The 57,671-nt window shown below is 62.5% G+C and carries 50 protein-coding genes (2 of these 50 cut by a window edge); 43 read left to right on the forward strand and 7 right to left on the reverse strand.

Annotated features, from left to right (window positions below; genetic code table 11):
* From ACW4QM_RS02730 to ACW4QM_RS02805, 16 genes are all read left to right on the forward strand, one after another.
* Positions 1 to 367, forward strand: partial view of a DUF2207 family protein gene (locus tag ACW4QM_RS02730; protein ID WP_198161001.1) — the 3' end only. The gene continues 1,445 nt to the left of window position 1, outside the view; the window shows 367 of its 1,812 coding nt (coding positions 1,446-1,812); its start codon lies beyond the left edge, outside the window; it ends in the stop codon at positions 365 to 367.
* Between the two features lie 71 nt (positions 368 to 438).
* The gene (locus tag ACW4QM_RS02735) at positions 439 to 966 is read left to right on the forward strand and encodes a shikimate kinase (protein ID WP_022738346.1); all 528 of its coding nucleotides are present in this window, start codon (positions 439 to 441) and stop codon (positions 964 to 966) included.
* 290 nt (positions 967 to 1,256) lie between these two features.
* Positions 1,257 to 2,774: an alanine/glycine:cation symporter family protein gene (locus ACW4QM_RS02740; RefSeq protein ID WP_157012164.1), complete on the forward strand. Its 1,518-nt coding sequence runs from the start codon at positions 1,257 to 1,259 to the stop codon at positions 2,772 to 2,774.
* Between the two features lie 274 nt (positions 2,775 to 3,048).
* Positions 3,049 to 4,377 (forward strand): molybdopterin-guanine dinucleotide biosynthesis protein B, encoded by a 1,329-nt coding sequence (mobB, locus tag ACW4QM_RS02745; protein ID WP_417175321.1) that lies wholly within the window; start codon positions 3,049 to 3,051, stop codon positions 4,375 to 4,377.
* A gap of 18 nt (positions 4,378 to 4,395) precedes the next feature.
* Positions 4,396 to 5,568, forward strand: coding sequence for a 4Fe-4S binding protein (locus ACW4QM_RS02750; protein ID WP_227069910.1), 1,173 nt, complete (start codon positions 4,396 to 4,398; stop codon positions 5,566 to 5,568).
* A 146-nt stretch (positions 5,569 to 5,714) separates the two neighbouring features.
* Positions 5,715 to 6,563: an amino acid ABC transporter substrate-binding protein gene (locus ACW4QM_RS02755; protein ID WP_223901194.1), complete on the forward strand. Its 849-nt coding sequence runs from the start codon at positions 5,715 to 5,717 to the stop codon at positions 6,561 to 6,563.
* Between the two features lie 127 nt (positions 6,564 to 6,690).
* On the forward strand, positions 6,691 to 7,344 hold the full coding sequence (locus ACW4QM_RS02760; RefSeq protein ID WP_157012157.1) for an amino acid ABC transporter permease: 654 nt from the start codon (positions 6,691 to 6,693) through the stop codon (positions 7,342 to 7,344).
* A 10-nt stretch (positions 7,345 to 7,354) separates the two neighbouring features.
* Positions 7,355 to 8,128 (forward strand): amino acid ABC transporter ATP-binding protein, encoded by a 774-nt coding sequence (locus ACW4QM_RS02765; RefSeq protein WP_455798172.1) that lies wholly within the window; start codon positions 7,355 to 7,357, stop codon positions 8,126 to 8,128.
* A 261-nt stretch (positions 8,129 to 8,389) separates the two neighbouring features.
* Positions 8,390 to 9,982 (forward strand): S1C family serine protease, encoded by a 1,593-nt coding sequence (locus tag ACW4QM_RS02770; RefSeq protein WP_223901192.1) that lies wholly within the window; start codon positions 8,390 to 8,392, stop codon positions 9,980 to 9,982.
* Positions 9,983 to 10,210: 228 nt separating this feature from the next.
* Entirely contained in the window at positions 10,211 to 11,602 is a 1,392-nt protein-coding gene (locus tag ACW4QM_RS02775; protein ID WP_455798173.1) for a radical SAM protein, read from the forward strand.
* Between the two features lie 171 nt (positions 11,603 to 11,773).
* Positions 11,774 to 12,307 (forward strand): DUF2975 domain-containing protein, encoded by a 534-nt coding sequence (locus tag ACW4QM_RS02780; protein WP_157012151.1) that lies wholly within the window; start codon positions 11,774 to 11,776, stop codon positions 12,305 to 12,307.
* Between the two features lie 10 nt (positions 12,308 to 12,317).
* Positions 12,318 to 12,638, forward strand: coding sequence for a helix-turn-helix domain-containing protein (locus tag ACW4QM_RS02785; RefSeq protein ID WP_227069905.1), 321 nt, complete (start codon positions 12,318 to 12,320; stop codon positions 12,636 to 12,638).
* Between the two features lie 371 nt (positions 12,639 to 13,009).
* A complete protein-coding gene (locus ACW4QM_RS02790) occupies positions 13,010 to 13,330 on the forward strand; it encodes an HNH endonuclease signature motif containing protein (protein ID WP_114538642.1) in 321 nt (106 codons plus the stop codon).
* A gap of 22 nt (positions 13,331 to 13,352) precedes the next feature.
* The gene (locus tag ACW4QM_RS02795) at positions 13,353 to 14,003 is read left to right on the forward strand and encodes a T6SS immunity protein Tdi1 domain-containing protein (RefSeq protein WP_227069902.1); all 651 of its coding nucleotides are present in this window, start codon (positions 13,353 to 13,355) and stop codon (positions 14,001 to 14,003) included.
* A 537-nt stretch (positions 14,004 to 14,540) separates the two neighbouring features.
* The gene (locus ACW4QM_RS02800) at positions 14,541 to 15,353 is read left to right on the forward strand and encodes an Rpn family recombination-promoting nuclease/putative transposase (protein WP_227069900.1); all 813 of its coding nucleotides are present in this window, start codon (positions 14,541 to 14,543) and stop codon (positions 15,351 to 15,353) included.
* 204 nt (positions 15,354 to 15,557) lie between these two features.
* Complete coding sequence (locus tag ACW4QM_RS02805) at positions 15,558 to 15,782, forward strand: helix-turn-helix domain-containing protein (protein WP_157012144.1); 225 nt, start codon at positions 15,558 to 15,560, stop codon at positions 15,780 to 15,782.
* Between the two features lie 139 nt (positions 15,783 to 15,921).
* On the opposite strand, the gene ACW4QM_RS02810 is transcribed toward ACW4QM_RS02805, so the two are convergent.
* Positions 15,922 to 16,152 (reverse strand): helix-turn-helix domain-containing protein, encoded by a 231-nt coding sequence (locus ACW4QM_RS02810; RefSeq protein ID WP_114548229.1) that lies wholly within the window; start codon positions 16,150 to 16,152, stop codon positions 15,922 to 15,924.
* A 301-nt stretch (positions 16,153 to 16,453) separates the two neighbouring features.
* Between ACW4QM_RS02810 and pyrH the strand changes: the two genes are divergently transcribed.
* From pyrH to dxr, 5 genes are all read left to right on the forward strand, one after another.
* Positions 16,454 to 17,170, forward strand: coding sequence for a UMP kinase (gene pyrH, locus ACW4QM_RS02815; protein ID WP_114538647.1), 717 nt, complete (start codon positions 16,454 to 16,456; stop codon positions 17,168 to 17,170).
* A gap of 142 nt (positions 17,171 to 17,312) precedes the next feature.
* Complete coding sequence (frr, locus tag ACW4QM_RS02820) at positions 17,313 to 17,876, forward strand: ribosome recycling factor (RefSeq protein WP_114538648.1); 564 nt, start codon at positions 17,313 to 17,315, stop codon at positions 17,874 to 17,876.
* A 37-nt stretch (positions 17,877 to 17,913) separates the two neighbouring features.
* Positions 17,914 to 18,693 (forward strand): isoprenyl transferase, encoded by a 780-nt coding sequence (locus tag ACW4QM_RS02825; protein WP_022738414.1) that lies wholly within the window; start codon positions 17,914 to 17,916, stop codon positions 18,691 to 18,693.
* Between the two features lie 360 nt (positions 18,694 to 19,053).
* Positions 19,054 to 19,920: a phosphatidate cytidylyltransferase gene (locus tag ACW4QM_RS02830; RefSeq protein ID WP_227069951.1), complete on the forward strand. Its 867-nt coding sequence runs from the start codon at positions 19,054 to 19,056 to the stop codon at positions 19,918 to 19,920.
* Positions 19,921 to 19,974: 54 nt separating this feature from the next.
* Positions 19,975 to 21,237 carry a 1-deoxy-D-xylulose-5-phosphate reductoisomerase gene (gene dxr / locus ACW4QM_RS02835; RefSeq protein WP_227069893.1) on the forward strand — a complete coding sequence of 421 codons (1,263 nt, stop codon included), beginning with the start codon at positions 19,975 to 19,977 and terminating at the stop codon, positions 21,235 to 21,237.
* Between the two features lie 23 nt (positions 21,238 to 21,260).
* Here the strand turns inward: dxr and ACW4QM_RS02840 are convergent, their stop codons facing one another.
* Positions 21,261 to 25,079, reverse strand: a complete 3,819-nt coding sequence (locus ACW4QM_RS02840) for a VaFE repeat-containing surface-anchored protein (RefSeq protein ID WP_455798174.1) — start codon at positions 25,077 to 25,079, stop codon at positions 21,261 to 21,263.
* A gap of 563 nt (positions 25,080 to 25,642) precedes the next feature.
* On the opposite strand from ACW4QM_RS02840, the gene ACW4QM_RS02845 reads away from it, so the two are divergent.
* The 12 genes from ACW4QM_RS02845 to ACW4QM_RS02900 all read left to right on the forward strand — a co-directional run bounded on the left by ACW4QM_RS02845 (position 25,643) and on the right by ACW4QM_RS02900 (position 37,762).
* Positions 25,643 to 26,755, forward strand: coding sequence for a site-2 protease family protein (locus ACW4QM_RS02845; protein ID WP_455798175.1), 1,113 nt, complete (start codon positions 25,643 to 25,645; stop codon positions 26,753 to 26,755).
* A 91-nt stretch (positions 26,756 to 26,846) separates the two neighbouring features.
* Positions 26,847 to 27,917 (forward strand): flavodoxin-dependent (E)-4-hydroxy-3-methylbut-2-enyl-diphosphate synthase, encoded by a 1,071-nt coding sequence (gene ispG, locus ACW4QM_RS02850; protein WP_302148062.1) that lies wholly within the window; start codon positions 26,847 to 26,849, stop codon positions 27,915 to 27,917.
* Positions 27,914 to 29,674 carry a proline--tRNA ligase gene (locus ACW4QM_RS02855; RefSeq protein WP_161128357.1) on the forward strand — a complete coding sequence of 587 codons (1,761 nt, stop codon included), beginning with the start codon at positions 27,914 to 27,916 and terminating at the stop codon, positions 29,672 to 29,674. The genes ispG and ACW4QM_RS02855 overlap by 4 nt, the downstream gene beginning before the upstream one ends.
* 261 nt (positions 29,675 to 29,935) lie before the next feature.
* The gene (locus ACW4QM_RS02860) at positions 29,936 to 30,550 is read left to right on the forward strand and encodes a helix-turn-helix transcriptional regulator (RefSeq protein ID WP_022738440.1); all 615 of its coding nucleotides are present in this window, start codon (positions 29,936 to 29,938) and stop codon (positions 30,548 to 30,550) included.
* 208 nt (positions 30,551 to 30,758) lie between these two features.
* A complete protein-coding gene (locus ACW4QM_RS02865) occupies positions 30,759 to 31,271 on the forward strand; it encodes a hypothetical protein (RefSeq protein ID WP_161128358.1) in 513 nt (170 codons plus the stop codon).
* Positions 31,272 to 31,801: 530 nt separating this feature from the next.
* Positions 31,802 to 32,554 (forward strand): 23S rRNA (guanosine(2251)-2'-O)-methyltransferase RlmB, encoded by a 753-nt coding sequence (gene rlmB, locus ACW4QM_RS02870; RefSeq protein ID WP_041714757.1) that lies wholly within the window; start codon positions 31,802 to 31,804, stop codon positions 32,552 to 32,554.
* Between the two features lie 15 nt (positions 32,555 to 32,569).
* Complete coding sequence (locus ACW4QM_RS02875; RefSeq protein WP_022738451.1) at positions 32,570 to 33,112, forward strand: NYN domain-containing protein; 543 nt, start codon at positions 32,570 to 32,572, stop codon at positions 33,110 to 33,112.
* 173 nt (positions 33,113 to 33,285) lie between these two features.
* A complete protein-coding gene (locus ACW4QM_RS02880) occupies positions 33,286 to 34,239 on the forward strand; it encodes a helix-turn-helix domain-containing protein (RefSeq protein WP_161128359.1) in 954 nt (317 codons plus the stop codon).
* A 103-nt stretch (positions 34,240 to 34,342) separates the two neighbouring features.
* A complete protein-coding gene (locus tag ACW4QM_RS02885; RefSeq protein WP_161128360.1) occupies positions 34,343 to 35,017 on the forward strand; it encodes a DUF3990 domain-containing protein in 675 nt (224 codons plus the stop codon).
* Positions 35,004 to 35,642, forward strand: a complete 639-nt coding sequence (locus ACW4QM_RS02890; protein ID WP_161128361.1) for a helix-turn-helix domain-containing protein — start codon at positions 35,004 to 35,006, stop codon at positions 35,640 to 35,642. The genes ACW4QM_RS02885 and ACW4QM_RS02890 overlap by 14 nt, the downstream gene beginning before the upstream one ends.
* 225 nt (positions 35,643 to 35,867) lie before the next feature.
* On the forward strand, positions 35,868 to 36,746 hold the full coding sequence (locus ACW4QM_RS02895) for a helix-turn-helix domain-containing protein (RefSeq protein WP_302148068.1): 879 nt from the start codon (positions 35,868 to 35,870) through the stop codon (positions 36,744 to 36,746).
* The gene (locus tag ACW4QM_RS02900; protein WP_302233927.1) at positions 36,743 to 37,762 is read left to right on the forward strand and encodes a DUF4097 family beta strand repeat-containing protein; all 1,020 of its coding nucleotides are present in this window, start codon (positions 36,743 to 36,745) and stop codon (positions 37,760 to 37,762) included. The genes ACW4QM_RS02895 and ACW4QM_RS02900 overlap by 4 nt, the downstream gene beginning before the upstream one ends.
* 118 nt (positions 37,763 to 37,880) lie before the next feature.
* On the opposite strand, the gene ACW4QM_RS02905 is transcribed toward ACW4QM_RS02900, so the two are convergent.
* The gene (locus ACW4QM_RS02905) at positions 37,881 to 39,344 is read right to left on the reverse strand and encodes a S1C family serine protease (RefSeq protein WP_455798176.1); all 1,464 of its coding nucleotides are present in this window, start codon (positions 39,342 to 39,344) and stop codon (positions 37,881 to 37,883) included.
* Between the two features lie 462 nt (positions 39,345 to 39,806).
* Positions 39,807 to 41,453, reverse strand: a complete 1,647-nt coding sequence (locus ACW4QM_RS02910; protein WP_227069861.1) for a helix-turn-helix domain-containing protein — start codon at positions 41,451 to 41,453, stop codon at positions 39,807 to 39,809.
* Positions 41,454 to 41,611: 158 nt separating this feature from the next.
* Here ACW4QM_RS02910 and ACW4QM_RS02915 point away from each other — a divergent pair, with 158 nt between their 5' ends.
* The 4 genes from ACW4QM_RS02915 to nrfD are packed head-to-tail and all read left to right on the forward strand — an operon-like array spanning position 41,612 to position 45,978.
* Entirely contained in the window at positions 41,612 to 42,319 is a 708-nt protein-coding gene (locus ACW4QM_RS02915) for a molecular chaperone TorD family protein (protein ID WP_114538678.1), read from the forward strand.
* A 57-nt stretch (positions 42,320 to 42,376) separates the two neighbouring features.
* Positions 42,377 to 44,569, forward strand: a complete 2,193-nt coding sequence (locus tag ACW4QM_RS02920; RefSeq protein ID WP_455798177.1) for a molybdopterin-containing oxidoreductase family protein — start codon at positions 42,377 to 42,379, stop codon at positions 44,567 to 44,569.
* Entirely contained in the window at positions 44,569 to 45,105 is a 537-nt protein-coding gene (locus tag ACW4QM_RS02925; RefSeq protein ID WP_022738487.1) for a 4Fe-4S dicluster domain-containing protein, read from the forward strand. The genes ACW4QM_RS02920 and ACW4QM_RS02925 overlap by 1 nt, the downstream gene beginning before the upstream one ends.
* A 6-nt stretch (positions 45,106 to 45,111) precedes the next feature.
* Positions 45,112 to 45,978: an NrfD/PsrC family molybdoenzyme membrane anchor subunit gene (gene nrfD / locus ACW4QM_RS02930; protein ID WP_022738490.1), complete on the forward strand. Its 867-nt coding sequence runs from the start codon at positions 45,112 to 45,114 to the stop codon at positions 45,976 to 45,978.
* Positions 45,979 to 46,172: 194 nt separating this feature from the next.
* Here nrfD and ACW4QM_RS02935 read toward each other — a convergent pair whose 3' ends face one another.
* Together ACW4QM_RS02935 and ACW4QM_RS02940 are read right to left on the reverse strand one after the other, a co-directional pair.
* Positions 46,173 to 47,696, reverse strand: a complete 1,524-nt coding sequence (locus tag ACW4QM_RS02935; RefSeq protein ID WP_114538679.1) for an ATP-binding protein — start codon at positions 47,694 to 47,696, stop codon at positions 46,173 to 46,175.
* Entirely contained in the window at positions 47,693 to 49,237 is a 1,545-nt protein-coding gene (locus ACW4QM_RS02940; protein ID WP_237973924.1) for a vWA domain-containing protein, read from the reverse strand. The genes ACW4QM_RS02935 and ACW4QM_RS02940 overlap by 4 nt, the downstream gene beginning before the upstream one ends.
* Positions 49,238 to 49,625: 388 nt before the next feature.
* Between ACW4QM_RS02940 and ACW4QM_RS02945 the strand changes: the two genes are divergently transcribed.
* From ACW4QM_RS02945 to ACW4QM_RS02970, 6 genes are all read left to right on the forward strand, one after another.
* The gene (locus tag ACW4QM_RS02945; RefSeq protein ID WP_418694058.1) at positions 49,626 to 51,884 is read left to right on the forward strand and encodes a hypothetical protein; all 2,259 of its coding nucleotides are present in this window, start codon (positions 49,626 to 49,628) and stop codon (positions 51,882 to 51,884) included.
* A 333-nt stretch (positions 51,885 to 52,217) separates the two neighbouring features.
* Entirely contained in the window at positions 52,218 to 53,312 is a 1,095-nt protein-coding gene (locus tag ACW4QM_RS02950) for an ATP-binding protein (RefSeq protein ID WP_237418924.1), read from the forward strand.
* A 331-nt stretch (positions 53,313 to 53,643) separates the two neighbouring features.
* Entirely contained in the window at positions 53,644 to 53,778 is a 135-nt protein-coding gene (locus ACW4QM_RS02955) for a hypothetical protein (protein ID WP_272918790.1), read from the forward strand.
* Between the two features lie 80 nt (positions 53,779 to 53,858).
* The gene (locus ACW4QM_RS02960; RefSeq protein ID WP_279056550.1) at positions 53,859 to 55,166 is read left to right on the forward strand and encodes an FAD-binding protein; all 1,308 of its coding nucleotides are present in this window, start codon (positions 53,859 to 53,861) and stop codon (positions 55,164 to 55,166) included.
* Positions 55,167 to 55,521: 355 nt separating this feature from the next.
* On the forward strand, positions 55,522 to 56,412 hold the full coding sequence (locus ACW4QM_RS02965) for a protein-ADP-ribose hydrolase (protein WP_225885545.1): 891 nt from the start codon (positions 55,522 to 55,524) through the stop codon (positions 56,410 to 56,412).
* 212 nt (positions 56,413 to 56,624) lie between these two features.
* Positions 56,625 to 57,152, forward strand: a complete 528-nt coding sequence (locus ACW4QM_RS02970; protein WP_161128226.1) for a GNAT family N-acetyltransferase — start codon at positions 56,625 to 56,627, stop codon at positions 57,150 to 57,152.
* 277 nt (positions 57,153 to 57,429) lie between these two features.
* Here the strand turns inward: ACW4QM_RS02970 and ACW4QM_RS02975 are convergent, their stop codons facing one another.
* Positions 57,430 to 57,671: the 3' end of an FAD-binding protein gene (locus tag ACW4QM_RS02975; RefSeq protein WP_161128227.1), read on the reverse strand. It continues 1,705 nt past the right edge of the window; the window shows 242 of its 1,947 coding nt (coding positions 1,706-1,947); its start codon lies off the right edge, out of view — the gene reads right to left on this strand; its stop codon occupies positions 57,430 to 57,432.

Below are 57,671 nucleotides of genomic sequence, written 5' to 3' on the forward strand. Positions count from 1 at the left end.
CAACTACACCATGCGGCGCTCCCCCGAGGGCAACGACATCGCCGCCCATGCCAAGGCCTTGCGCAACTGGATGCGCGATGGCGGCTGGTCGCTCGAGGGCGACAAGCTTGCTCCCGACGAGCGCGCGGCGCTCATTCCGTATGCCTATCTGTTCGGTGCGCTGAAATCCCTCGGATTCGGTGCTTCCGCAGACGCAGAGGGCGCCGATGCCGGGGATGCCGCCATGGCGGTTCGGGGGAAGGCCCCGATGGCTGCCGGCGCCGCCCCTGCCGATGAAGCGGCGTTCCTCGCCACCCTGGCTCCGGTGTTTTCCCAATCCTTAGACGAAGCGTTACGTGCCGCCCATAAGCGCGCTGAAGTATCATAGGGGCGAAGCTGCCCATCCGTTTCGGCGACCATAGCCCGGCCGTCGGCACCTTCTACGAGAAAGGTCTTGATATGAAAGAGAAGTCCTTCGAACCCGGTCGCGACAACATCGTGCTCATCGGCATGCCCGGTGCGGGCAAGTCGACCTTGGGCATCGTGCTGGCGAAGATTCTCTGCATGGATTTCGTCGACGCCGATCTGCTCATTCAGCAGTCCTGCGACAAATCGCTCCAGCGTCTCATCGACACTCTGGGCCCCGATGCCTTCCTCGAGATTGAAAACCAGGTGCTTTCCGAAATGTCCTTCGAGCATTCCGTCATCGCCACCGGCGGCTCGGCCATCTACAGCGAGCCGGCCATGAACCACCTGTCCGAGATCGGCCGCGTGGTGTATCTGAAGATCAGCTTCGACGAGCTGAAGTGCCGTCTGGCCGACTTCTCCGAGCGCGGCGTGGTCATGCGCGACGGCATCGGCATGAGCCTGCGCGACCTCTACGACGAGCGCCTGCCGCTCTACGAGAAGTACGCCGACATCACTGTGGATGTGAACGATCTGTCCATCACCGCCGCCGCCCGCAAGGTCGCCGCCGCCCTGAAGTAGCGGCTCGGTTTCGCATCGACGGGAAACCGGCGGAAAACAGCGCCACTTTTTCGCGGGGCGTTCAAAATACCCTGATAATATCGCCTAACTTTAGCCCGCTGTAGGGTAGAATACGGGCATGTCTTGCGTCGGCGAGGGTCGGCGCGTATATCCGAGGCCGTTTTCCTGCGACGAATCCCTGGTTCGGGCGTGCTTATCGCGCTCTGTTGGATTCGACCGCAGAAAGGCGAGCCCGTTTGGAAGGCGATCCAGGTTGCAGGGCCTGGCGCGCTTTCGGAAAGGAAGCATCTATGGCCGATTTGAACGAGATGCTCGTCGCTTGGACTGGTGAGATCGACTCCTTTATGTACACCTACATTCTGGTGATCTTGCTGGTGTTCGTGGGCATCTACTACACCATCCGCACCAAGGCGGTGCAAATTCGCTACATCAAGGACATGTTCACTCAGCTGACGGAGAAAAAGCATGTCCAGGGCGAGAAATCCATCTCGTCCTTCCAGGCCCTCATGGTGTCCACCGCCTCGCGCGTGGGCACGGGCAACATCGCCGGCATCGCCACGGCCGTGGCCACGGGCGGTCCGGGCGCCATCTTCTGGATGTGGCTCATGGCGCTTATCGGCGCGGCTTCAGCCTTCATCGAGTCCACGCTCGCGCAGATCTACAAGATTCGCGGCAAGGAAGGCGAGTTCCGCGGCGGTCCGGCCTACTACATTCAGCAGGGCCTGGGGCAGCGCTGGCTCGGCATCATCTTCGCCTGGGCGCTCATCCTGTGCTTCGCCTTCGGCTTCAACGGCCTGCAGGCGTTCAACATGACTTCGGCGCTCGAGTACTACATCCCCGACTACGCCACCAACGGCACGGCGGTCGGCGTGGGCATCGTGCTCATCGTGTTCACCGCTTTCGTCATTTTCGGCGGCGCGAAGCGCATCTCCATCATCACCTCCATCATCGTGCCCATCATGGCTATCGCCTACATTCTCATTGCGCTGTGGACCACGATCGCCAACATCGGCGAGCTGCCGGCCGTGTTCGGCACCATCTTCCAGTCGGCTTTCAACTTCCAGTCCATCGCGGGCGGCTTTGCCGGCTCGGTGGTTATGCTCGGCATCAAGCGCGGTCTGTTCTCCAATGAGGCCGGCATGGGCTCGGCCCCGAACGCCGCCGCCACCGCCAGCGTGTCGCATCCGGTGAAGCAGGGCCTCGTGCAGAGCCTGTCCGTGTACATCGATACGCTGCTCATCTGCACCTGCTCGGCTATGATGGTCATGGTGTTTTGGGTGCAGGATCCCGAGACTGCCATGGCGCTCAACGGCATGCCGCTCGTGCAGATGGCCGTGAACAACGCCGTCGGCGAGGTTGGCATCCACTTCATCACCTTCGCGATCTTCGCCTTCGCGTTCTCCAGCCTCATCGGCAACTACTTCTATGCCGAGACGAACTTCCGCTACATCTTCAAGAATACCAAGTGGGGCATGCTCATCTTCCGCGTGCTGTGTCTGGCCGCCATCTTCTACGGCTGCGTGAACAGCTTCGATCTGGCGTGGAATTTGGCCGACATCTTCATGGGCTTCATGGCCATCATCAACCTTGTGGCCATTCTGCTGCTCGGCAAGTGGGCCTTGGCCGCGCTGGATGACTACACTCGCCAGCGCAAGGAGGGCAAGGATCCGGTGTTCATCGCCGCCAGCGTGCCCGGCATGCCCGCCTGCGAGTGCTGGACCACCGCGGATCTGCCGAACTTCGGCGACAATCCGGTGGAGGAGTACATCGAGGAAGCCGCATCGCTCGACTCGGAGGGCTTGAGGTAGAGGCTTTTACCCGTAGGGGCGGTGCTTGCGCCGCCCTGCAACAGAGGGTTTCTGAAAGGGCGGCGGCTCGCAAGGGTCGCCGCTTTTTATTAGCGTGTTTACCTTCGTAGGGGGCGACCAAGGTCGCCCCTTCCAGCAGCGGTGAACAAGCGGTGCTTGGCATCGCCCTGACGGGACGTCCGTTCCTGCAATCGACACCTTGCGCCCTAGTGCTATACTTTCCCGGAACAAAACGGCGGCCCAGGCGGCCGCATTAGGGGAGGGCGTAACAGCTATGATCGATATTCCAAGTCCGGCTGTGGCCGTCGTGGGGCGGCACAACTCCGGCAAAACGACGCTCATCGAGCGGCTCATCGCCGAGCTGGTGGGCCGCGGGCTCGACGTGGGTTCCATCAAACACCATTCCCATCGCGGGTTCGATATCGATATTCCCGGCAAGGACTCCTACCGCCACAGGGCCGCCGGCGCCTCCGAAACGGTTATTGCGGCCCCGGGGCAGGTGGCGCGCATCAAGACCGTGGAAGACGAGGTGGAGTGCAGCGAGCTGGTGCGCTCGATGCCGAATCACGACATCATTGTGGTGGAGGGCTACCGCAAAAGCGGGTTGCCCACCATCGAGATCATGCGCTCGGGCAACGAGGCCGACTGCCGTGCGGCTCGCCTGTTCGTGAAGGCGGCCCGGGAGGGCCTGCCTTTGACGACGGACTTCACGCAGCTGGGGCGCGCGGTCGACCGCGCGGGCAACGCGGCTGGGCGCGACGGCGCGGGCGAAGTACCGGGTTTGGGCGAGATGCCGGGCGCGTCCGACTACTCGGCTGCCGCCGATGCTGCGGCCAAGATGCCTTCCACCAACACGGTGGCTGTGGTGACCGACATTCCCGAGGCCGAGGAGGCTGCGGCGCTCTATGGCATTCCCGCCATCGGTCTTGAAGATGTGGCCGCTTTGGCCGACTTCCTTTCCGAGCACTACGTGCGGCCGCGCGTCACGGTGGTCATTCAGGCCGGTGGCGAGTCGCGGCGCATGGGCCAGTCGAAGGCAACGGTGCCCTTTGCGGGACGTCCCCTCATCTGCCGTCTCGTCGAGCGTCTGTCGCCCGTGGCCGATGAGCTTATCATCACCACCAACGAGGCCGACAAGCTGGGCTTTCTCCATGATATGTACCCCGATCTGACCATCAGGCTCGTGGGCGACGCCTATGCAGAACGAGGCGCTTTGCCCGGGCTCTATACCGCGCTTGCTGCTGCCGAGAACCCGTACGTGGCCGTGGTGGCCTGCGACATGGTGTTCGCGAGCGCGCGTTTGGTGGTGGCCGAGGCGCTTGCCATGCACGAGAGCGGAGCCGACGTGGTGGCGCCGTCCAACAAGCACGGCTTCGAGCCGATGCACGCCATGTACCGCAAGGAAGGGTGCCTCGGCGCTGTTCACGCCCGCACCGAGCGCGGGGAGAAGCGCGTGCAGAGCTTCTTCGACGATCCGGCGGTTACGGTGCTGCCCTTCAATCAGGATCGCGTCCTGGAAGTTGAGCCCCGCGGCGGCTGCTTTATCAATGCCAACACGCCCGATGAGCTTGCTCGCATCGAGCAGTCCTATCTCGGCGAATAGCAGAAAGGGATTCGCGCCATGCCGAACTTGAACGATATCATGGAGATGATGGACGCCTTGGAGACGAAGGCGATCATTACGATTCCCACGTTCTGCGTCGCTGTGCGCAACCGTCATTCCTCATGCCGCAAGTGCGCCGATGTATGCCTGGCCGACGCCTTCACGATTGAGAAGAACGAGCTGAACATCGACGCTGGGGCGTGCGTGGCCTGCGGTGCCTGCGTGGCGGTGTGCCCTACCTCGGCGTTGGTTCCCATGGATCCGATGCCCGACGACTTGGCCGGCGCTGTGGCCGAGACGACCAACGCGGCTGATGGCCTGACGGTCATCGCCTGCGCCCGCAAGGCGGCTCGCAACGTGGGCGACCCCGATAAGTACGCAGTGGTGCCCTGCCTCGCACGCATGGAGGAAGAGCTGCTCGTGGAATTGGTGGCCCGCGGCGTTCCGGAGATCTGCCTGGTGGACGGCGACTGCCGCACCTGCAAGTATCGAGGCGCGGTGCCCGCCATCGACGACACGGTTGAGTCGACGCGCGCGCTCGTCGAGGCCATGGGGTCGGACGCGCAGATCACGCGCACGTCGGAGTTTCCGGCTTCGGTTCAAGTAGAGGATATGCGCAAGGCGGTCGGTGCCGCCCGGCGTGAGTTCTTCACCTCCTCGGGCCATTATGCCAAGGACGTGGCGAAGTCGGCCGCCGAGAAGGTGGTGAACGAGAAGCTGGCGCAACTGCATCTGCAGAAACAGGAGCAGACGCTGCGGGAGAAGCTCGGCGTGAAGAACGGCGCGGGCAAGATGCCCACCATCGAAGCCGAGCGCAACATCGCTATTCTGGATGCCATGAGTCGCATCGGCGATCCGGACGAGCCAGCCGTCGACGAGATGTTCACGCGCATTTTCGGCGATATCGCCATTGATGCCGAGAAATGCTCCGGTTGCGGCATGTGCGTCATGTTCTGCCCCACCGACGCCCTGCGCAAGGCGGTCGATCGCCATCCGGACGAGGGCAAGGCGTACCTGGAGTTCCAGGTCTCCGACTGCGTTCAGTGCAACCTGTGCGCCGATGCCTGCTTGAAGAAGTGCATCGAGATCGTACCCGTCGTCTCCATGGAAGAGCTGTTCGATTTCGAGCCGCGCCTCGTGGAGATTTCCGCCGCTAAGAAGGGCAACAAGCTCTTCAACCGGAACAAGTAGGTTCCTTGGGCGAACCTGTGGCTTTCGCCCCTTTTTATTGCATTGGTCTGTGCTATACTAGCCAACGCTCTAGTGCTTTAGCACAGTAAAGAAGTAAAGTGGGGAAGGCGAGAGACTTTCCTGGCGTACCTTTTAGGGAGGACGGAATGAAGAAACTGACGAAGATCGCCGCTGCAGCTGCGGCTCTGTGTCTGGGGGCCGCGCTTCTGGCCGGCTGCTCGGGCTCCAACGACGCGGCCGATAACGCGGCCGACAATGGCGCTGCCGCTAACCCCGATGCCACGACGCTCATCGTGGGCCTGGACAACGCTTACCCGCCCTATGGCTTCATCGGCGACGATGGCAACCTGACCGGCTTCGACATTGATCTGGCCACCGAGGTGGCCGCGCGCAATGGCTGGAACCTCGAGCTTGAAGCCATCGACTGGGATGCTAAGGACGCGCTGCTGAATCAGGGTACCATCAACTGCATCTGGAACGGCTTCACCATGGAGGGCCGCGAGGCCGACTATACGTTCTCGAAGCCCTACATGCACAACGAGCAGGTCGTTGTGGTGAAGAAGGACTCGGGCATCAGCTCGCTGGATGATCTTGCTGGCAAGAACGTCATGACGCAGGTCGACTCCGCCGCCCTGGACGTGCTGGAGGGCGACCAGAAGGATCTGGCCGACACCTTCGCCGGCGGCAAGGCGCAGACCATCGGCGACTACAACAACGCCTTCATGCAGCTGGAGTCCGGTGCGGTGGATGCCGTGGCTTGCGACCTGTCCATTGCGGACTACCAGATGGCCGCCAAGCCCGATATGTTCGTGAAGCTCGAGCCCCTGTCCACTGAGAACTACGCCGTGGGCTTTGCCAAGGATGGCGACGCGGCCATGGTTGACGCAGTGAACAAGACGCTGAAGGAGATGTACGACGACGGCACCATCGCCAAGCTGTGCGAGAAGTGGGGCGAGTACGGTATCTCCATCGACAACTGGGTGCTGGTAGATTAATTAACAACCTCGCTGACTTCCTTGGGCGCATCCCGGAGTCAGGGAGAATTTAATTAAAAGGGAGGGCGAGGCTCTTGGGGCCTTGCCCTTCTTGTGGGTTTAAGAGCGACGATGAGAGGACGTGGAGATGGAATTCTCGGTCATGATGGGGATTCTCATGGAAGGTTTCGCCCTGACGGCGGAGATCTTCCTCATCACGCTGGTGGGCTCGCTGCCTTTGGGCGTGGTGGTCGCTCTGGCGCGCATGAGCAAGTTTAAGCCGCTGGCGTGGCTGGCGCAGCTTTACATCTCCATCCTGCGCGGCACGCCGCTTATGCTGCAGCTCATGGCCATCATGTTCGGGCCTTACTACATCTTCGGCCTGAACATGGGCAGTGATTGGAAGTTCTGGGCCTGCGCTATCGGCTTCATCCTGAATTACGCCGCCTACTTCGCTGAAATCTATCGTTCGGGCATCCAGTCTATTCCGCGTGGTCAGTACGAGGCGGCCGAGGTACTGGGCTACACCAAAGCCCAGACCTTCATGAAGATTGTGCTTCCCCAGGTCATCAAGCGTATTCTGCCGGCTATGGGCAACGAGGTCATCACGCTGGTGAAAGACACGTCGCTCGCGTTCGTGCTCGGCATCATGGAGATGTTCTCCGCTGCGAAGGCCCTGGCCGCCAGCGAGGTGTCCATGGTTCCCTACGCCATCGCGGCTCTCATCTACTGGGTGTTCTGCCTGCTCATCGAATTCATCCTGAACCGTGTCGAGAAGCGTCTCGATTATTACCACGACTAGGAGGCGTTTCATGGAAAGCAAAGCGGTCGTAAGCCTCACCAACGGCAAGAAGGCGTTCGGGGACAACGAGGTTCTGAAGGATATTTCGCTGACGGTGAACGCTGGCGACGTGCTGGCCATCATCGGGCCCTCGGGCGGCGGCAAGTCGACGCTTCTGCGCTGCATGACGCTGTTGGAAACCCTTGATTCGGGCGACCTTTCCTACGGCGACCTCACCGTCTGTGCGAACAATGCCGAGGGTCGAGCCGTTTACGGGGGCAAGGACGTCGTCGCTGCCGCAAAGACCCGTTTCGGGCTCGTGTTCCAGAATTTCAACCTGTTTCCGCACTATACCGTGCTGCAGAACGTCACCGATGCGCTCATCTGCGTGCAGAAGATGCCGAAGGACGAGGCGCTCGCTCGCGGTCGCGAGCTTTTGGCCCGTATGGGCCTGGCGGACAAGGAAGCGATGGTGCCGTGCGACCTGTCCGGCGGTCAGCAGCAGCGCGTGGCCATCGCCCGCGCCATGGCCATGAATCCGGACGTGCTGTTCTTCGACGAGCCCACGAGCGCGTTGGATCCGGAGTTGACCCGCGAGGTGCTGAAGGTCATCCGCGATCTGGCGACCGAGCACATGACCATGGTCATCGTCACCCACGAGATGGGCTTTGCCCGCGATGTGGCCGACCACCTCATCTTTATGGACGGTGGCGTCATCGTGGAGCAGGGCCCGGCCAGCGAGGTCATCAACAATCCCCAGCACGATCGCACCCGCGCATTTCTGGCGAATTACGATCGGGACTAGGCGCTCGCTTGCGTTCTCGCATCGCCTCGAGGACGCCTTGAAGACGCCTCGAAAGCGACTCGGCGGCGGTCGGCGCGGGGTGCGGTGGCCCGTGCGCGGTCGGCGCGCGTCGTTGCGTCTCCGCGGCGGTTGGCGCGCGTACACCGATTGGTGTATCTCTGTGACGCAAGCGTGACGATGGGTTGACATAACGGTTGAGAAGTTCTAGGGCGTGCTAAGGTTTGGCGCACATAAGGACAACCTTACGCGAAGGAGCCTTCCATGACCGACACCAATAGCACCCCCACGCCTCCAGGCGACTCTGCCTCGGGCGGCCACACCCCCGCATCGCAGCAGCCGGTACCGCTGCAGCCGACTCAGCCTGCGCCCTACAGCGCCCAGGGCGCTCAGCCCTACGGAGGTCAGCAGGCCTATACCGGCCAGGCAGGCCAAGCAACGGGCTATGGCGCCCAGCAGCCCTATGGCTACGGGGCTCAGCAGGCGCCCGGTTCTGCACAGCATTCTGCCGGACAGGTCTACGGCCAGCAAACTTACGAGGCTGAACCTGTGTCCATGCATGCCCAGCACGCGGCTCCCAAAGGCAACGGCGGCAAGACGTTTCTCATCGCCTTCGCCGGTGCGCTCGTGGCCTGTGTGCTTGCCTTCGGCGTCTGGGGTATTGCGGGCGCGATGATCCCGGGCGGCTCAAGCTCGGGCACTTCATCGGTCGTCACCGATCCCTCCACGGGCGAGACGACGGTCATCGCGCCGAGCGAGGATCCGACGTTGGCTGAGGCGGTGTCCGCGAAGTGCCTGCCCTCGGTGGCTGCTATCACCGTGTACGCCGACGCTTCCCAGAATGACGCGATGAGCCAGTACTTTGGCTACCAGTACGGCGGCCAGAGCGAAGGTTCCGGTGAGCTGGTGGCCTACTCCCAGGGTTCCGGCGTCGTGCTGACCGAGGACGGCTACATCATCACCAACAACCATGTGGTGGAAGGCGGCAGCGCTTACGAGGTCATGGTAGCCGGCGAAACCTACGAGGCTGATCTCGTGGGCACCGACCCCTCTTCCGACGTGGCCGTGCTGAAGGCCAAGGACGCCAGCGGTCTTACGGTTATGGAGCTTGGCGACTCCGACAACCTGACCATCGGCGAGTGGGTTATGACGCTGGGCAGCCCCTTCGGGCTCGAGCAGTCCGTCGCCACGGGCATCGTGTCCGCCACGAGCCGCTCCCAGATTATGAGTGCCCAGGAATCGATGCAGTCCGGCGGTACCGGCGAGGTCACCATCTACCCGAACATGATTCAGACCGATGCGGCCATCAACCCCGGCAATTCCGGCGGCGCGCTGGTGGATGACGAGGGCAAGCTCATCGGCATCAACACGCTGATCACCTCGTACTCCGGCAACTACTCTGGCGTCGGGTTCGCCATTCCCGTGAATTACGCCATCAACTTGGCCCAGCAGATCATCGCCGGTGAGACGCCGACCCATGCTCAGCTCGGCGTGAGCCTCTCCACGGTGAGCGCGGCGACGGCGTCCCGCTACGGCCTGCCCGTCGACACCGGCGCCTACGTGGCCGCCGTCACTCCCGACTCCGGTGCGGCTGCGGCGGGCATCGTACCCGGCGACATCGTCACTGCCTTCGATGGGCAGGCGGTTGAGTCGGCTTCCGACCTCATGCTGGACGTGCGCACCAAGAACCCCGGCGACACCGTCACCCTCACGGTGAACAGCGGTGGCCAGGAGAAAGAGGTGCAGGTGACCCTGGGCGACGACTCCGCCAGCCAAAAGGCCAAGCAGGAGCAGCAGAGCCAGGAGCAGTCTATGAACGGCTACAGCCTGGAAGACCTCTTCGGCCGCCAGCGCTAAACGGCGTGACGTATAGGCGTGTGACGCTCACTGCGCCCACGCCACAGTTCGATCAATCTTGGCCCCTTCTCGGAGGGGCCATTTTAATGGCTAATAATCCTGGCGCACCATGGGAAATATAGCGCCATCTGCTAAGATGCGTCGCAAATCATGTCATATTCGGCATTCGAGGCCTTGCGTCTGCCGCATACTAACTGCACTATCCCATGATGCGCAGAGGAGCGTGCAGTGAGGTTCGGCTCTAACGTAGTGGAGCACGCTCCCTTTTCCATCCCCATGATCGGCAACACCGAGACTGGTTATGTTATCGGCCTGACTCCCGAAGGCGCCGCCGTGTGCCACCGCATGTTCACCGAGGACGTGCCCGAAGCAGAGGTCGCCGCAGTGCATGCGGATTTGCCCGCCCATCTGCGTCGTGGCGGCTTTGTCGTGGAAGGGGAGAGCGCCGATGGCGTGGCAGTGAGGGAAGGTGCGGAGGGGGTCGACGAAGGGGCCTTGGGAAAAGGCGTGGAAGATGCCGAACGTCCGGAGGATGTCGAGCGCGAGGAAAGCGTGGAGGGTGCCGGAGATGCGGAAAGCGCCGCAGCCGAGGGTGCCAACATGGCCGCGTTCGACTCGCCTGTGCCGCTGCAGTCGGCGTACCTGCACGTCACCCATCATTGCAACTTGAACTGCATCGGCTGCTACTCGGCGGTGGACGCTCGCAATGCGCGGCGCGATCTTACGCTGGACGAGCTGAGAGGCATTATCGACGCCTTGGCCGATGCCGGCTGCCAGCATCTGGTCATCTCCGGTGGCGAGCCCTTCCTGCGCGACGACCTGGCTGCCATCGTTGCCTACGTGCGCGAGCGCGGCATCGACTCGGTGGACGTGCTCACCAACGGCACGGCCGTCACGCCGGAGAAGCTCGCCGCCATCGCGCCGTACGTGGGCCGCGTGTCGGTGTCCTTCGACGGCCCCAATGCCGAGGCGGCGCCGGTCATTCGCCGCGAGCCGCTGTTCGACCGCTTGGTGGCGGCGGTGGAGATGATCCGCGAGGCGGGCATTGCGCCCCACATCATTCCGACGGCCCATGCGGGCAACATCGACGCTTTGGGCGAGTACGTGGCTTTGGCCGACTCGCTGGGGGCCACCATGAACTTCAGCCTGCTGTCCGCATCCGTGGAAAACGATGATCTGGCAGCGGTTCTTCCTGACGATGCGGCACTCGAGCGTTTGGCGCAGGCAACGCTGGCCCTGTCGCGCGACGGGGTGCCCGTGTTGTCCGACACGCCGGTGAGCACGCGCTTGACGACGACGTGCGGCTGCGGGGCGGGATGCACCATGGTAAGCGTATCGGCCGATGGTGAGGTGTTCCCGTGCCACATGATGCACGATGAGGCGTTTAGCTTGGGATCGCTTTTGGAAGACTCCGGCTGCTTGGCCGCGCGCCATGCCCCTGCGCCCCGCGTGGCCGAGCTGGCCGCCTGCGCCGACTGCGACATCCGCTATCTGTGCGGGGGTGGTTGCCGCGCTCGCGCCTATTTCGCCACGGGCGACGTCGAGGCCCGCGATCCCTATTGTTCCCTCATGCGGACGTTCTACCGTCTGCTTTTTGAGGCAATGTTAGGTCGCAACTAAAGAAAGGAGGTGGAGTATGCTGTTCTATAGCGATATCGAGCCGCAGAGCGTTTGCTATTTCATTGGACCTCCGGGCACTGTTTGTCTCAAAATTGGTCTGTAAAGACGTACGAAGATGCGGCAATTGGCAGCAATGCGCCGGTTGCCGCGTCATCTGAAGAATGGGGAATTGTGAAAGAATCTAGTGATTTTGGCTTAATAATGGCGCTAAGAAAGTTGAAAAGAACATGCAAGGCGCTGAAGCTATGTTTTCTGGTCGCAACAATTGTTCTTTCGATATTCTGGATCGTGGTTGTGGCAACGTTGCTCATGGGGTGGTTGAATGGCGGTGCTGGTGCGATAAATGCTGTGCTGTATGCAGTATTGTATGGCGCTTTCGTCGTTCTTATATTGTGGAATTTGACCAAATTGTTTGACGGCGTAGGTAGAGAAGATGCGCCGTTTTCGAGTTCTCAAGCTGACCGTTTGCAGACAATTGCAGTTATTGCTTTGGCGGTTGTCATTCTTGATTTCCTGATTTCAATAGGTTTCATTTTTGAACCAGCGCCAGAAATTGGCTTCGGCATGGTCGCAAACAATGGAGTTGCTGAGCCAACTCTGAATATCAACATCGGTATGCTAGCCTTTTCTGCTATTATGTACTCACTTTCGGCAATATTTCGATATGCTGCGCTGCTCCAGCAACTCAGCGACGAAACCGTGTAAGGGAGCTGTTATGCCTATTATTCCTCGTCTCGACCGAGTGATGGCGGATCGCAAGATGTCCGTCAACGAGCTTTCCCAGCGCATCGACATCTCGCCGGTGAACATTTCGCGTATGCGCCGCGGTCACATCAAGGCCGTGCGTTTCTCCACGATGGAGCGCATTTGCGAAGTGCTCCAGTGCCAGCCGGGCGACCTGTTTGAGTACGTTTCCCCCGAGCCGGGCACCGATGAGGCCGTCGAGCTGGACGCCATCATCAACCGCCCCATCGAGGAGCCGGCCCGCAAGCCCATCGGCGCCGTCTCCCGCACCCCCGTGAACGTGGCCAACTAGTCTTTGCCACAACCCGCACCTCACAGGACGCCTCACCGGGCGTCCTTTTTCATGCCCGCGAAACACCCCCGAAAAGTGCTCCCCGAGAGCTGCACCCCCGAGAAACACATTTTCAGGAAACGCGCCTGTGCTCCGACGCCCCTTTTTGCAGCATCGAGGAGGTTCCGTAGAGGCAGAAGGATCGACCTCGTCAGATGAAGGACGTCTTTCTGGCAAGTTTTCCAAGCTTTTCGACATGGCCTGTTTGCAGTGGATCAACTGATGACATTCAAGCTGTCTAGATCTCGCCGAAGATTGCTGGGAACGTCATCGGGAGCAACACGGCGGGCACGATTCGGGCCGGCGAGCGTCTCGACAGGACTGTCGATCTTGTGCTGAAGAGGAAGGACATCTGGGACGAGATCCAGATGTCCCAGGCGACGAGGAAGGCTCGGGATCTGTCGAGAGCGGACACAGTGAAGACGACCGTGGGGAAGAGGAATGGGTCGGCAGCCGATGCTTTCAAGAAGGAATACGGGAAAGACTCGGTGCCTGCTGGTTACGATGTCGATCATGTAATAGATCTTCAGCTGGGAAGCGCCGACCATGTGAGCAACATGCGCCCCCTCGACGCCAGCGTCAACCGGAGCATGGGAGCTCAGATACGCTATCCGATAAAGGATCTTCCAGAAGGCACCAAATCGGCAACGTGATATTCGAGTGAAAGGAAGCGAGATGTTCGACTTGTTCAAGAGGAGGAAGGGCCGCGGGGCCCGGCGGAGGGCGACCCCCTCGATGTTCGCGGAGTTTCTGGAGTACTTCGGGGAGGCCCCGGTCCTCGAGGACGGGGCGGCCGATCCCTACGACGCGTTCATCGACGGCCTGGGCGGCCGGTCGTTCGGCGATGGAGTGTTCAGGGTGTTCGAGCGCAGTGATCTCGAGAGATGGCATCGGGTGGTGTCCGGATGCTTCACGAAGCTTCGCGGTGAGTTTAATCTGATCGGATACGATTGGATGGGGCGGTGCTTTGCGGTTGATCAACGGGACGGCGATGGGAAGGAGCTCGTGGTTCTCCTGGAAATCGCAACTCTCGATATGTACTATATCGGGAAAGACGTGGCAGTCTTCCTGAACGAGGTTATGCCGAATCAGAGCGAGGCGTGTCTTGGGGTCGGGAGGTATCGGGAGTGGCTGGAGGGGCATGCGCCCGTGGGACGCATGGAATGCGGCGGCTACAGGATCCCTCTCTTCCTCGGCGGGGAGGACTCCCTGGAGAACATGGAGGTCTCCGACATGGAGGTGTACTGGGATATGACTGACCAGCTGTGGGAGGCCGTGAAGGACCTGCCCGAGGGCACCAAGATAGGCAACATCAGCTTCGAGTAGGGCGAGTCCCCCCCAAACCGGAATGAGGCCTTTGAACGGCGATCTGAGCGAGGTGCTCGATGATTTGGGTCTCCGCTACTTCGAGGGAAATGCCAATTCGCTTCGTGCGGGGCAGGTCTTTATGAAAGCCGGCGCTTGAACCTCACGCTGCTGACGTTGTGCGCGATGGTCAAGTACCCATGGGGCGTTCGCGAGGCCGTCTTTATCTCCGCATCCTGTTCGCCAAGGATGGTAGAGGAAGGCGACGGGGGAAGGGCATGGCCGCGGTCGAGATCGTCCCCTGCGTGAGGCTCGGTTCCATTGTCTTCGGCGAGAAATCATATGAAATGGATGCGAATGCGGAGCTGTCGGAAGGCCCTATTGTGACGAAAGGTCGATAGCCGAGGTCGGCGAGGGGCGGGCGGGGACTCCGATGCGACTCTGCTGCGGCACAAGTGCGGTCGGCGCGGGGAACTGACCGGGGCATTCCCGCGTCATTTCTGCGGTCGCTCTGTCGTAGGCTTGGGGAATCGTGATGTCCGATGAGAGGATTCCGCCATGCCGAAGAGATTTCTGAAGTTCTCCGATCGATGGATGTTCAACCGCGTGCTATGCGAAAAGGAGGTGTGCCGCAAGGTCCTGCGCGCCGCGCTGGGGATAGAGGTGGGCGAGATAACCTACCTGAACGCCGAGCAGGCGAAGGAGCCGGCGGCGGCGAGCCGCGGCGTCCGCATGGACGTGTTCGCGCGGGAGGGAAGCCGCGTGTTCGACATCGAGATGCAGGTCTCCCCCGAGGACCGGATAGGGCGCCGGATGCGCTACTACCAGGCGGCGATCGACGCGACGGAGCTGGGCCCCGGGGAAGATTACGGGCTGCTCCCGGAGAGCTTCGTCGTGTTCTTCTGCGCGACCGACCCCTTCAGGGCGGGCGAGGCCGTCTACTCGATCGAGCGGGTCTGCTTGGAGGCCCCGGAGCTGGTCGCGGGGGACGACTCGCACTGGCGCGTGTTCAATGCGTCGGCCGCCGAGGATGTCGCCGACCCCGACCTGCGCGATTTGCTACACTACGTGGCGACGGGGCGGCCCGACGGCGCGCTGTCCCGCGAGATAGACTCCCTCGTGGAGGAGTACAACCGTGACCGGGAGTGGGTGACCAAGGTGCTGACCTACGAGCAGGATACCGAGATGCGCTGCCGCCGGGCAGAGGCCAGGGGCATCGAGCAGGGCATCGAGCAGGGCATGGACAGGCTGGGAACCCTCGTCGGCCTCCTTCTGGACGCGGGGCGCCTCGACGATGCCAGGCGGGTTTCCGAGGATGCTGCCTATCGCGATGAAATGCTCGCGGAGTTCGGGCTGAAAGTGAGCGAGTAGACAACGGGAAAAGCGTCGCGGAGAGTTGCCCTCCGCTGCGAATGCTATCGGCCTGGTATGAAACTATCACCTTAAAATTATTGAAAACGTGCTAGTATATTAAATACATTATGAGGTTACCGTACCGCCGCGGAGAAGAGGCGCCCGTGTGGGCGCCTGCAGGAACACGCAAAAAGCGGCTTTCTGGGCGGATGGGAGCATGCTATGCCTATTGTGTCGAAGTTGAAGGTGGTCATGGCCGACCGCGACATCAGCGTCAACGAGCTGTCGGAGAAGGTGGGGCGTTCGGCGGTGAACCTCTCCCACTTGCGCTGCAATCACTCAAAAGGTATTCGAATCTCGCTGCTGGAGGATTTGTGTCGCGAGCTGCACTGCCAACCGGGCGATTTACTCGTGTACGAGCCGCCCGCTCGCGAGGAGCAGGACTGACCGAGCCGGCGGGTGTCGCCGAGGCGTCTTTCGTCATCTTTCCTTTAAAAAGACACGGGAAAGATGCTTAAGAGCTTGCACGAGCCTTTCGCTCGCTCGCTCGCTCGATTGATGGGGGGGCGAGAGGAAGTTCTTCACCTTAGAAGTTGATGAGGGCGCCCAAGGGAACATCGAGGGCATCGGCGATTTCGATATATTTGGCGATGCCCGTGTTGTGCTTGCCGGCCTCGATGCGGGCGATGACGGCTTGGTCGGTGTGCACCATGAGGGCAAGCCTTTGCTGGGAAAGGTTCTGGGCAATGCGATGCGCCCTGATCTGCTGACCAAGCGAGTGAATGCGGGCTTGCACCTTTTCCTGTTCGTCGTTCATGGGGCCAAGAGTACGTTGATGACGAATCAGTCATAGGTCATATATGACATAACTAGGCAATTTCTGAAGAATGGGCGCACGGGAAGAGTGGCTGCCTGGCGTCTGCGCGATATGCGTTTCTGCCCGCAGTGGTCTGCACGACGGTTTGCGGTTCAGCGGGAGAGGGTTCGGGTAAGCCCCTATGCTCGCGCCTCAGCACTGAGCTAATTCTTTGATCTTGGAAGGCTGACGCTGCGTTGGCGAGGGACTTCGGGTAATATGTATCCGTTTACAAGATCCTGCCGACGAAGGGATGTACTCGATGGCGAACGAATACAAGTACGATCGCGTGCTGCTCAAGCTATCTGGCGAGGCGCTCGCCGGCGATCAGGGGTACGGCATTGACCCGCGAGTGGTCGATGACCTTGCCGAGGAGATCGCCGAGATCGTTCACGATGGCGTGCAGCTGGCTGTGGTTGTCGGCGGGGGCAACATCTTCCGCGGCCTGGCCGGATCGGCCGAGGGCATGGATCGCTCCCAGGCCGATTACATCGGCATGCTGGCCACGGTGATGAATGCGCTCGCTCTGCAGGACGCCTTCGAGCGCCACGGCATCTTCTCCCGCGTGCAGAGCGCCATCAATATGCAGGAAGTGTCCGAGCCCTACATTCGCCGCCGAGCGATCCGCCATTTGGAGAAGGGGCGCGTCGTCATTTTGGCGGCCGGCACGGGCAATCCCTATTTCACGACCGATACGACGGCGGCCCTGCGCGCCTGCGAGCTGGACGTCGATTGCGTCATGAAGGCCACGAAGGTCGATGGCGTCTACGATGCCGACCCGATGAAGAATCCCGACGCGCACCGGTTCGACCATATCAGCTATATGGAGGTGCTGAGCCAGGGGCTGCATGTCATGGATGCCACGGCCACCTCGCTTTGCATGGACAACGACGTGCCCATGATCGTTTTCGATCTCACCAAGCCGGGCAACATCAAGGCCGCTCTGCAGGGCGAGCCGGTGGGCACGGTGGTCGAGTAGGCGCCTGGGGCGCAGGCCGCGCTGGAGCCGCTTGTCGGCGCGACAGCGAGGACGAGCGTATGCCGCGGGTCGCGAGGCTCGTGGCGGATTCTAGAAGGATTTCAGGGGGAGGAGCCCCTGAGTGATTAGGGAGGAAACCCTCATGGCAGATATCGACGAGATTCTGATGAGCGCGGAAGAGCGCATGGAAAAGGCCATCACGGCGCTGAAGGAGAACTTCATGGGCGTGCGCACGGGCCGCGCCAACGCCATGGTGCTCGATCGCATCAAGGTGGACTACTACGGCGTGCCCACGCCGGTGAACCAGATGGCTGGCGTGAAGACGCCCGAGGCCCATCTGCTGGTCATCGAACCTTGGGACAAGGGCATGCTGCGTGCCATCGAGCACGCCATCCTCGAGAGCGATTTGGGCGTGACCCCGAACAACGACGGCTCGGTCATTCGCCTGCCGTTCCCGAGCCTGACCGAGGAGCGCCGCCGCGATCTGGTGAAGCAGTGCAAGACCTACGCCGAGGAAGCGCGCGTGGCCGTGCGCAATGCGCGCCGCGACGCGAACACCGCGATCGAGAAGGCCGTGAAGAACGACAACCTTCCCGAAGACGAATCGAAGCGGGCCGAGGCCGAGATCCAGAAGATGACTGATCGGTTCGTTGCCGAGGTCGACGAGGTTCTGAAGAAGAAGGAAGCCGAGGTCATGGAGATCTAGGGGGTTCACTGGCTTCACGAACGACCGGTGGGTAGGGATGAATAAGGATTTAGATTACATATTTCCGGATCCGCCCGAGGGGGTTGATCCTCGGGCGCTTGATCCGGAGAGGATTCCCGAGTCGGTGGCCATCATCATGGATGGCAACGGGCGCTGGGCCAAGAAGCGCGCGCTGAATCGCCTGAAGGGCCATAAGGCCGGCATCGAGGCGGTGCGAGAGGCCATTCGCTGCGCGTCGGATCTTGGGGTGCGCTATCTGACCATCTACTCGTTTTCCACGGAGAACTGGAAGCGGCCCGAAGATGAGGTCGTGGGGCTGATGGATCTGTTCGCCAAGACCATGCTCGCCGAAGTGGACGGCCTTCATGAAGAGGGCGTGCGCGTGCGAACGATCGGCGATCTCTCGGCGCTTCCCGCAGAGACGCGCGAGGCTTTCGATGAGGCTTGGGAGAAGACGCGCGACAACGACGGTATGACGCTGGTGGTGGCCGTGAACTACGGTGGCCGTCAGGAAATACTGCGCGCTTGCCGGGGCTGCATGCGCGAGGCGGTGCTTTTGGGCGAAGAGACCGGGGAAGTGATAGAGCCTACCGAGGAGATGTTCGAGCGGGGGCTGTACACGTTCGGGATGCCCGACCCCGATCTGGTCATTCGCACTTCGGGCGAGATGCGCATCTCGAACTTCCTGCTGTGGCAGATCGCCTATTCCGAATTCGTGGTCACCGATGTGCTGTGGCCCGACTTCAACCGCTACACCTTCCTGGAGTGCCTGCTCGAGTATCAGGGGCGGAACCGCCGTTTCGGGGGCGTGGCCTAAATGCGCGGGGGGATTTCCGACGAAGAGAAGAAGGATCGAGCCCGAGCGGCGCGCGAGCGATTGCGCCGAGGCGACCATGGTCGTCGCGTGCGTTCGGAAGAGCGCGGAAGTGTGTCGGCTGCCCGTGGGGCAGCGGCTTCTGATGGGAGGAGTGCATCTCCGGGCGAGGCGAGTGCGCCCCCGGAGGAGCGCACTCATTTGCTCGACCGGCTGCAGCCCGATGAGGAACGCGACTTGCCTCCCGTCGTCTGCGATGCGGAATCGGCCCCCGAAGGTCCTCCCTGGCACTACGACCTCTCCGACGAGGAGCGCGCCGCCCGCGAGGAGAAGCGCGAGACGCGCCAGGAGAAGCGCGATCGCCTGAAGCAGAAGGCGTTGGACAAGACGCCGGACAAGCTGCGCAATCCCTCCGATCTTCAAGTGCGTTTCCGTACCGGGGTAATTTACACGGCGGCGACGGTCATCTGCGTGCTGGCCGGCAACATCCCCATGGTGCTCATGCTGATGGTCGTCGCCGGCATTTGCGCCGGCGAGTTCTTCTACATGCTGCGCTCCGATGCGAAGCTGCCCAACGAGATGCTCGGCATCATCGCGGCCGTGCTCTACCCCTTAAGCGTGTACATTGCCGGTCTGGTGGGCGCGATGCTGGTGAGTTTGGCTCTTCTGCTGGCTCTCTTGGTGTGGTACGTGTTCTGGCTGCGGGCCCGCATCCCCGATGTGGGGGTGAGCTTCTTCGGCGCTGCCTACACGGGCCTTTTGCTGTGCGGACTGGTGATTATCCGTGTGTCGCTGCCGGCGCCGTGGGGCGGCGTCTGCGTGCTTCTGCTGTTCTTGTCGGTGTGGGCCAACGACGCCTTCGCCTATTTGGTGGGGAGCAAAATCGGCAGGCACAAACTGGCACCGCGCACGAGCCCGAAGAAGAGCTGGGAAGGGTTCATCGCCGGTCTGGTGGGGTCGGTGATATTTTGGTGCCTCATGACGCTGGTGCCCGGCATCACCATGGCCATTCCTCAGTCTATTGTCTTCGGCATCATTTCCGGCTGCATGGGCGTGCTGGGCGACTTGGCGGAGAGCCGCATCAAGCGAAACTCCGGGTTCAAGGACTCCGGCACCATTATGCCCGGCCACGGCGGCCTGCTCGATCGGAGCGACTCGCTGTTCCTCACCTCCATCACGGCAGCTATCCTTCTGATAGCCGGCGGTTGCATTCCCTATGCTCTTTTCTAGGCGATTCGTCTCGGTTCGCTCTTTGCGTGTCCTGTCATAGTGAAAGGGGTTCTCATGGCCAAACGGCGCATTGCGGTACTCGGCTCTACGGGATCCATCGGTACCCAGACCCTCGATGTCGTGCGCCAGCACGGCGATAAGCTGGAGATCGTCGGCCTTGCGGTGAACAGCTCCTTGGATGTCCTGCTCGCTCAAGCCCGGGAATTCGGCGTGCGCCATCTGGCGGTAGGGAATGCCGCTTTGGCGAACGACCCTCGTTGCGATGAGGCGCGGGCTCTCGTGCGGTCGCTGGCCCTTCCCGAGGGCCAGGAGGGCGTGGAGGCGAGCTTCGGTGTTGGTTCCGAAGCCGTCGTGGCTCTCACCCAACTGCCCGAGGTGGATGTCGTCGTGAACGCTCTGGTAGGAGCAGCTGGCTTGGAGGCGAGCTATGCGACGCTGAAGGCAGGCAAGGTGCTCGCTTTGGCCAACAAGGAGTCGCTTGTGGTGGGCGGCGATCTCATCATGCCACTGGCCGCCTCGGTGGATGCGGCCCGGCGTGCTTCCGGTGCCGCTCCGGCGACAGGGCCGGCAGGCGCGCTCATGCCCATCGATTCGGAGCATGGAGCCATCTACCAATGTCTGCTCGGAGAGAACCCGCGCGAGGTCTCGAAGCTGTGGGTGACGGCTTCGGGCGGCCCGTTCCGGGGCAAGACGATCGCCGACTTGGAGGCGGTCACGCCGGTCCAGGCTCTGGCGCACCCCACCTGGAATATGGGGGCCAAGATATCCATCGACTCCTCGACGCTGATGAACAAAGGGCTCGAAGTCATCGAGGCGCACCACTTGTTCGCGATGCCCTACGATCAGATCGAGGTGGTAGTGCAGCCCCAGAGTGCCATCCATTCGATGGTGGAGTTTACCGATGGGTCGGTTCTGGCTCATTTGGGTACGACCGATATGCGCATTCCCATTCAATTTGCTCTCTCCTATCCCGAGCGGTGGGAGGCTCCCGTGAAACCGCTCGATTTTCGGACGTTGGGCTCGCTGGAATTTGCGGCGCCCGATGTATATACGTTCCGCTGTCTTTCTCTGGCTCGTCATGCAGGTGAGGTGGGGGGCACGCTGCCCGCCGTCATGAATGCTGCCAACGAAGTGGCGGTGGCGGCATTTCTCGCCGAGCAGATCGGCTACCTCGATATCGCCCGCTGCGTCGAGGCGACCATGGACGCCCACGAAGGGGCAGGCGTCCAAGTCGTGGAGAGCCTCGAGCAGCTGAAGGCCGTCGACGCATGGGGCCGCGCCTTCGCAAGCGAGTGGGCCCGGGGGCGGCAGAGTTAGCGGCGCCGCCCCCGGAAGCGTTCTCAGCGGCGCTTGCGGTAGGCGACGAAGGCAGCGCCGGCGCCGGCGACGGCGAGCAGGGCGACCAAACAAATCACCGTAAGGCTCTCGTCTCCCGTTTGAGCGAGGCGAGAGGTTCGGGCGACGCGCGTCGGCTCGGGCTCGTCGGCCTCGGGCTCTGCGGGCTTTTCCGGCTCGTCGCCGCCGGTCGGCGGCAGCGGCAGGTCGGGATAGGCGTAGGAGACGGTCTGCCCCTCATCCTCGATATCGGCGTGGAGGGCCACCTCGATGTCGTCGTGCAGCAGCGATTCGAAGACCACGAGGCTTACGCCGTCCAAGTTGGCGCCGGGAATGGTGATCTCGACATCCACCGTGCCCGAGGATTCCTCGGGGATGAACCGGTGGCTTACCATGACCACTTTATCCTCCACGAGCCACGGGGCGTTTTCCTCTTTGTCCATGAGCACGGCAGATAGCTCGTACTCCTCGCCGGGGGTCAGTCCCTGGTAGCTGGCGGTGTCGATGATGGTGACCTCTTCGGCTGGCACGCCTTCGTGAGTGCCGGTGGCGGCGTCGACGGCCGTTGTGCCGATGGCGATAGGGCTCACGGCGATGGTCTGCTTGCGGTCGGCGAGATCGCGGTGCGAGGCTACTTCGACGCCATCCTGCAGAAGCGTCTCGAAGACGACGAGGTTGGTGTCCTCGGTGATCGCCGAGGCGTCGAAGGCGAAGGTCACGTTTGCGTACCCGTTGTAATCCTCGGGAGCGAACTCAAGCTCGGCGGCGACTTCTTCCTCATTCACGAGGAACGGCTCTCCGGTGGCTTTGTCCATGAGGGTTCCCCGAAGCAGATAGGGCTCTCCGGGCTCTAGGCCAGAATAAGTGACTCGATCGATGACGACGGCCTTGGCATCGGCGCTGATCTGCGTGTCGTACAGATCGTCGGACAGACCGTCGTAGGCACTCGTGCGGATCGTGGGCTTGCCGGTGCCCGTGTTGTTGAGAGTGCCTAAGTCGACGACGAGCCCCTCATCGCTCTCGTCAACCACGATTTCATCGCGGATCATCTCGAAGATTGCGTTGGCCGGGCATCGAAGCTCTTCCAGCTCGTACGTGTCAAAGGGCAGTGCGCCCAGTCCATTGTCCGCAGCGACGGACGCCCCTTCGGCATTGAGACCGAACCAGATCCCCGCTGTGGCATCAAGGGCCTCGGTGTCCAACGTAAGCGGCATCTGGAAGCTGCCGTCAGGAGCGGTGAACTGCGCGTCGTTGGCGTTCGTGTTCGCGTCGTGGGGATGGCCCGGGGTAGATTCCGTGGAAGCGAGCCCGTTCTTGTCCGTGACGAGGATGTGCCATTCGCCGGTCGTCTTCGAGGTGAGCTTGAAGGGGATGCCGGCCAGCTTCGCGGCGCCGTCGGCGCGCTTCATGAAGCGCAGATCGGTGCGGGCGACGCGGTCGGTGACGAGATCGCCGTTCTGCTCTGCATCGAAGGTCTCGATAATCTCGCCATCGGTGTCGGCATCGGTGACGTGGCGCACGTGCACGGTTTCGTCGAGAAGGTAGCCACGCGGTGCCTTCACTTCCTGGATGGCATAGGTGCCGATGGGAAGCGCGATGCGGCCGTTGGAGAGCTTGTAGAACGCATCACCTGCCACCTTGTAAGGAAGCTCTTCGGTTGTTCCGTCGGCCAAAGTGTGTGTGAAGCTGCCCTCCGCCTCGTCGAGCAAGAAGGCGCCCTCGTCGTTGGTGCGCACGACCCAGCTTGCTTGCGGCTCGAGGGTCTTAAGGGCGTCCAGGGAAGCGTTCTTGGCCGCATAATAATCGATGCGGAAGTGGGCGTCGCCGAGGGTGGCGGCACCCTGCGCATGGCTCTGACCGCTTTGAGCATCCTTCTTCTGGATAAGAAGGGAGAGGGGATTCAACTTTGCCTTGTCGCTGACGGCAGTGGTATTCACGCGGGTGACGGAACGATCAGCGACGGTCACGGCATAGGTTCGGCTATCCAGAGCATAGCCCTCCAGAGGGCGCTTGGTCTCGCGCACCCAATAGGAGCCGATGGGCATCTCGTCGATGCGTCCGTAGCCGTCGGCATCGCCGTTCAGGCTCGTACGGATTTCGCGGACGAGCTTTGTGCAGGCCGAGTCCGCGTACACGCCATAGACGGCGCCCGCCAAGGTATAGCCGGGGTGTCCCATCGTGACCTCGGGATAGCCCGACTGCTTGAGCAAGTCGATGGAGCCGCGCATGGGTTCATCGGCAAAGGATACTTGGCACACGACGCTCTCGTCGCTGGTTGCCTCCACGGTCGCCTTCTGGACGGCGCTGTTCAGGCGGAATCCGGGCGGGGCGAACAGTTCGCAGAAGTAATAGTCGCCGCCCTCGATGTCCTCGGCGACCGCACTTCTGCCATCCGCCCCGGTAACGAGGGTAAACGAAGCATTGGCCTGAGCCCAGGTGCGGGCCGCCTGCCAGCTTCCCCAGGCGCCCTTGGCAGCCTGCTCGGCCGCCGCTTCGGCGCTTGCACGAGTGGAGAAGGCGCCGAACACCGCGTTGGCGAGCGAGTAATTCCCGTTGGCGTTGGAGATGGCGGGGTTGGCGGAGGTTTTCACGACCTGGGCGCGCCCGGTGTTGATGGGCTCCACCAGCAGGTAGCCGACAACGTCCTGGAACTCCTTGTTGGTGGCAGCGGATCGAGCATCGATTTTGTAGTAGAACTTGTACCATCCGTTGTACGCGGATTGCGAGCCGGTGTAGGTGCCCTTGTAAGTGATGTAGTTGTCGCCGTTGGGGTTGCTTGCCACGGCGCCGTAGCCGTTGGAAACGCCGGCAGTACCGCAGGTGGCTTGGGCCATGGCGCGGTTGGTGGGTGCGCTTCCCCCGCTGTAGTTGGTGTCCTTGTAGTCGTTGCCCGTGGTGAGGAAGCGAGCGCGGTAGTCGCTGCCGGTGCGCGAGGTGGCGAAGGGCGCATCGGCGCCGTTGCGGGCGGCGATCGTCTCGTAAAGGAACGCGTCCACGACGGCGTCGAAGCTGCTCGATGCGGTGTTCAGCACGTAGTCGTTGAAGTTCGTTCCCTGGGAAACTCCGTTCACCCAGTGCTGAGAGGTGCCGAAGAAAGCGCCGAACCCATAAGAGCCTACCAGATCGCTGGGGAACCCATAGGCCTCCTGTTTGCGGGGCATGTCGACATCGAAGGTTTCGAGGCGCATATAGGGGTTGAGCGCGTAGTGCTTCTCGGTCTGGCCGGGGAAGGCGGCTGCGAAGGGGGCGATGCCGCCAGCCTCGGCGAGGATATCGGGAATGTCCGAGGCGATGGTCGTTGTCTCTTCGCCGACGGTGAGCTCCTGCGGACTCGTGTCGAGGTCGGCGAGCACAAAGCGCTCATAGGCGGGATGTGCGGGCGATAGCTCGAAGACGATGCCGAGGGTGTCCAGGGTGTTCGCATAGGACTCAGGGATGCTTACGGTGCCCGCTGCGGCATCAAGGGAGCACTCATCGGTAATGTCGCGCTGGCGGTCGCCGAAGGTGGCGTAGTGCTCGTACACGGCGAAGCTGAGCGCTTCGTCGAGGCCAAGCACTCCGCCCTCATCGACCGTGGCGACAATGTGCCCTTCTTGCAGGTCGTATGGCGCGGTGATGCTGGCGAAGTCGATGGTCTCGCCCGCAGAGTCTTTAAAGTGGAACATGACGGGCACCCCCTCGGTTTCCGTGGCGACTGCCGAGGTCGCAGGGGCACACATCGCGGGGATGAGGCCTATGAGCAGTAGGAAGGCAAGAACCATGTTGAAAAGGGCGCGGCCTCCTTGGAGGGGCGGGCGCGCGGGGACGGGATCGAGTGAATCCACGGTGACTCCTCTCTGCGCGGCCACGTGTCCGCGCTGCTCGATTGACGAAAGAGAGTCAGGCGTGGGGCGCAATCGTGACGTCCGTGTCTCAAAGGAATGCGGGCTGGAAGGTTTGGCGTACGGCGCCCGATGCCTGACGCCGATAACCTTACGAGAGCCGAGCCGTAGAAATGACGCGGGAATGTCCCAGTTCGTTCCCTCCCTCGACCGTGCGAGAGTCGTATTTTTTTTGCGACGAAAAAGCGGTCGGCGCGAGGAGCTAAAAGGGACTTCGACGGGTTTTCAGTGAGAAAAGGGCGGGACTTCGAGGCGCTCGATTCTCAAGCGGCGGTAGCAAAGGCGCGTGCTTCGCGCTCGCCGAGACGGCAGTCAAGGTGGCGGGCGCAGCCGGCAGATTCGGTGTACGTCCCTCCGAAACCATGGAGGGATCGTAGCCAGCTTGTAGTTATTTTCCGAGACGGCTCTCCAAGGGAAAGACAAAGGGTGCCCGCTTTCTATAATGACCAGCGACACCCGTTCCTGCCCCGCGAGGCAGGAAATCTCTCATATATAAGGAGACATCTGTGGACATCCTCATCATGATCGTCTGCGCCGTTATCAGCATCGGCTTCCTCGTGTTCATCCACGAGGGCGGCCACTACCTGGCCGCTCGGGCCTTCGGCGTGCGCGTGACCGAGTTCATGCTGGGCCTGCCCGGCCCCTCCATCGGCTTCACGAAGGGCGAGACTCGTTATGGCGTCACGGCCGTGCCCCTCGGCGGCTACGCGAAGGTGTGCGGCATGGAGGCCGGCCCTTTGCAGCCGCACCTGCAGGAGGCGCTCGCGTCGCTTTACCGCCGCGGCACCGCCAACATGGAAGACGTGGCCCGCGATTGCGGCATCAGCGACGACGAAGCCTACAATGCCCTGGAAGAGCTGGTGGAATGGGGCAGCGTCATCGGACCTTCCAAGGCCGATCAGTACAACACCTACCGCGCCCCGCGCGTCTCTCCTGGCAAGCGCGCTCTGAAGAAGGCGGCCGCGGCGGGGCTGCCGGCGCCCGCCTCCTACGAGCTGGGCCAAGCTCGCGAAGTGGCCGACCCCCATGCGCTTTACGAGTCCGAGTACCGCCAGCAGTACCGCTCGCTGCCCTTCTGGAAGCGTTCGGTCATCCTTCTGGCGGGCATTTTCATGAACCTGCTTTTCGCCATGCTCGTGTTCATTATCGTGTTCTCGATCATCGGCTTTCAGGTGCAGCATCCTGAAACGGGCGAGATCACGACCATTCACGCATCGGTGCTGCAGGCGCTGCAGGCCGGCTTCATGTACATCGGCATGGTGATTCAGGCGGTGGCGGGCCTGTTCAACCCGGCCACGGCGGCTCAGACGGTGTCCGATTCCACCTCCATCGTCGGCATCGCCGTCATGTCGAAGGACTACTTCCAGGCGGGCCTCGTGGAGGCGTTGGAGTTCATGGCCATGATCTCGGTCTCGCTGGGCATCATGAACCTGCTGCCTATCCCGCCGCTGGATGGCGGCCGCTTCGTGGTGGAAATCTTCCAGAAGGGCACCCGCAAGACAGTGTCTCAGAAGGCCATGAACTATATGTCGCTTGCTGGTATGGCCCTGTTCCTCGGCTTCTTCGTCATCATGCTGAACCAGGACATCCAGAGGTTCGTCTTTGGCAACTGGGGCTAGGGGTTTAAACCTGTCGGACCCTCGCTGACTTCCTTGGGCGGATTCCGGACTTATAATTGGTGAAAGATAACGGTTGGAAAGGAAGTGGTCCGTGACCAAGGAACTGAAGCCCCATGACCGCACGCGGCGTGTGATGGTGGGGGATGTGCCGGTGGGCGGAGGCGCGCCGGTGGCGGTGCAGTCGATGTTGAACGCCCCGGCCGACGATGTGGCCGCCAACCTCGCGCAAATTGAGGCGCTGGCCGAGGCCGGCTGCGAGATCGTGCGCATGGCCATTCCGCGTCGGGACTGCCTGGACGCCTTCGAAGCCGTGTGCGCCGCATCACCCTTGCCCGTGGTGGCCGACATCCATTTCGACGCCCGCATCGCCATCGAGGCGGCGGCCCGCGGCGCGGCCAAGCTGCGCATCAACCCCGGCAACATCGGCGGCCTGGAGGCCACCCGTGAGGTGATCGCCGCGGCGGCTGCGGCGGGTATCCCTATCCGCATCGGGGTGAACGCCGGATCGCTCGATGACGCGCTGGCGGCCCGCGACGACCTGACGCTGCCCGAGAAGCTGGCCGCTTCCGCTACCGAGTATGTGCGCTTCTTCGAAGACGAATGCGACTTCCACGACATCGTTGTGTCGGCGAAGGCCCACGACGTGCAGACCACCATCGACACCTATCGCCTGTTGGCCGCCGAGCTGCCCGAGGTGCCGCTGCACATCGGCGTCACCGAGGCGGGCACCGCCTTCCAAGGCATCATCAAAAGCGCATGCGGCCTGGGCGTCCTTTTGGAAGAGGGCATCGGCGACACCATGCGCATCTCGCTCACGGACGACCCTGTGGTGGAAGTGCGGGCCTGCTGGACGCTGCTCGGCGCCCTGGACTTGCGCCGCCGCACCCCCGAGCTCATCAGCTGCCCCACCTGCGGGCGCTGCCAGGTGAACCTCATCGGGCTGGCGCAGGAAGTGGAAGAGCGCCTCGCTACGGTGGACAAGCCGGTGAAGGTGGCGGTCATGGGGTGTGTGGTAAACGGGCCGGGGGAAGCCGCCGATGCCGATATCGGGGTGGCTTGCGGAGCGGGCGCGGGCGTTGTTTTCTCCCATGGTAAAATCGTCCGCAAAGTGCAAGAGTCGGAAATTGTTTCTGCCCTTATGGAGGAGTTGGAGAACCTATGACCCAGATTCTGCGTATGAGCAACCTGTACGCCCCCACCCTGAAGGAAGACCCGTCGGACGCCGACATCGACAGCGCGCGCCTGCTCCTGCGCGCGGGCATGCTGCGCAAGGCCGCCTCGGGCCTGTACACGTTCCTTCCTTTGGGTTTCCGCGTGCTGAAGAAGATCGAGAACATCGTGCGCGAGGAAATGGACGCTTCGGGTGCCCAGGAGATTCTCATGCCGGTGCTGCAGCCGGCGGAGCTGTGGGAGGAAAGCGGGCGCTTGAACGACTACGGCCCCGAGCTCATGCGCCTTACCGATCGTCACGACCGCGAGATGTGCCTCGGTCCCACCCACGAGGAGATCATCGTGGCGCTCGTGCGCAACGAGCTGCGCTCCTACAAGGAGCTGCCCCAGAACCTCTACCAAATTCAGACGAAGTACCGCGACGAGATTCGCCCGCGCTTCGGTCTTTTGCGCTCTCGCGAATTCGTCATGAAGGACGCCTACAGCTTCAACGCCACCCAGGAGTCGCTGCAGGAAACCTACGACGCCATGGGGAAGGCCTACGGCGCCATCTGCGACCGCTGCGGCTTGGATTACCGCGAGGTGGAGGCCGATGGCGGCCAGATCGGCGGCAAGGTGACCACCGAGTTCATGGCGCTGGCCGAATCGGGCGAGGCCGACCTGGTGTACTGCTCGTGCGGCTATGCGGCCGACGCCGAGGCCGGCGCATGCCTGGCCCGCCCCACGCTGTACGAAGTGGACGCCATGGAGAAGATCGCCACGCCCGACGTGCACACTATCGCCGAGCTGGCCGCGTTTCTGAACATCCCCGAGTCCTCCACGGTGAAGGCGCTGTCCGGCAAGGACGCCGAGGGCAACCTCGTGTGCCTGTTCATTCCCGGCGACCACGAGCTGAACGAGCTGAAGATCGAGGGTCTCGTGCCCGGCTTTACGCTGCTGACTGACGAGGAGATGCTCGCCTTCGGTCTGTGCAAGGGCTCCATGGGGCCGGTGGGGCTGCCGGAGGGCGCCCGCATCATCGCCGCTACCAGCTTGCAGGCCATCCCGCAGTGGGTCGTGGGCGCCAACGAGGACGGCTACCACTACGTGGGCGCGCGTCTGGGCGAGGATTTCCAGGTGGACGAGTGGGCCGATCTGGCCACGGTGAAGCCCGGCGACTGCTGCCCTACGTGCGGACTTCCGTTGGAAGGCGCTCGCGGCATCGAGGTGGCCCAGATCTTCCAGCTTGGCGACAAGTACTCCCGTGCCATGGGCGCCACGTTCATGGACGAAGATGGCGAGGAGAAGCCCTTCATCATGGGCTGCTACGGCGTGGGCATCTCGCGCACGCTGGCCGCCATCGTCGAGCAGCACAACGACGAGCACGGCATCATGTGGCCGCTGTCGGTGGCACCGGCCCATATTTGCGTGGTGCCGCTCACGGTGGGCGATAGCGAGGTGCAGCCCATGGCCGAGAAAATCGCGAAGGATCTGGCCGAGCTCGGCTTCGAGGTGGTCATCGACGACCGTGACGAGCGCGCCGGCGTGAAGTTCAACGACGCCGACCTCATCGGCTGGCCCGTGCAGATTGTCGTGGGCAAGCGCGGCCTGAAAGAGGGCAAGGTGGAGATGAAGCTGCGTCGCACGGGTGAGAAGAAGGAAGTAGCGCTGGACGCTTTGGCCGAGATGATGGGCTTTGCCCGCCGCGCCATGCGCGACAACGTCCTGCACGGCGCCGGCACCGGCGCCTTCGCCGCCATTTTCGGGTAGGGCAATAGACTCCTCAATCGACGAAGACCCCGGATCGCCTCTCGCGTTTCGGGGTCTTTCTCGCATTCGCGCCGAATGGACGCGAGCCGCGCTCAATGCACTAAATGCTTCTACGATCGCTATTTATCTAGAGAAAATCCCTGTTCAGAACCCTTGTCAAAGACTTTTGGCAGGGGTTTTCATTGGCTGCGGGGTTGTGCCAAAGGGTTTTGGTGGTACGCTGCGGCGTGTCATGTCACTCTGATCGCGAAAGGACGTGTTGTGGAACTCAAGGAGCATCTCAAGGAGCACCGGAACCGACTGGGGCTGTCCCAGGAGGACGTGGCGGAGCGCATTTTCGTATCGCGGCAGACCATTTCCAACTGGGAGACCGACCGCACCTATCCCGATGTGCAGAGCCTTCTGCTCTTAAGCGAGATCTTCGGCACGTCCATCGATGAGCTCGTGAAAGGAGACGTGGCAACGATGGAAAAGGCGATTGAGAACGACTGGAAGACAATGAGCCGCCTGACGGTGGCAGCTTGGGCGCTTGTGGGCGTCGGGCTGGTGTGCGTGGCGGTGGGGTTCGCGGTGCCTACGGCCCCCTCCTCGCTCATGCCGAAGTGCACCGAGAGCGAGGTGCTGGGAATTGTGCTGTTTCTTGCGCTGTGGGTTTTAGGATGTATTCTGCTCGGCATGGTGGAGTCGATGAAGAAGAAGTACGACCTGGTCACCTATCGCGACATTGTGGCGTACTCCCGCGGCGAGGAGCCGGTGCGCGACAACGAGGCCTTCGGACGCAAGCACCCGGTAGCTTCAGCCGGCCTGAAAATGGGGGTAAGCGCCGTGTCGGGGTTCGTGGTGGCCTACGTGGTCTTGAAGCTGATCCTGGGATAGCACCCGCGAACGAGCGAATGCGAGCGCACGGGCGCGCAGGCGCGCGCAGGGCGCACGGCTGCGAGCAATCATTCGCGGCAGATTCCCTAACCAAATCAATCAACCTTTGACGGGGCGGTAACGGTGCCGCCCCGTTGGCATACGTGGGGCGGGGGCGCTCGTATAGTAGAGGGTGCGAAATCACCGTCGAGATAAGGGAGGCCCCGAAATGACGACGATTGCCGATGGATTGAAGGACGTGTTCCTGGCTGGTGTGGGCGCCATGGCGCTCGGCGCCGAGAAGACCCAGGAGCTGGTGGAGCAGCTTATCGCCAAGGGCGAGATCACCGTGGAGCAGGGCAAGGCCATCAACTCCGAGGTGCTGAAACAGGCTCAGGCCACCGCCGAGCGCGTGGGCCAGCAGGCCCAGACCGCGGTCGGCGAGGCGGCCCGTGAGGCTCAGGCGGCCGCGAGCCACCTGAACGATCAGGCCAAGACGGCCGCGGAGTTGGCTCACGAGCAGACCGAGGCTGCCGTGTCCATGGCGCGCTCGCAAGCTGAGATGGCTGCCGATGCGGTCAAGAAGGCGACCGAGGGCGCCAAGAAAGACTCTGCTGATTTCGCCACAGCGCTGAAGCACGACGTGCTGGAAGCGCAGATGGCCATGATGACCCCCGAGCAGCGCGCCGAGTTCGCCAAGAAGGCCGCCGAAATCGCCGCCCGCGATGCGAAAGCGGAATAGCTGGCAGGAAATCTTGCCCCGCAGCTCTTCATTTAGGAACAGAAAAAGGAACCCGCATGTCGCGGGTTCCTTTCATAGGGAGGGCTGTAGAGCGCCTTCTACCAGGTGCTGTTGTGCAGATTCTTGCCGAGCAGATAGCCGAAGGTGGTGCAGGCGCCCGCCAGCGGCAATCAACCGGGAAATGCAATTGCAAAACGAGTAGCGTAAACCTGTCAAAGTAAGTGGAATACCTGGCAAAGATATGTTTCACAGCAAGCAGGAGCTCATCGATCTCGTGCTCTTCGGCTCAGGCGTGATGTAAAGGGGCGTTACTCAAGTGAGCTTTAGTAAAGTCGGTTTGAGCGATTGGCTTGTTCGGCTTCCACTCATGCAGCTGGATGATCGGGGCGCGGATGAGGCTGTGCGCCGGGGTGTCGCTCGGGCGACGGCCAGCGTTGATTTGGCGTGATTGGGCGTGCGGCTTCAGAAGGGCCGCAGGGCCGTGGTAAACTTCTCGATTACCATTGAACTACCACGACGAAAGCGATTCCATGGCTGATTTCATTGAAGGCAAGCGTCCGGTTATCGAGGCGCTGCGCACCCACGTGCCGCTGAAGTACATCCTCATGGCCGACAACCTGAGCCAGGGCGACAGCCTGGTGCGCGACATCCAGCGCAAGGCGAAGAACCTGGACGTACCTATTAAGAAGGTGTCGAAGAAGAAGCTCGACGAGGTTTCCGAGCGCGGTAGCCACCAGGGCGTCATGGCTGAGGCGGCTCCGTTCAACTATGTGAACATGACGACGATTCTGGACGCGGCGAAGCAGTCGGCTGAGGAGCACGACGGCCGCGCGCTCATTGTGGTGCTCGACCACATCACCGATGCCGGCAACTTGGGGGCCATCGCCCGTTCGGCCGAGTGCGTGGGCGCTTCCGGCATTGTCATTCCCAACAAGCGCGCCGCCCGCGTGACCGCCGCCACCTACAAAAGCTCGGCCGGGGCTATTTCTCACATTCCCGTCACCCAGGTGGCGAACCTCGTGAGCACCATCGAGCGTCTGAAGGACGAGGGCTTCTGGGTGGCCGCCGCCACCGAGCACGCCTCCGATCTCATTTGGCAGTCGAACCTCAAGGGCAAGATCGCGCTCGTGATGGGCAACGAGGGTGAAGGCGTGTCGCGCCTTGTGCTGGAGAACTGCGATTTCGGCGTGAAGCTGCCCCAGGTGGGAGAGATTTCCTCACTGAATGTGGCCCAGGCCTCCACCGCCTGCATGTACGAGTGGCTGCGCCAGAACTGGGAATAGGCCGCAGATCGCATCATGGCCAAGCAACGCAAGAGACTCCTCATCGTTGACGGGTACAACGTGCTGCGGTCGGGCAGCCGGTACCGGTGGCAGCCGCGGGCCGACGAGGACTACACCGACGACTTCTTCAACGCCGCCCGCGACCGGCTCATCAACGACGTGGTGAACTACGCCGGGCGCGACATGGGCGCCATCATCGTCTTCGACGCCGCCGATAACGAGCTTTCGGAAGGCTCGCGCACGAAGATCGGCGGCGTGCAGGTGATCTTCTCCCCGGCGGGGCAGTCGGCCGACAAGGTGATCGAGAAGCTGGCCTACGACGCGGGCAAGCGCGGGGTGGAGACCATGGTGGTCACGAGCGACGCGGCCATTCAAGACACGGTGTTCGGCGGCGGCGTCGATCGCATGAGCGCCGACGGCTTCTCCCATGAGATGGGCGAGTACTACGAAGATGCGCGTTTGGATGACACCCCGAAGGTGGCGCGCAAGAACACCGTCGCCGAGCGCATTCCCGCCGACACCCTGGCGCGCCTGAAGGCATTGCGGGACGGCCGCTAGCGAGCGCGAATGCTGCCATGCGCGTGGTGACCGCTGGGGTATTTTCCCAGTTCAGCGCTTCCGCAACCAATAATTGCGGAAAATGACAACGCGAATTGGTTCCGTGGCAAAGAGGTTTTCGGTAGGCTCCAAGGCGTTTTTGAGAGGCAATCGCAGAAGAAAGGCAGCACACCATGAATGTCGAAATCGCCGAGCGCTTGGCCGCGCGCCGAAAGCTTGCAGGGCTGTCGCAGGAGGCCCTCGCGGAGAAGTTGGGCGTGTCGCGCCAGGCTGTTTCCAAATGGGAGCGCTCAGAGTCGTCGCCTGACACCGACAACCTCATTGCCCTGGCGAAGCTCTACGGGGTGTCGCTGGATGAGCTTTTGTACGTGGACGAGTCCATCGAGGACGACGTGGCCTTCGAAGCCGCCGACCGCGCGGAAGTGCGTGGCGCGAGCAGGGTTGTCGTCGCGGAAGCTTCGGAAGAGACGGCTTCGCCAGAGGGCGGTGGCGTTGGCGATGCATGTGATGCCGAGACAGCCGAGGGCGTTGACTTCGAAAAGGAGGGCCGCGGCAAGGTGCCCTTCGGGCCCGGTGGCATTCACGTGGACGACGGCAAGGACCATGTGCACGTGTCCTGGGCCGAGGGCGTGCACGTGGTCGACCGCCACGGCGAAGAGGTGCACGTCGGTTGGGACGGCGTGCGCGTCAACACGACGGATCCTGAGGCGGCAGAGCATATCTTCACGCGTGACAATCCCTTCGGGGTATCACCCGGTGACTTCGATGCAGACAGGGCTAAGAAGTGGCTGAAGTTCCCCTTCTGGGCCTTGGTGATTGTGGGCTACCTCGCCTTCGGGATGCTCAGCGGCATTTGGGGGCCGACGCTCTTTTTGCTGTTCCTCATTCCGACCTATTACATTGTGGGCGCGGCAGTCGCATCTCGCCGCATCGCTCCCATGCTGTGCGCGCTGTATCCTATTGGTGCGATCGCCTGGTTCCTTTGGATGACCTTCGTCGATGTTCATTGGCATGGCCCCGCTTGGGTCATCTTCCTCACGATTCCGCTCGTGGAAGTCATCATCGTTCAACTCTCCAAATGGTGGAACGCCCGCAAAGGCAACGATGCCAAGGGCGACGTCGCCTAGGGCTTGCAGTAAGCCAAGCAAGATTCCGTGGCGTATCTTAGATATCTCTGGAGAGATATCTATGCTATACTTCTGGAAGTATCTCTGGAGAGATAGGTAAACTATGGAACTTATGCCTCTATTTCATGGATCGCCTCAAATAGTGGCGCATCCTTTCTACGGTGGTGGTAGGCCATATAACGACTACGGCCGCGGGTTTTATTGCACCGAGCATATCGAATTGGCGCGCGAGTGGGCCTGCTCCGAAGAAGGCTACGACGGCTACGCTAACGAGTATCGCTTCGATGGCCGCGGCCTTAAGGTTCTTGAACTCTCCTCTCCGGAATACTCGACGCTTCATTGGCTGGCGCTGTTGCTGGAGCATCGCAAGATCGATCTGCGCACCCCGGTGGCTCAAGCGGGTAGCGAGTTTCTTCGTGCCCACTACCTGCTGGATGCGGAGTCGTTCGACGTTATCGTGGGGCACCGTGCTGATGACAGTTACTTCACCTTCGCCCGCGCCTTTTTGCGAAACGATATTTCTTTGGAGCAGTTGACGTGGGCTTTGCATCTCGGTGATTTGGGCCAGCAGATCGTACTCAAGAGCCCGGAGGCATTCAAGGCCATCGAGTTCGTCGAAGCCACAGTGGCGCCCAGCGCCGTTTACTACCCTAAGCGGAAGGAGCGCGACGAGAAGGCGCGGGCGCTCTATCGCGAGGAGGCTGCCCGGCAGGGCATCGACGGTATTTTCTTGCGCGACCTTTTGCGAGAAGAGGTGACCGATCTTGCAGGCCTATAGCGAAGATTATCTGTTCGATGCCATGGAGGTGCTGGGCGAGGCATTCGATTGCGCGGCCAACCGTGTCAACTTGGGGCTCGACCAGTTCTTTGAAATGTTCGTAGCGACAGGGGTTGCCGATGCGTTCGGCGCCGGCGCCCCGCGCTATGTGAGTGGTTCGTCAGGCATCGAGCTGGTGCTTGACGTGTGCTATCGGGCCGGGCTGGATATCGGCGTGCCTCTGGCCGATATGGCGTCCGACGGGGAAGGGCCCGACTATTGGTGCGGTTGGGTTCTGGCCTACTGGCAGTGGGAGACGGGCCGCCCGTTCCGAACCATCGGGCGCGTGACGACCATGGAAGAAATTCGCGCGCTGTACTGGCCGCTCCACGAAGCGGCAGAGCAGAAGTTCGTCGAAGCGATCGAAGAGCGCGTAGCCCGGCGGGGCGCTCCTCTGAAGTCGTGGCGCGAGCAAAGGGGTCTTTCCCAGGTGGCGCTGGCGGAGAAATCGGGTGTGTCGCTGAGGGCGATACAGCAGTACGAGCAGCGCTGCAAGGACATCAATCACGGTCAGGGCGCATCGCTCTATCGGCTCGCTCAGACGCTGGGTTGCCGCATCGAGGATTTGCTCGAGTATCCGCTATGACTGACGGGATTGATGGCTTGCGTCGCGAAGGCGGCGCGAGTGGTCGTGGGCTGGCTGCCTTAAGAAAGGCGCAAATTACCTGTTCGTGGGTGGGGCAACCAGTGGTTGTCGGAGATTTTTCGCTCGGTTCTGGTAAATTGACCACATAAGGTGCTGGTGCAACCAGGGTTGAAACCATAGGGTGAAAGGCGAGATGTGACGAACAAGACGCGAAAGGGAACCGTGATGAACGTCGAAATCGCCCAACGCCTTGCCGAATTGCGCCGTGAGCGCGGGTTCTCCCAAGAGGGGCTGGCCGAGCAGCTGGGGTTGTCGCGCCAGGCCGTTTCCAAGTGGGAGCGCGCCGAGTCGGCGCCCGATATGGGAAACCTTATTGCCTTGGCCGACTTGTACGAGGTGACCCTGGATGAGCTTCTGCGTGTGAGCCCCGAGGTGGCCGACGATGTGCGCTTTGAGTCCCAGGAGCGCGCCGAATCGGTGGAAACCGAGGCCGCTGCTGCGGCGGAGGCGGCCCTGGCGGCTGCGGCGCGGGCCGAAGCGGCGGCTGCGACGGCAGCTGAGGCGCCCGACGTGCCAAAAGTGGTCGTGGAAGTGAGCGCGCCCGCTGCGACGTCGGGAGGCTTCCCGCCGCCTGCTCCGTCCCCTGGACAGGCCGGTGCTTCCGGCCGAGGGGCGCCGCACGGGTTCTCGCCTTCCACATACGGAGCGCCGGGCCATCGGCCACCGAGTGCGGGCTATGGCCCTGGCGCGTCTTCGCACGGTTCGCCGGCATCGCCGCAGAGCCCGGGTTCCTACCCTTCTGGCTCTCGCCCACCGGGTTCCATTCCGCCGGCATCCTCGGTGCCCATTGCGCCGCCACCGACGCCCCAACCGAAAGATCCGCTGCAGTCGTTTCCCTACCCGCTTCTGTGCGCGGTCATCTTCCTACTTGCTGGTTTCTGCTTCGGCTGGTGGCATCCCGGCTGGGTGATCTTCCTCACCATTCCCTTCTACTATTGGGTGGTGAACACCTTGGAGGCTGATCCGGCTTATCAGACATGGTTGGCCGAACGCCAGAGCGTCGCAGCGAAAAGTGATTCCTCCTCAGAAGGAGGCGCCCAATGAAGCTGGAACGGAGCACCTATGTGAAGATCGCGCTCATCGTGCTGCTCTGTTTGGGCGTGTGCGGATTTTTCGGCGGCTGCGGTCGTGGCGTGGTCGTTGCTCCGCTGGGCTCGCTGCTTGCGCCCGGTGGCTTGATGGGCTGTGTGGGCTGGAACGCCATGGGCGAGATCGCCGGATATGCGGGAGATGCGGTCGGCGAGATGGCCGGATATGCGGGTGATGCCGCGAGCGAGGTGGCGGATGCGACGCTGCGCAGCGGTGTGCGCGGCGGCGTTGCATCGACTTCCGAGGGCAGTCATTTCGAAATCGACTCCAGTGAGGTAAACGCCATCGATCTGAACTGGCTCGCCGGGTCGGGCTCCGTGCGCGTGGTGCCCGATAGCGAGACCGACGGCAAAATTGTCGTGAACGAAACGATGCACGGCGGTCCGCAACCTGTTATGGCCTGCAGCACGAACGGCGGTGTGCTTTCCATCGACTATATGGAGGGCAACGGCGGCCTATCGGGATGCTCGCTCGGCACATGGGGCAGCAAAGACGTGGAGGTGCTTATCCCCGAATCGGCGGCGTCTCTTGAGCGCTTCGTTCTTGAGGCAGCCTCGGGTGAGTACGGTATCGACGGGGCCGACGCCATGCTGTGCGAGAAAATGGAACTCGATGTCGCCTCGGGTTCCGTCTCAGTGAGCCAGATGTCGGTGACCGACCTCGAGCTGAGCCTCGCAAGTGGCAATGTCGCTTACGAAGGCTCTATCGCCAAGACGCTGCACATCGATCAGGCTTCAGGGGAGTTCTACTTCGGCCCGTGCTTGTCGGCCCCGGAGACCATCTCTGGATCGCTTGCCTCCGGACACATCGTTTTGGAGCTACCGGCCGATACCGCGCTGACGGCGCAGGTGGATAAAACCTCTGGGAACTTCACGAACGACTTCGCCGGTTCCGCTGGAGATCCGTCGCACTCCTGCGATCTCACCTTCGACATCATAAGTGGCAACCTGGAAGTGCTCAGCGCTGAGTAAAGAGCATTCAATCGCAGAGCTTTCAATAGAAAAGGGGCGACCGTGTGGTCGCCCCTGCAGTAAGGGAATCGTGAGTCCCTTCTGTCGGCATGCTTGACGCGTAAGGCGTCTCGGCGGCTTAGCGCTGGCCGAACAGGTCGTCCAGGTTCAGGCCGTTGCCGTAGCCATCGCCGTAGCCGTACCCGTTGCCGCCGTCCTGGCCGTAGCCGTCGCCGTAGCCCCAGCCGTAACCGTAGTCGTTACCGTCGCCGTAGCTCCAGTCAAAGTCCTGACCCTGCTCGGGCATCTGCTGCTCCTGCTGGGCCTTCTGCTCGGCAGCCGCTTTCTGGCTGGCGGCGTCGTCGCCCAGGGTGACGGAAATCTCCTGCTCCTGGCCGTTGCGGTTCACCGTCAGCTTCACGGTGTCGCCGGGGTTCTTCCCACGCACGGCCAGCATGAGGTCGGAGGCACCTTCCACCGGCTCGCCGTCCAGGGCCGTGATAATGTCGCCCTCCTGGAGGCCGGCCGCCTCGGCGCCGGAGCCCTGGGAGACGGCGGCCACGTAGGCGCCGGACTCGGCCGCGAGGCCGTAGCTGGCAGCCGCCTGGTCGTTCACCGTGGACAGGCTCACGCCGAGCTGGGCGTGGGTCGGGGTCTCGCCGGCGATGATCTGCTGGGCGAGGTTCACTGCGTAGTTCACCGGAATGGCGAAGCCGACGCCGGAGTAGTTGCCAGAGTACGAGGTGATGAGCGTGTTGATGCCGATGAGCTTGCCCTCGTCATCCACGAGCGCGCCGCCGGAGTTGCCCGGGTTGATGGCCGCGTCGGTCTGAATCATGTTCGGATAGATAGTGGTCTCGCCGCTGCCGCCGGACTGCATCGACTCGCTCGCGTCCATGATCTGCGAGCGGCTCGTGGCGGACACGATGCCCGTGGCCACCGACTGCTCGAGCCCGAAGGGAGCGCCCAGGGTCATGACCCACTCGCCGACGGTCAGGTTGTCCGAATCGCCGATCTCCATGGGGGTGAGCCCGCTGGCGTCCTTGGCCTTCAACACCGCCACGTCGGAGGAGGGGTCGGTGCCCACCAGCTCGGCGTCGTAGGTGTTGCCGGCGATGGTCACCTTGTAGGCGCTGCCGCCGTCGACCACGTGGTTGTTGGTGATGAGGTAGCCATCCTCGGTCATCACGACGCCCGAGCCGGTACCCAAGCTCTGGAGCTGGCCGCCCGCATCGGCGTAGGTCTCCACGTATACCACGGACGGCAGGCACTTGGCGGCCACGGCCTCAGCCAGGGTTGCGTCATCGTTGGTGTTGATGACAGTCTGGGTAGCGGAAGGGGTGCCCGTGGCCTCGGCGGTGGCGGGGTCGATGATGGCGCCCTGCACGCCGAACGCGAGCATGCAGGCGAGCGCGGCGCCGGCGAATCCGGTGAGGAAGGAGCGGCGGCCGAACTTCGGCTTGGCGGCGGCGGCGTTCTCGACGCTGGCGGCCACGGAGCCGTCGATGTCGAACTCGTAGGTCTGGTTCGCGGCGGAGTCGACGGCGTTGTCACGGAAGGAATGCTTGCCGAAGGGGTTCGGGGTGGTGTTCAAGTTGGTCATTGGTGATCTCCTTCTGAAAGGGGGTCGGTCATGTGCTGGAGTGCACACTATCACGCCCCAGCACGTTCCCGAGACCTCGGCAACCCCTAATCACGACCGGCTCACGCAGATACACCAACGGGAGTAGTCCCCGCGGATTATGGGGAAGCCTCGAATGCACAAAACAGGGTACTTCTCGTAGGATTTTGTGCCGGGAGGGCTTGAACCGTTTGGCGTGAACAGGGAAAACTTTTCGCATTTGTCGCCAATAGCTACGAGAAATGGCTCATTTTGCACATTTCGGATCGATGGTGCTTTTAGGCGCTCTTCTTCCAGTGTGATGCGCCCGATGCGGGCGGCCGGGTCATGACCGCGCTCGTAGAGCCGCAGGTTCTGGTTGCGCGTGGTGTCGCGCCAAGGCTTTAGACGGCTTGGCGGTGCGCGTCGGCTGGTGCACCAAGCGGCGCGCCCCTCCGCCGGCTTCTAATACTTCTCAACGAGATCGATGAGTTCCTGCTTGGAATGCAGGCAGGTCTTCTCCAAAATGCGGCGGGTGTGGGTGCGGATGGTGGATTCCGAGACGAAGAGCGCTTCGGCGATGACCTTTGCGGAGCGGCCGCGGGCGAGGTAGGGGAGCACCTCGGCCTCGCGACGAGTGAGGCCGTAGTCGTCGGCGAGGAGCGCGAAGACGACCTCTTCGCTGTTAATAGCTTCGGCCCCATCGATCTCGGCGGTCGCAGAAGTGCTGATGGACTCCGCAACGGGAGAGGTGCTGGCAGGGTCGGCAGCTGCTTTGTCGGTTGCCTTGACGGCTGTTGGGGCAGCTAAGACCGACGATGGATCTGAGACGCTCGAATGCGGATTCGCGTTGCCGTCGCCGGTCGCCTCGCCAATCGCCATTCTCCCTTCTGCCTCCTCGCCCGGAACCGAGCGTTTGGCGTTGTGCCAGAGAAACCATAGCAGGATGACGAGCAGATACACCGCTCCGATGCACACGCCCACTACAGCGTAGCCAGCCACTTCGGGGAGGAGCATGATCAGATACCCGATGCCGATGCCCACGAGCCGTGCGAGAATGGACAGCGCCCTCACCAGGCCCCCTATAACGAAGCCCGATACGGCGTAATCGTAGGCAGCTGTGGCTACCAGGTACCAGATGACCACGTCGAAGACCCCATGTACGGCGCTCATGATTGCGTTCAGCACCACGGGGTGAACATTCCAGAAAAACGGCAGCGCCGCGAACAGCACGATGGCGATGGGGATAAGCAGTTGGTAGACAAGCGACAGGTTTACTCGCCGCTGCAAGGCAACCGTGAAGGCCAAAAGAAGCACTGCAACGACGAAATTCAGCACCAGGGGCAGTTCATGGGCCGTGCTCGCGGAGTTCACGCTGAGCACGGCGGTCTCCCACATAAAGCCGAACAGGCAGGAGAAAACGAGGGCGGCGATGATGAGCGGCACGAGGGTGGTGAGAGCCGCCAGGTAGCGCTGAGACTCGGTTCGGTGGGGCGCGAGGAGGACCGACGGCTGGCTGCTCTCGGTACGGCAGCGCTTCAGGCAGAGAACCGAGGCTATTGGCAGGGGAGCCATGAGCGCAAGGGGCGGAAAGGGAGTGAGGGCCGCGAGGGAGTCGACGGCGAGAAAGATGATGGTGGTGAGCAAGAACGACGCCGGGGCATACAGGGCCGTGCGCGAGGGATGCACGCGTCCGAGCACGTCCGCCCAGCTCCCCCATAGGTAGCCGAAGCCGACGCCGCATAGCGTCGAGCCGATCACGAGCGATGCGGAAAGCGCTGGGCCGGCAAACCATATGCCGGCGCCGCCGATAGCCGCGATGCCGACAAGGATGCATCCGCAGAAGGGCCACGGCGAGAGTTTCGCCAGATTTTCCGGCGCCCGCTCTACAAGGGCCGACACGCCTAAGAGCACGGTCATGTTTGCCAAAAACGATACGACGACGATCAACGTATTGTACTGGGGCGTGTCCGCCGCGCCGGTGAGCAGGATGGAGCTGCGGAAGGTGAGCATGCTGCAGGCCCAGAAAAACGCGAGGCCGAGATAGCACAGGTGCAGAAAGCGGGGAAGCGGCTCGATAGCGGCCGATGGTGCATCGCGGACTGCTGTCACGGCCCTGCTCCTCCTTCTCCATTGCCAGTGTGAACTGGGCGTTTCCCTGTCGCGTCCTCTATTATGACTGACTTGCGTCTCGATAAATCATCAGAAACTGATGATATGGCGCATAGCCGACGATTCTAGCATGGAGCGCCAACGGAAGGAGGTGCGAAATGCAAGAGACAAGAGGCGGGGCTGCGCGTGCGACCACGCAAACATCGGAGAGAGAGGTCGTGCGCGATGCCGCACAGGCGAACGTCTGCGCCAAGGCAGCCTACCTGAGCACCATTGGAGCTCTGTTCTCGCGATGGGGCGATGACTATGAAGCGGCGTACGAGGCGGCCCGTGCGACAGCGGCCGATTTAGCGATAGCGCCCGCGACGCCGGTGGGCGCCGTGCGCTGCCGACTCGAGAACGAGGTGCTCACCTTGGGCGCTCCCGCGGCAGCGGTGCCCGTCGAATCGCTTTATAAGCCTTGGGCCGATGGACGGGAGCGCCGCAGAGGGGTCTCGGCTGAGTTTGGTGCGGCCCGGCATCTGCTCCTCGGTGACAGCGCCCAGCACATGCGGGCCCTTTATCGCGCTCTCGAACTTGAGGTGCCGATGGAGTTTTGCGCCATGCCCGACCATGTGACGCTCATGACCGAGGTGGTGGCCCTGTGCGTCGATGCGGGAAACCATGAGGCTGCTCTTGCGCTGTTGTCCGAGCATTTCGACTGGCTGGACGCTTACGAGCAAACCTTGCTCGCCCATGCGGCCGCGCTCTCGTCGGCGCCCCCCTCGGCTCGTACCGACGAGCTGGCTCGCGCTCTGGCCCATGGGCGCGAGCTGGCGGTAGCTCTCGCGGCGGCCGTCCGAGACCTATCCGTGTCCCTTCGGTAAAAACCGAGGACTTCCCCAGACAAGGAGAAAGCAGATATGCAAGAGAAGGAGGCTTTAATGCACTGCAATCCCACCAGGCGAACCTTCCTGAAGGGTACCGCCGCCACCGCTGCGCTGGCTGCTGTGGGCACTTGCTCGGTGGCCGCGTGGCGGGCCGAGCAGGCCGAGGCCGCCGCCACGGGCGCGGTCAAGATTCAGGGCGCATCGCTGTGCAACGGCTGCTCCAGCAAGTGCGGCCTGATCGCCACCGCTCTCGACGGGCGGTTGTGGACCGTCGAGGGCATGAAGGAGCACCCCTATTCCAAGGGAACGCTCTGCGGTCGCGGTCACGGCGCGGCTCAGTGGGCCTATTCCGACGGCCGGCTGACTCAGCCTATGAAGCGCGCCGCCGACGGCAGCTTCGCCCCTATCAGCTGGGATGACGCTCTGTCCGAAATTGGCGCGAAGGTGCAGGAGATCATCGCCGAGGCCGGCCCCGAGGCGCTGGCCATCATCCAAGATCCGCGCCCCTCGGGCAAGTACTACAGCAAGCGCTTCATGAACGCGCTCGGCTCACCCAACGTGTATACCCATGCCGCTGCCTGCAATCTGTCGAAAGAGAGCGGTATTCAGGAAGCCACGGGAGCCCAGAACTTCTCGGTGGACTTCCCCAACACCAAAATGGTGGTGTTCATCGGCCGCAGCTATGGCGATGGCATCCGTCCCTCCTCGGTGAAGAGCTTGGCCGGAGCGGCCGAGGGCGGGGCGCGGGTGGTCATCGTGGATCCGCGCCTGAACAACACCGGCGTCTTTGCTACTGACTGGGTGCCTATCAGGCCCGGCGCTGATATCGCGTTCCTGCTCGGCATCGCGAACGTGCTGGTGACGCGCGACCTGTACGATCACGCGTTCGTTGAGCAGTCCGCCGTGGGCTTCCCGGAGTTCGCTGCTCAAGTGACCGAGTACACGCCGGAATGGGCCGAGGGCATCTGCGATGTGCCGGCCGATACCATCGTGGAAATCGCCGAGTCGCTGGCCGCCGCCGCACCGGCCTGCGCTATCGAGCCTTCCTGGCGGGCAGCGTTCGGCTGCGCCTATCAAAACTCCTTCGAGACGGCTCGCGCGGTGTGCGCCGTGAATGCGCTTCTTGGCTGCTGGGGGCAGAAGGGCGGAGCGCTCATCACCTCTTCGCCCAAGGTGGGCGACGTGGATCCGGTGAAGTTCCCCGAGGTGCCCAAGCCGGCCGCCAAGCGTTTGGGCGACGCCGAGTACCCGCTGGCGCTCTCGGGCACCGGCACCAACCTGGCCGTGCTGAACGGCTGCGCCGACGGCGTCATCCAAGGCGTGTTCTTCTACAACTCCAACGCCGTGCAGGGGTATGCGCAGCCGGCAAAGTGGCGCGAGGCGCTTTCCCAGGCAAAGCTTGTGGTGACTATTGACGTGCAAATGAGCGAGACCGCTTTGGCGTCGGACTACGTGCTGCCCGAGTGCACGGTGCTGGAGCGCCTGGAGCTGCCCGAGTTCATCGGCGGCAAGAAGCACTATGTGGCACTGCGCACCCCGGTGATCGAGCGCATCCATCCCGAGACGCGCCCCTGCGACGAGATCTTCGCCGGGCTGGCCGAGGCGTGCGGCGTGGGCGAGTACTTCGACTTCACCGTGGAGGAGCTGGCCGACGCGCAGCTGGCCAGCGTGGGCACCTCGCTCGATGCGGTGCGTGAGGCGGGCATCGTGGAATTGGCTGACCCCGGCTTCGCGTTCGGCACGCCGACGTTCAAGACTCCGACGGAGAAGTTCCAGTTCGCCTCGGCGAAGGTGGCGGAAGCGGGCTTGAACCCGGTTATTGGCTACGTGCCGCGTCTGGTGGAGCCGGCCGAGGGCGAGTTCTTCCTCATCGGCGGCAAGCAGGGTATCCACTCCCACACCATGACGCTGAATCTGGAGGCGCTGAATGCCATCTCCCGGGAATATCAGCTCGAGCGGCTCTGGATGGCTGCCTCCGATGCCGCGGATCTGGGCATTGTCGACGGCGATACGGTGGAGCTTTCCTCCAGCGAGTGCTCAGGCCAGGTAGCTGTGAAGGTGACCGAGCGCTTGAAGCCCGGTGTGCTGTTTCTGCCCACCCATTACGGCGGCACATCGCCCTATCTCACTCGGGCCCAGGGCTTTGGCCTCAACATGATGGATTTCGTTCCGCTGCATTTGGAACCCGGCGTAGGCTCCACCATGAGCCAAGAGGTAGCGGTGAAGGTTAGGAAGGTGGAAGGCTGATGGCCCGTTACGGAATGCTCATCAACACGAAGAAGTGCGTTGGCTGCTACGCCTGCCGCGTGGCCTGTCAGATGGTGAACGGGCTCGAGTCCGATGAGGCGTTCATCAAATTCGACGAGATGGAGCAGGGGGTCTACCCCAACGTGTATGCGGAAGTGGTGCCAGTGCAGTGCATGCACTGCGAGGACGCTCCCTGCGAGGCGGTGTGTCCCACCCATGCCACCTATACGACCGACTCGGGCGTGGTGCTGGTAGACGAGGAACGGTGCATCGGCTGCAAGTACTGCATGGCCGCCTGCCCCTACGGCGCCCGCATCCAGATTAAGAAGACCGGCGTTATCGAGAAATGCCGCTTCTGCTGGTACGAGGGCGAGCCGGGCAACCCGCCGCGTTGCGTGGGCACCTGCATCTCCGGCGCTCGCCTGTTTGGCGACCTGGACGATCCGCAGAGCGAGATCTGCCAGGAAATCGCTCGCACCAATGCCCAGCCGCTGGCGGGCGACCTGACCACCGCGAAAATCTACTACGTGAGGTGATGATCAATGGTTTGGGGATCTATGATCGCTTGGTACCTGTTTTTGGCGGGCGCATCGGCCGGCGCCTTCCTCACTTCAGCCTTTGTGGAGGCGAAGTATCCCGACAGCGTGAAGATGCGCGTCGCGGGCCGCATTATCTCGCCCATCTTTCTGGGCATCGGTCTGCTCATGCTCATGTTGGACGCCGAGGCCGGGCTGCACAACCCGCTGCGGTTCTTCTATCTTATTATGAACCCGGGCTCGGTGATGACGCTGGGCGTGTACTTCATCTGCGTGTTCATGCCGGTGTCCATTGCCGCGGCGCTGCTTGAGGTGCTGCGTCGCCCGGTGCCGAAGTGGCTCACCTGGACAGGTATCGTATCCGCGTTCTGCGTGGCGGCCTACACCGGCTTTCTACTGGGGGTCGTGAGCGCCTACCCGCTGTGGAACAACGCCATTTTGCCGGTGCTGTTCGTGGTGTCGGCTCTGTCGGCGGGTCTGGCGGCTACGAGCTTGGTGGGCCTTATCACCGATCGTGAGCGCTTCGAGCAGATGTGGCTCATCAAGAAGAGCCACGTGATTCTGTCGGCTATCGAGATGGTGGTGCTTGCAACCATGCTCATCATCGTGAGCTCGGGCAGTCCCGAGGGCGCCGCATCGGTTGCCTCGCTCGTGTCGGGCCAGTACGCGCCAATGTTCTGGGGCGGTCTGGTGCTGCTTGGCCTGGTGGCGCCGTTTGCCATCGAGGGCTACCCGGTGTTTGTCACGCGAAAGGTGGAGACCTCCACCACCTCTATGGTAGTGAGCGTCATCGGCGAGGGCGGTGTCCTTGTGGGTGGTTTCATGCTGCGTCTGCTGGTCATTCTGGCGGCTCTACCGGTGCTGTACCTGTAGCGAGATGGCGGCGCTGCCGGTGCTGTGCTCGTAGCGCGATGGCGGCGCTCGCCGGGTGATCGGGCGCCCCGGGGCTTTCTCCCATAGGCGACGCGTCGCCTGCGGCAAGGCCGTGGTCCTTCCGGGATCGCGGCCTTGCTCTTGCTGTGGCTTGGATCCTTTGCCGGGGCAAGGCGCTGCGGTCGCGCTGGGGGCTACTCCTCTTCCAGTGTGATGCGGTCGATGCGGGCGGCCAGGTCGTGACCGCGCTCGTAGAACTGGAGACTCTGGTTGTGGGCGAAGTAGCGGTCGCACCCGTGGTCGTTGATGAAGGCCATGCCGGCGCGGCTCACGGACAAGTCGGTCACCAGCATGAGCATCTCCTGGCCCTCGCCGAAGGCCTCTTCCACGAACTTGAACACGTTATCGAGGGCGGCCGTCGCCTCGTCGATGGCCGCGTCCAGCTCGTCGAGCCGCTCGTTGAAGCGCTCGCGCAGCAGGTTGAACGTGGCGCCCTCGGGCGTATCGGCTCCTGTGCGCAGCACCTCGTCAAGAAGACTGATGGTTCGCTCGAAGGAGCGGTAGCGCTCGTCGGAAAGCAGGCTCGCGGCCCGTTCGGTGTCGCGGGTGCGTGCCAGCTCGGTGGTCGTGGCGCGGATGAGCGCGCTCGCATCGGCGTCTTCGGCCACGCCTTCGGCGGCCAGGCGCTCCTTCAAATCGGCCAACACGCTATGAGCGAACGCGGCTGCTTTCTCTTCCATAACCGCCTCGCGCAAGCAGCTCACCGTGGCGTCCACGATAAGCCCCATGACGGCCACGCGCTCGTCGAAGGGCGCCGCCGCGGCCCGCTCGGCCAGGCCGGCATCGGCGCTGCCGTTCAAGATACGATCGATCTGATAGTCGCTGCGGTACTTCGTGAACAGGTCGTAGTACATGGCGAATCGCTTTGCGATCTCGCCGTTTTGCACATACTGCTCCACGAGCAGCTCATCAACGGTGAGCCCCTGGGCCTCGTAGAGCTTGATCATCGCCGACAGGTCGTCCCAGCCGCGGGCCGTCACGAACGACGCGCCGTCGGGCGTGGCCTCAACGGCGTAGAAGTGGGACCGCTCGATGTCCAGGTAGGTGATGACCGCGGGATGCACCTCGGTCGATACGGCGAACTCGCGCCACACATCGAAGTCGGGCTCAACCTCGATGCGCTTGAGGCGATCCCACGTGGCGATGTCGAAGTCGTGGGCCGTGCGGTTGTACTCGGGCGGGTTGCCGGCCGTCACGACGATCCAGCCGTCGGGCACGGCATGGCGGCCGAAGATCTTGTATTGCAGAAACTGCAGCATGGCCGGCGTGAGCGTCTCCGATACGCAGTTGATCTCGTCGAGGAACAGAATGCCCTCGCGGCGCCCCGTGGCCTCCATCGCCTCATAGACCGAGGCGATGATCTCGCTCATGGTGTATTCGGACACCTGGTATTCCACGCCGTCATAGGTTTTCGTCGCGATGAACGGCAGGCCTAGCGCGCTTTGGCGGGTATGGTGGGTCATGGAGTAGGACACGAATCCCACTTCCAGTTCTTGGGCGATTTGCTCCATGATGGCCGTCTTGCCGATGCCCGGCGCGCCCAGCAGGAACACCGGACGTTGGCGCTCGGGCGGCAGAAGATAGTTGCCGAACTCGTCTTTAGTGAAATAGGCAATCATGGCGTTTTTGATCTGCTGTTTTGCTTCGCGGATGTTCATAGTGGCTCCTCTTCTAGCACGAAGGTTTCATCCAGGATAACTTTCATGGCCCAGGGGGGCACGGGCGCCGAGGCTGCGGCATCGTCGGAATCGAGGAACACGAAGGCGGTTTCATAGGCGGGACGACGTGCAGGATAGGTGCCCTGGCCGTCGGTGAAGTAGATGAGTCCGCCCAGGTCGTTCAGCTCGCCGGACGCGAGCGCCTCGTCCACGTAGGCGAACACGGGACGGAAATCGGTGCCCCCCAGGCCCTTGATGGTGGGATTTTCCAGATAGTCTTCCAAATCGCGCAGGCAGGTGATGCGCGCGACGTCGGTAATGGCGGCGTCGCACTGCACGATGAGCACGTTCATGCGCGAGAAGAAGCTCGTCTCGTCGGCCAGGATGGAATAGGTGCGCTCGATGAACCGCCGCACGAGGCCGTCTTTGGTGGAGGCCGAGGTGTCGATGGCGATGACGAAGTCGCGGATGCGCTTCTCCTCGGCAAATTCCACTGGTTCCACGAGTGGCAGGTTGCCGTATAACTCAAGGCCGTAGGTGTAGAACACGTAATCGAACTCGTCGTCGTTCACGCGGATCTGCTCGCCCATGCGGGCGAACTTGCGCAGGAAGGCCCGATAATCGTGCTTTTCGCGGGTCACTTTGCGCAGGTTCATGGCGAGATTCGATCCCTCGATGCCCCACAGCTTCGCGTAGGCGTCCAGCTGGATGCCCATCTCCAGCGCCGCGTTTTCCCATTGCTCGCGGGAGCGGTCGAGCTGCACGGTGTCGGCGAAGCGCTCGCCAATGGCGCGGGCGGCGTTCTCGGGCGCGTCCTTTTGGGTGATGTCGGCGGCGTCCATCGCTCGGTGCGCCTTGTGGGAATAGGGAACGTCGGCGGCCTCATCGGGGATGTCCATGTCGGTGCCGGAAGTATCGGCCTTGGCGGCGGGAGCGCTCGTGCGACCCTCGCCTTCGGTTGCCTCGCCCGTCTTGCCCGATGCGTCTTCTCCTTCGGCAATGATGACGGCATGCCAGGGGCGATGGTCGTCCACGTGGAAACGAGCGCCGAGGCGGGCGAGCTCGTCGTCGGTTGCGCCGGCGGCGCGTTGGTCGCGCAGGGCGGCGTAGACACGCTCGGCAGTCATGAGGCCGGCCTCTTCGGCCATGCGCTCCAGCTCGGGACGCGAGGCTGCCGCTTGGGCCGTGCGCGTGGCAGGAAGATCGAGCTGGTTGATCACCGATTCCACCACCATGTCGCAGGCGATGTCCCATAGAAGGGGATCGATGCCAGCTCCGGGGTAAAGGTGCAGAAACACGTTGTGAAGCACCGTGTGCAGGTAGGCGCGAGAAGCTTCGGCCGGGTCGTTGGCGTAGGTGCGCGCCCAGGTGACGGGGTCGAACCGCAAATGCGCGCCATCGGTGGCGAGCGTAGCGCCGGGGATGGGCAGGGGCGCGAGTCGGGCAAAGGCTGCGCTCATGAAGCGCAGGTTTACCAAAAGCCCGTTGCGCACCAGGTCGAGAGCATCGAGGGCCAGCGCCTCCACCTCGTTTTTGCGCACGGCCCCTCCTTTCGCGGTTCGAGTGACAAACATTTCCTCATTTTTGGTCACAAAATCGACTTTTGAACTCTGATCGAGGGAAAGAGAAGATTGATTCTAATGCAATTCGATAAAATCAACGCCGCAAAGCGACCAGCTACCCCTTCCACGAGCGCCAATTCGTCGCAGAACAGTTCAAAAGTCGATTTTGTGACCAGAAAACAAGATTCTTTTGTCATTGTGCCTCTATGGGTCGTAGTGTAGCATGGGCTTTACGCAGGGTAAACGGCCTTCAGGTGCCAAAATTGGGAAGGTGCACAAAATCATGAGCGGCAACACAGTGGTCTTTCGCGATGCAACTTCTTCTCTTGGCGATCTTATTGCGCGGGCGCAAGAAAACCCGCTGCGTATGACCCTGGCTGATGTGGCGATTGAGGAACCTGGACACCCCATTGAGGGTGAGAACTGGCGACCCCAACTGGCCCCCTATAAGCCCTGGGTGCACGATGCGGCTCTTGATGAGGTTGAGGAGTTTGATGGCACCGATGGCGACCTGCTCATCGTGGGCGCGCTTGGCATGGGCATAACCGACGAGGAGCGCATGGGTCTTATTGGAAGCGCCGTGCGCGGGGAAGGCGGGGAGGGATCGACCGCGAGCATGGTCGGGCGGTCTGTCGAAGGAGCTGCCGAAGGGGATGTTAGCGGCGGGGCTGCAACGGCGGTGGCCCCCGCGCGCAAGCTTTCACCTCACGAGTTGTGGACGCTGGGGCAGACGCCGCGCTGGCAGGCGGGGGAGCCGGCGCGGGGAAATGCAGACGAGGCTCGCGACTGTGAAACAGTGAAAAACCGTGAAACACTCTCAAGCACCCGTGAAACATCAATGTATGGCCGTGAAACATTCCGGAGCGAAGAGGCGTACTTTGCCACCAATGTTCCCATAACGGTGCGTCGCGATGGCGAGGGCTATGCCGTCTCCGCTGTTCACTTGGGAAAACTTGCCGAGCACGACCTTCGGGCCGACAGCCTGATTGTCGTGGTGCCATCGTTTATCGACGATGTGCCGGTGGTGCGCATCGCTTCGGAGGCTTTCGCGCGCCGCTTCACGAGCGGTGCTCAGGTGCGCCTTTTAGTGGTGCCCGATACGGTTGAAGTGGTGGGGTCGCAGGCCTTCAGCTCGGTGAGCGCTGATGTGGTGTATCTGGGCGCTGGCGTGCGCACCTACGATCCCGCGCCTTTAGATATGGCGCTGCCCAATCCGCGACTGGAGGCGCGCAGCTATGCGGTCAGCTCTGCCAATGAGCGCTTCGCCGTGAAGGACGGGTGCCTCATCGAGCGCATGGGTGCGGGCGGTAGCGAGGGTGGAGGCTTTGGCTTGCCGGCATCTTCACCGAGGCACGATGCGGATTCTTGGCGGCTCGTTTTCGCGCAAGCGCCCTACGAAGAGCGCTTTGAGGTTCCTGCGGGCGTGCGCGTCGTGGGTGCCGCCGCTTTCGCCAAAGGGTGCCCTGCGCCGCGCGTCATCGATGCGCCCGATTCTCTTGGGCGAGTGGATGGCTCGGTGGCGCCCGAGACGCTTTGGCGTGCCGGCGATCCGATGGCGCTCGCCCGCATCGTCGCCCGCTGCGGAGGCCGCGTCACCGATTTTCAGGCTGTGGAAGAGAACCAGTGCTGGTACGGCTTCGCAGGGGGGGATGTCGTCGCAGGGGAGGGCGGCGTTGCGAAGGAAGTCGGCACTGCGCGGGAAGTCGGCGCTGCGGCAGGAGGCGGCATGCGCACGGCCCATTTGGTGGCGGGTCCGCCGGCCCCCGACTCGCCCTCGCGTCAGTTCTCCTCGGCGGCTCATGCCCGCATGAGGGGGGCCACGGCTGTCTCGGCTCGCGAGGCCGCGGCGAGTGCGGCGAGCGCGATGGCGGCGCCGGTGTCCGCTGCTGATCGGCTGGCCCTGCCGCGGGAAGTGGGCGGCGCGCCCCTCGCGTACGTTGCCGAGCGCGCGCTCATCACTGCCCCGGCCACCCTTGTCATTCCCGATACGGTGCGCGAGGTGCGCGACGGCAACGCCTGCAAGGGCACGCGCAAGCTGATGCTGCCCGAGGGCTTGCGCACCATCGGGGCCCACTGCTTCTGCTCGCGCACGTTGGTCGGCCCCGTGCTCATCCCCGCGAGCGTCACCAGCATCGGCGAGGGCAGCTTCGAATACGCCATCGTGCGCCTGGCTGCGGCCGATGCGGTGGTGCATATCACTTCCGACCAGCTCATAAGCTGTTTCTTGGAAGACGCCGAGGATGGCATTCCCTTCGATTTCGCTCGTTACGACGACCAATTGCTGGTGGGGCGCGGCCTGCCCGATCACCTCGGAGCTCTGCTCCATCGCGTGGCGGCGCCCTTCCGCTTGGTGCCCGAGATGCGCGACCGCATTGTGGAAGCCCTGCGTGAGCGCGCCGCCGAGGCCGTGCAGTATGTGGCGCGCGAGGGGGATATTGCCATGGTGCGCGCTCTGGCCGATGCGGGGTTCTTGAACGACGCTGAGCTGTTCGATCGCCAAATCGAGCGCTTACGTGCCAGCAATCGCACCGACTGCGTGCTGTTCCTCATGAACTGGCAGCACGACCGCCAAGAAGCCGCCCGCGCCGCCACTCCCAAGCGCGCCCGCGACCGCTTCGCGCTGTAGGATCAGTCGACTGGATCCGCGGTCTGCGTTCTGCTCTCGAACAGGTCGAGGAGTTCTTGGCGCGTACCGACGGCGCATTTGCGATAGATGTGCTTGTCTAGGACGATGCCAACGAGAGCTACCGCTGAGATGAGGCCCTGTCTTACCCTGAATGAAAGCAGAGTTGTCGCGCTTTCCTGTTGGGCGCTGCTCCCCCCTAAAGCCTCTGCGAGCAATGCCGCTGTAGGTGGGGCTGGCAGGGTGGTTGATGCGACAGCGTCTTTTGTCGGACTTGGCAAAAGATGCAAAAGATGCAAAAATTGCAAAAGATGCAAAAGATGTCAAGGAGTGATGATGGCGAGCAATCCCTTTACCCCTACCTTCGGAGTTGTGCCTGCGTTTATGGCGGGTCGCGAGGACATCACCAGTGAGTTGCTTGCAGCTCTGGAGGAAGGTGTGGGCAACCCTAACCTCACAACGATCATCTCTGGTGCACGCGGCACGGGGAAGACGGCGTTGCTCACCTACCTCTCCGATGCGGCCCAGGCGCAGGGCTGGGTGTCGGTTAACGTGTCGGCGCTTCCAGGGATGCTTGAGGAAATCGTTCAGCAGGCTCATGCTGCGAGTGCCCATCTGATAGATACGAGCACATCGGCGAAGCTGGCGAGCCTGAAGCTGGGCGATATCGCCGAGGTGCAGTTCTCCGATTCTTTGGAGGCGGCTCCCACGTGGCGCATTCGCATGGGCGAGCTCCTTGACGCCCTCGCGGAAACGGACACGGGACTTCTTATCACCGTGGATGAGGTGCGCGACGATCTTGACGAGATGATTCAGCTTGCCTCCGCGTTCCAGCATTTCGTGCGCGAGCGACGCAAGGTGGCCCTGTTCATGGCGGGGCTGCCGGCCCATGTCAGTGCTCTTTTGCAAGACAAGTCTGTTTCGTTTTTGCGTCGTGCCAATTTCTACAACATTGGTATCGTCTCCGACTTCGAAGTGGAGGAGGCCCTTGGTAAAACCTTCAACGAGGGCGGTCGGGAGGCAACGCCGGAAGCGCTTAAGGAAGCCGTCCAGCTTATCGGCGGCTTCCCCTACATGATGCAGCTCGTCGGCTATCGCGCTTGGAACGCCTCGCCGGACAGTCCGCTCATCTCGGAGGACGATGTTCTCGAGGGCTCGCGGTTCGCGCGTAACGACTTGCAGCGAAAGGTGTTCGATACGACGTTTCGCGAGCTGTCGAAAGGAGATGTGCGTTTTCTGGTCGCTATGCTGGAAGATGATGGCCCCAGCGAGCTTGCGGATGTAGCGAGGCGCCTGGGCAAAAGGAGCAACTACGCTTCGCAGTATAAGCGGCGTCTGCAGGAGCAGGGCATTGTCGGCGAGGTGGGCCAAGGGCGCATCCGCATCGAACTGCCCATGTTCAAAGACTATCTTCGCGATCAGCTTCTGTAGAATCACCAGGTCAGCCTACGTGTTTGCAACAATGATAAAACGTGATAAAAGTTGATGAAAATACCCGCACGGGGAGGGTCCGTGCAGCCTGGGGAGGGAGGGGCCGTCGATCCGTTGCTACATCGTGAGCCGCTGAGCACAGTCGGCGACGCACTGCTCGAAGATAGCTTCGATTCCGCCGGTACCTTGTCGTGAACAACGCCGAAGCCCCAGCGGGAGCCCTCCAGCGCGATAGGGCGGATGTTGTCGTGGCAGGAGAAAGCAGCCAGGCCGCTCATGCAGGGCAGGGAGAACCCGAGCGCCCGCCCGCGGAGGAGACGAGCAGCCCGCAGTGATAGCGACCCTGCCTGATGAAGCTCTCGCAGTTGTCGTCGGGCATTTCGATGAGGGTGAGCTGCACCTCGGGGCAGCGTTCGCGAAACGCTTTCTTGAGGTGATCGCCGATGAGACCGACAATGCCCAGTGATGTCGGAACTTCGAAATTGAAGGCGCCCTTAGATCGCGGAGCTCGGCGAGCCGACTGAAACCATCCAAGCCGACATCTGCATCGTCGGCGCGGGCGGCACGGGCACGGCCGCCGCTATCCAGGCTGCCGACATGGGGCTTAAAGCCGTCGTCATCGAGCGCTTGGGCGGCTACGGCGGAAGCTTCATCGGCACCGAGGGCATGACCGGCCTGGAGACCAAATACACCTCCGGCGAGAACTGCCCGGTGTTCGCCGGCGCCTACAACCCCACGGCGCCCTACGGCGTGAAGAACGCCTTGAACACCTGCTTGAACTACCATCATTGGATTCCGTCCCACAAGCTGCACGAGGCTTACTTCGGCCAGATGAAGGAGATCATTGACTGGCTTGAGGGCCACGGCATCGTTTTCGCCGACTCCATCGCCATCGGCGCGGGCCCGAAGATTTGGCACGTGTACGACAAGGGTAACGATGCCAGCCCCGGCGGCCACTTCATGCAGTGCTTCGGCGCCGAGGCCGAGCGTCTGGGCACCGAGGCCCGCTTCAACACCTTCGGGCGCCAACTCATCATGGAGAACGGCAAGGTTGTTGGTCTTCTGGCCGAGGACGAGAAGGGCAACGTCATCAAGGTGGAAGCTCCGGTCGTCAGCATCGGCACCGGCGGCTACGCCAACAACCATGAGTTCCTCTACGGCGTGTCCGAGACGAAGAATGTGAACATCCAGGCGCTCGGTATGGAGTGCCGCGATGGCGACGACGTCAAGATGGCCAAGGCTGCCGGCGCCGCTATGGCTGAGGGGCTCGGCACCGTCATGTGGTGCGGCCCGGTGACCCTGGGCGCCGTTACCGCCACCTGGACTACCGATGCCTACTCCGCTGGCGTGCAGCCCACCCTGTGGCTGAACCAGAATGGTGAGCGCTTCTGCAAGGAAGACCTGTGGATCGATGACTTCGCCGGCGCTGGTATTGCCGTGCGCAACCAGGATCGCACCTTCGCTCTGTTTACCGAGACCGATATGAAGCGCTGGGAAGCGCAGGGCCCCGACGGCCAGGTGTTCTCCTTCGGCACGTCGGGCACGCCGCTGGCGAAGGCCCGCGAGGATCTCATGAACGCCGAGGGCTGCCATGTGGGCGACGGCTACTACACCACCTGCGGCGGCATCAAGGTGAACGAGAAGACCCAGATACTCGACGAGGAGGGCCAGGTCATCCCTGATCTGTACGCCGGCGGCTCCGATGCGGGCGGTTTGTACGGCGACTCCTATGACGTGAAGTTCGCCCCCGGCTCCCAGGCCGGCTGGGCCGTGAACTCGGGCTGTCTGGCCGTGAAAGACGCCAAGGAGTACCCTCGGCAAGTAGCGTATTCCGCTGGACAGCGCCTGCCATAAGGACGCAAGGCCCCGCCGGCTGCAGTTCAGTCGGCGGGACCTCTGCTGTTCCTCACTATTGCTGGATGGCGAGCTCGCTTTCTCCTACTGCCTGGGTATCGGTGGCAGCGCCCATCAGCACCGATTCTTTTGAGGGAAGGAATCGTTGAAGGAGCGCAAGACGAAGGTGACACCGTTGTGGTGGCGCATATCTTTCATCAGCGTCAGGACTACGCGAATTTGGTTCGCGCGCGAAGCAATCAGTAGACACGGGGCGATTCGCCGGAACACTTCTATTTGATGTCGGCGAGCAAATCGGCTAGGCTGGTGGAGGCGAGCTCTTGTTTCATGGCGGCCTCCGAGGGAGGAATAGGTTATGGATTGCGAATCCTATAACGTTGGGAACGTGGCGAAAAACGCGATGCAGTACGAGACTCTCGGCGAAGCGCGCAAGCGCGAGCTGCTGCAATATCTGGCGGAATACCTCATCGAAGAGAGTGAGTTACACGGGCGCGCCTTGCCGCCGGTGGCGGCCGAGGTGGTCCGGGACGGCTTGACGAGCGCGGCCGCCGAAAAGCTATGGCTCGCCTTTCGATCGCTTGCGAACGTGCGGCCGTCCTGGCCCGCGCCTGCGGAATTCCTCGCTGCCCAGGACGAGCTGCTGCAGGGGCTCATTGCCGAGGCGGGCATCGCAACGCTCGCCGACACGACGGCCTCCCCGGTTGATCCGCGCCTGCGCTTGTGGCGCGGCGACATCACCACCCTGGCCGTGGACGCCATCGTGAACGCCGCCAACTCCGGCATGACCGGCTGCTGGGCGCCCTTGCACTACTGCATCGACAACGCCATCCACACCTTCGCCGGCGTCCAGCTACGCGCCGCTTGTGCAAAGGCCATGGCGGCTCAGGGACACCCGGAGCCCACGGCCCAGGCCAAGGTGACCGACGGCTACAATCTGCCCGCGCGCCGCGTCATCCACACCGTCGGGCCCATCGCCGACGGGCGCCCCACCGATACGCACCGCCGCCAGCTGGCCGAGTGCTACCGGGCCTGTCTGGATGCGGCGGCCGCGGCGGGGCTTTCCAGCATCGCATTCTGCTGCATCTCCACCGGCGTGTTCGGCTTCCCGCAAAAAGAAGCGGCCTCCATCGCCGTCGCCTCGGTGCGCCGCTGGCTTAACGAGCATCCCGACATACCGATGACGGTGGTGTTCAACGTCTTCTCCGAAACCGACGAGTCGCTCTACCGTCCCCTGCTCGGCCTCTAGCTGCTGAGCGCCGCTCAAATGCGGCCAACGCGACTTTGACCGTCGTTTTCGGCGTTTCGATAAGAGGAAATTCTCACCTGGATCGTGTCTCGCTTCCTCCCTTCCCTCAAGCGCGCTGAAACCGAGGGCTTTGCCGGCTTCTGAGGGGCTCGACAAGGATGCGGCGACGCTATACTGTCTTCGATAAGAATGCGCGCAAGAAGGGAGCGGCGATGTTGGAGGTGCGCAAGGCGCGGGCGGACGAGATCGATGCCGTGCTGGATTTCTACGCGAAGATGATCGACGGCATGCAGGGCACCGATTTCGATGTGCAGTGGCGCCACGACGGCCATCCCTCGAAGGACTTCCTGCGAGAGGCGGTGGCGGACGGCCAGATGATCGTGGGCGTGTTGGAAGGGGAGGGCATCGCGAGCGCCATGGTGGTGAACCACGAGGGGGAGCCCGGCTACGAGGCGGTGCCGTGGAGCGTGGACGCGCCGCCCGAGAGCGTGGGCGTGCTGCATGTGGTGGCCACGCTGCCGGCCTACCACGGCCGCGGCTTCGCGCGCCAGCTTCTGCAGGGCGGCATGGAAATCGCCCGCGCCGACGGCCTTTCGGTCCTGCGCCTGGATACGTTCCCCTACAACGTGCGCGGCCGCGGCCTCTACGAGTCCTGCGGGTTTGCGGACAAGGGCGAGTGGACCGTGTACTACCCCGCTCTCGGCGACATCCAAGTGATCATGTACGAGCTTGCGCTGTAGGGCGCTCGGAGGAAGTGTCCAGCGGCCGCTTTCGCGCAAGATGCCGTTTCGGCCGCGACCGCAAAACGACCGAAACGACCGCTAAACGACCGCAAAACGAGCGCGCAGCGGATCTATTGGGCGCCTTTCGGGCAAGCTGTCTGCTCCGTCGCCCCTTCCGACTCGATGCTCTTCTGGAAGGGTTGATTGGGTGGCAGGGCGTTGCGATCGACACGAACGGCGCCGAAGCTGGATGGCCTCGGCGCCGTTTTGAGGGAGGGACTTGATAGCGGGGTGCCTAGGCTTGGCTCAAGGCGTCGGACACCGCCGTGAAGAAGGCGTTGCTCGTTGTAGTCGCGCCGCTGATAGCGTCGACGTCAACAGACTGGGCTTCTATTACGATGGAAGGCAGGGTCTCGAGTGCCTTGCCGCCGATGTCGGGGGTTTCGTGCTGCTCGAGCACCTCAATGTTGGCGATGGTCTCGCCGTCCATGGAGACCTTAACGATGAGGTCGCCGCCAATTCCCTGGCCCTTGCCGA

This window comes from Adlercreutzia sp. CNCM I-6207 (genome assembly GCF_977072305.1).

Excerpts from the sequence above, each read along its gene's own strand:
- ACW4QM_RS02735 (WP_022738346.1), top strand. The coding sequence starts at position 439 with ATGAAAGAGAAGTCCTTCGAACCCGGTCGCGACAACATCGTGCTCATC.
- ACW4QM_RS02740 (WP_157012164.1), top strand. The coding sequence starts at position 1,257 with ATGGCCGATTTGAACGAGATGCTCGTCGCTTGGACTGGTGAGATCGAC.
- mobB (WP_417175321.1), top strand. The coding sequence starts at position 3,049 with ATGATCGATATTCCAAGTCCGGCTGTGGCCGTCGTGGGGCGGCACAAC.
- ACW4QM_RS02750 (WP_227069910.1), top strand. The coding sequence starts at position 4,396 with ATGCCGAACTTGAACGATATCATGGAGATGATGGACGCCTTGGAGACG.
- ACW4QM_RS02755 (WP_223901194.1), top strand. The coding sequence starts at position 5,715 with ATGAAGAAACTGACGAAGATCGCCGCTGCAGCTGCGGCTCTGTGTCTG.
- ACW4QM_RS02760 (WP_157012157.1), top strand. The coding sequence starts at position 6,691 with ATGGAATTCTCGGTCATGATGGGGATTCTCATGGAAGGTTTCGCCCTG.
- ACW4QM_RS02765 (WP_455798172.1), top strand. The coding sequence starts at position 7,355 with ATGGAAAGCAAAGCGGTCGTAAGCCTCACCAACGGCAAGAAGGCGTTC.
- ACW4QM_RS02770 (WP_223901192.1), top strand. The coding sequence starts at position 8,390 with ATGACCGACACCAATAGCACCCCCACGCCTCCAGGCGACTCTGCCTCG.
- ACW4QM_RS02785 (WP_227069905.1), top strand. The coding sequence starts at position 12,318 with ATGCCTATTATTCCTCGTCTCGACCGAGTGATGGCGGATCGCAAGATG.
- ACW4QM_RS02795 (WP_227069902.1), top strand. The coding sequence starts at position 13,353 with ATGTTCGACTTGTTCAAGAGGAGGAAGGGCCGCGGGGCCCGGCGGAGG.
- ACW4QM_RS02800 (WP_227069900.1), top strand. The coding sequence starts at position 14,541 with ATGCCGAAGAGATTTCTGAAGTTCTCCGATCGATGGATGTTCAACCGC.
- ACW4QM_RS02805 (WP_157012144.1), top strand. The coding sequence starts at position 15,558 with ATGCCTATTGTGTCGAAGTTGAAGGTGGTCATGGCCGACCGCGACATC.
- ACW4QM_RS02810 (WP_114548229.1), bottom strand. The coding sequence starts at position 16,152 with ATGAACGACGAACAGGAAAAGGTGCAAGCCCGCATTCACTCGCTTGGT.
- pyrH (WP_114538647.1), top strand. The coding sequence starts at position 16,454 with ATGGCGAACGAATACAAGTACGATCGCGTGCTGCTCAAGCTATCTGGC.
- frr (WP_114538648.1), top strand. The coding sequence starts at position 17,313 with ATGGCAGATATCGACGAGATTCTGATGAGCGCGGAAGAGCGCATGGAA.
- ACW4QM_RS02825 (WP_022738414.1), top strand. The coding sequence starts at position 17,914 with ATGAATAAGGATTTAGATTACATATTTCCGGATCCGCCCGAGGGGGTT.
- dxr (WP_227069893.1), top strand. The coding sequence starts at position 19,975 with ATGGCCAAACGGCGCATTGCGGTACTCGGCTCTACGGGATCCATCGGT.
- ACW4QM_RS02855 (WP_161128357.1), top strand. The coding sequence starts at position 27,914 with ATGACCCAGATTCTGCGTATGAGCAACCTGTACGCCCCCACCCTGAAG.
- ACW4QM_RS02865 (WP_161128358.1), top strand. The coding sequence starts at position 30,759 with ATGACGACGATTGCCGATGGATTGAAGGACGTGTTCCTGGCTGGTGTG.
- rlmB (WP_041714757.1), top strand. The coding sequence starts at position 31,802 with ATGGCTGATTTCATTGAAGGCAAGCGTCCGGTTATCGAGGCGCTGCGC.
- ACW4QM_RS02875 (WP_022738451.1), top strand. The coding sequence starts at position 32,570 with ATGGCCAAGCAACGCAAGAGACTCCTCATCGTTGACGGGTACAACGTG.
- ACW4QM_RS02880 (WP_161128359.1), top strand. The coding sequence starts at position 33,286 with ATGAATGTCGAAATCGCCGAGCGCTTGGCCGCGCGCCGAAAGCTTGCA.
- ACW4QM_RS02885 (WP_161128360.1), top strand. The coding sequence starts at position 34,343 with ATGGAACTTATGCCTCTATTTCATGGATCGCCTCAAATAGTGGCGCAT.
- ACW4QM_RS02895 (WP_302148068.1), top strand. The coding sequence starts at position 35,868 with ATGAACGTCGAAATCGCCCAACGCCTTGCCGAATTGCGCCGTGAGCGC.
- ACW4QM_RS02900 (WP_302233927.1), top strand. The coding sequence starts at position 36,743 with ATGAAGCTGGAACGGAGCACCTATGTGAAGATCGCGCTCATCGTGCTG.
- ACW4QM_RS02905 (WP_455798176.1), bottom strand. The coding sequence starts at position 39,344 with ATGACCAACTTGAACACCACCCCGAACCCCTTCGGCAAGCATTCCTTC.
- ACW4QM_RS02915 (WP_114538678.1), top strand. The coding sequence starts at position 41,612 with ATGCAAGAGACAAGAGGCGGGGCTGCGCGTGCGACCACGCAAACATCG.
- ACW4QM_RS02920 (WP_455798177.1), top strand. The coding sequence starts at position 42,377 with ATGCACTGCAATCCCACCAGGCGAACCTTCCTGAAGGGTACCGCCGCC.
- ACW4QM_RS02925 (WP_022738487.1), top strand. The coding sequence starts at position 44,569 with ATGGCCCGTTACGGAATGCTCATCAACACGAAGAAGTGCGTTGGCTGC.
- nrfD (WP_022738490.1), top strand. The coding sequence starts at position 45,112 with ATGGTTTGGGGATCTATGATCGCTTGGTACCTGTTTTTGGCGGGCGCA.
- ACW4QM_RS02935 (WP_114538679.1), bottom strand. The coding sequence starts at position 47,696 with ATGAACATCCGCGAAGCAAAACAGCAGATCAAAAACGCCATGATTGCC.
- ACW4QM_RS02945 (WP_418694058.1), top strand. The coding sequence starts at position 49,626 with ATGACCCTGGCTGATGTGGCGATTGAGGAACCTGGACACCCCATTGAG.
- ACW4QM_RS02950 (WP_237418924.1), top strand. The coding sequence starts at position 52,218 with ATGGCGAGCAATCCCTTTACCCCTACCTTCGGAGTTGTGCCTGCGTTT.
- ACW4QM_RS02965 (WP_225885545.1), top strand. The coding sequence starts at position 55,522 with ATGGATTGCGAATCCTATAACGTTGGGAACGTGGCGAAAAACGCGATG.
- ACW4QM_RS02970 (WP_161128226.1), top strand. The coding sequence starts at position 56,625 with ATGTTGGAGGTGCGCAAGGCGCGGGCGGACGAGATCGATGCCGTGCTG.